The sequence below is a fragment of the Desulfobacter vibrioformis DSM 8776 genome (assembly GCF_000745975.1).
Classification (GTDB): domain Bacteria; phylum Desulfobacterota; class Desulfobacteria; order Desulfobacterales; family Desulfobacteraceae; genus Desulfobacter; species Desulfobacter vibrioformis.
This window is the reverse complement of record NZ_JQKJ01000020.1, coordinates 1-57,671: the sequence shown is the minus strand read 5'-3', so window position 1 is coordinate 57,671 and position 57,671 is coordinate 1. Positions and strand designations below refer to the sequence as shown.

At 49.1% G+C, this 57,671-nt stretch carries 54 protein-coding genes and 2 tRNA genes (1 of these 56 running past the window's edge); 24 read left to right on the top strand and 32 right to left on the bottom strand.

What is annotated here, in order from left to right; all coding sequences use genetic code 11:
• From Q366_RS13450 to Q366_RS22385, 3 genes are all read left to right on the top strand, one after another.
• A protein-coding gene (locus Q366_RS13450) for an ATP-grasp domain-containing protein (RefSeq protein WP_035239824.1) crosses the window boundary here: on the top strand, positions 1–740 show its 3' portion. Its footprint begins 580 nt before the window's first position; 740 of the gene's 1,320 nt are visible here — the last part of the coding sequence; its start codon lies beyond the left edge, outside the window; the stop codon is at positions 738–740.
• The gene (locus Q366_RS13445) at positions 716–1,978 is read left to right on the top strand and encodes a diaminopimelate decarboxylase family protein (protein WP_035239823.1); all 1,263 of its coding nucleotides are present in this window, start codon (positions 716–718) and stop codon (positions 1,976–1,978) included. The genes Q366_RS13450 and Q366_RS13445 overlap by 25 nt, the downstream gene beginning before the upstream one ends.
• Positions 1,979–2,105: 127 nt before the next feature.
• Entirely contained in the window at positions 2,106–2,369 is a 264-nt protein-coding gene (locus Q366_RS22385; protein ID WP_035239820.1) for a DUF2442 domain-containing protein, read from the top strand.
• A gap of 212 nt (positions 2,370–2,581) precedes the next feature.
• Here the strand turns inward: Q366_RS22385 and Q366_RS13435 are convergent, their stop codons facing one another.
• Positions 2,582–2,824 (bottom strand): hypothetical protein, encoded by a 243-nt coding sequence (locus tag Q366_RS13435; protein ID WP_035239818.1) that lies wholly within the window; start codon positions 2,822–2,824, stop codon positions 2,582–2,584.
• A 113-nt stretch (positions 2,825–2,937) separates the two neighbouring features.
• Complete coding sequence (locus tag Q366_RS13430; protein ID WP_035239816.1) at positions 2,938–3,129, bottom strand: hypothetical protein; 192 nt, start codon at positions 3,127–3,129, stop codon at positions 2,938–2,940.
• A gap of 349 nt (positions 3,130–3,478) precedes the next feature.
• Here Q366_RS13430 and Q366_RS13425 point away from each other — a divergent pair, with 349 nt between their 5' ends.
• Complete coding sequence (locus tag Q366_RS13425; RefSeq protein WP_035239813.1) at positions 3,479–3,658, top strand: hypothetical protein; 180 nt, start codon at positions 3,479–3,481, stop codon at positions 3,656–3,658.
• 116 nt (positions 3,659–3,774) lie between these two features.
• On the opposite strand, the gene Q366_RS13420 is transcribed toward Q366_RS13425, so the two are convergent.
• Complete coding sequence (locus Q366_RS13420; protein ID WP_035239812.1) at positions 3,775–4,005, bottom strand: hypothetical protein; 231 nt, start codon at positions 4,003–4,005, stop codon at positions 3,775–3,777.
• 357 nt (positions 4,006–4,362) lie between these two features.
• Positions 4,363–5,052, bottom strand: a complete 690-nt coding sequence (locus Q366_RS13415) for a superoxide dismutase (RefSeq protein WP_211251898.1) — start codon at positions 5,050–5,052, stop codon at positions 4,363–4,365.
• A 209-nt stretch (positions 5,053–5,261) separates the two neighbouring features.
• Here Q366_RS13415 and Q366_RS13410 point away from each other — a divergent pair, with 209 nt between their 5' ends.
• A complete protein-coding gene (locus tag Q366_RS13410; protein WP_035239810.1) occupies positions 5,262–7,067 on the top strand; it encodes a cation:proton antiporter in 1,806 nt (601 codons plus the stop codon).
• Between the two features lie 69 nt (positions 7,068–7,136).
• Here the strand turns inward: Q366_RS13410 and Q366_RS13405 are convergent, their stop codons facing one another.
• The 3 genes from Q366_RS13405 to ftsY form a co-directional block, all read right to left on the bottom strand.
• Positions 7,137–7,442, bottom strand: a complete 306-nt coding sequence (locus Q366_RS13405) for a hypothetical protein (RefSeq protein ID WP_035239807.1) — start codon at positions 7,440–7,442, stop codon at positions 7,137–7,139.
• On the bottom strand, positions 7,429–7,818 hold the full coding sequence (locus Q366_RS13400; RefSeq protein WP_035239806.1) for a type II toxin-antitoxin system RelE/ParE family toxin: 390 nt from the start codon (positions 7,816–7,818) through the stop codon (positions 7,429–7,431). Before Q366_RS13400 ends, Q366_RS13405 begins: the two co-directional genes overlap by 14 nt.
• 141 nt (positions 7,819–7,959) lie before the next feature.
• Positions 7,960–9,036: a signal recognition particle-docking protein FtsY gene (gene ftsY / locus Q366_RS13395; protein WP_051958050.1), complete on the bottom strand. Its 1,077-nt coding sequence runs from the start codon at positions 9,034–9,036 to the stop codon at positions 7,960–7,962.
• Between the two features lie 408 nt (positions 9,037–9,444).
• Between ftsY and Q366_RS13390 the strand changes: the two genes are divergently transcribed.
• The gene (locus tag Q366_RS13390) at positions 9,445–10,860 is read left to right on the top strand and encodes a GGDEF domain-containing protein (RefSeq protein WP_035239801.1); all 1,416 of its coding nucleotides are present in this window, start codon (positions 9,445–9,447) and stop codon (positions 10,858–10,860) included.
• Positions 10,861–10,885: 25 nt separating this feature from the next.
• Positions 10,886–12,973, top strand: a complete 2,088-nt coding sequence (locus tag Q366_RS13385) for a 6-phosphofructokinase (RefSeq protein WP_035239799.1) — start codon at positions 10,886–10,888, stop codon at positions 12,971–12,973.
• A gap of 35 nt (positions 12,974–13,008) precedes the next feature.
• Here the strand turns inward: Q366_RS13385 and dsrP are convergent, their stop codons facing one another.
• Both dsrP and Q366_RS13375 read right to left on the bottom strand, forming a co-directional pair.
• Positions 13,009–14,175, bottom strand: coding sequence for a sulfate reduction electron transfer complex DsrMKJOP subunit DsrP (gene dsrP / locus Q366_RS13380; protein ID WP_035239798.1), 1,167 nt, complete (start codon positions 14,173–14,175; stop codon positions 13,009–13,011).
• 166 nt (positions 14,176–14,341) lie between these two features.
• On the bottom strand, positions 14,342–17,560 hold the full coding sequence (locus tag Q366_RS13375; protein WP_169742968.1) for an ATP-binding protein: 3,219 nt from the start codon (positions 17,558–17,560) through the stop codon (positions 14,342–14,344).
• A gap of 787 nt (positions 17,561–18,347) precedes the next feature.
• Between Q366_RS13375 and Q366_RS13370 the strand changes: the two genes are divergently transcribed.
• The gene (locus tag Q366_RS13370; protein WP_245619963.1) at positions 18,348–19,565 is read left to right on the top strand and encodes a methyl-accepting chemotaxis protein; all 1,218 of its coding nucleotides are present in this window, start codon (positions 18,348–18,350) and stop codon (positions 19,563–19,565) included.
• Positions 19,566–19,618: 53 nt separating this feature from the next.
• The gene (locus Q366_RS13365) at positions 19,619–21,085 is read left to right on the top strand and encodes a diguanylate cyclase (RefSeq protein WP_035239794.1); all 1,467 of its coding nucleotides are present in this window, start codon (positions 19,619–19,621) and stop codon (positions 21,083–21,085) included.
• Between the two features lie 48 nt (positions 21,086–21,133).
• Here Q366_RS13365 and ahbD read toward each other — a convergent pair whose 3' ends face one another.
• From ahbD to kdsA, 18 genes are all read right to left on the bottom strand, one after another.
• A complete protein-coding gene (ahbD, locus tag Q366_RS13360) occupies positions 21,134–22,243 on the bottom strand; it encodes a heme b synthase (RefSeq protein WP_035239791.1) in 1,110 nt (369 codons plus the stop codon).
• A complete protein-coding gene (gene hemB, locus Q366_RS13355) occupies positions 22,243–23,220 on the bottom strand; it encodes a porphobilinogen synthase (protein WP_035239790.1) in 978 nt (325 codons plus the stop codon). The genes ahbD and hemB overlap by 1 nt, the downstream gene beginning before the upstream one ends.
• A complete protein-coding gene (gene ahbC, locus Q366_RS13350) occupies positions 23,220–24,410 on the bottom strand; it encodes a 12,18-didecarboxysiroheme deacetylase (RefSeq protein WP_035239788.1) in 1,191 nt (396 codons plus the stop codon). Before ahbC ends, hemB begins: the two co-directional genes overlap by 1 nt.
• Positions 24,407–26,152: an AAA family ATPase gene (locus Q366_RS13345; RefSeq protein ID WP_035239872.1), complete on the bottom strand. Its 1,746-nt coding sequence runs from the start codon at positions 26,150–26,152 to the stop codon at positions 24,407–24,409. Before Q366_RS13345 ends, ahbC begins: the two co-directional genes overlap by 4 nt.
• A 280-nt stretch (positions 26,153–26,432) precedes the next feature.
• Positions 26,433–26,517: transfer RNA gene (locus Q366_RS13335), tRNA-Leu, on the bottom strand.
• 17 nt (positions 26,518–26,534) lie between these two features.
• A complete protein-coding gene (gene secG / locus Q366_RS13330; protein WP_035239785.1) occupies positions 26,535–26,831 on the bottom strand; it encodes a preprotein translocase subunit SecG in 297 nt (98 codons plus the stop codon).
• 10 nt (positions 26,832–26,841) lie between these two features.
• On the bottom strand, positions 26,842–27,609 hold the full coding sequence (gene tpiA / locus Q366_RS13325; protein WP_035239783.1) for a triose-phosphate isomerase: 768 nt from the start codon (positions 27,607–27,609) through the stop codon (positions 26,842–26,844).
• Positions 27,610–27,622: 13 nt separating this feature from the next.
• The gene (gene gap / locus Q366_RS13320) at positions 27,623–28,630 is read right to left on the bottom strand and encodes a type I glyceraldehyde-3-phosphate dehydrogenase (protein WP_035239781.1); all 1,008 of its coding nucleotides are present in this window, start codon (positions 28,628–28,630) and stop codon (positions 27,623–27,625) included.
• Between the two features lie 66 nt (positions 28,631–28,696).
• Positions 28,697–29,116, bottom strand: coding sequence for a PTS sugar transporter subunit IIA (locus tag Q366_RS13315; RefSeq protein WP_035239778.1), 420 nt, complete (start codon positions 29,114–29,116; stop codon positions 28,697–28,699).
• Positions 29,117–29,126: 10 nt separating this feature from the next.
• A complete protein-coding gene (gene rapZ, locus Q366_RS13310; RefSeq protein ID WP_035239775.1) occupies positions 29,127–30,008 on the bottom strand; it encodes an RNase adapter RapZ in 882 nt (293 codons plus the stop codon).
• A gap of 2 nt (positions 30,009–30,010) precedes the next feature.
• A complete protein-coding gene (locus Q366_RS13305) occupies positions 30,011–30,469 on the bottom strand; it encodes a PTS sugar transporter subunit IIA (RefSeq protein ID WP_035239772.1) in 459 nt (152 codons plus the stop codon).
• A gap of 9 nt (positions 30,470–30,478) precedes the next feature.
• Positions 30,479–31,012: a ribosome hibernation-promoting factor, HPF/YfiA family gene (gene hpf, locus Q366_RS13300; protein WP_035239769.1), complete on the bottom strand. Its 534-nt coding sequence runs from the start codon at positions 31,010–31,012 to the stop codon at positions 30,479–30,481.
• A gap of 15 nt (positions 31,013–31,027) precedes the next feature.
• A complete protein-coding gene (rpoN, locus tag Q366_RS13295) occupies positions 31,028–32,470 on the bottom strand; it encodes an RNA polymerase factor sigma-54 (protein ID WP_035239767.1) in 1,443 nt (480 codons plus the stop codon).
• A 2-nt stretch (positions 32,471–32,472) separates the two neighbouring features.
• Positions 32,473–33,195 (bottom strand): LPS export ABC transporter ATP-binding protein, encoded by a 723-nt coding sequence (gene lptB, locus Q366_RS13290; RefSeq protein ID WP_035239765.1) that lies wholly within the window; start codon positions 33,193–33,195, stop codon positions 32,473–32,475.
• A gap of 62 nt (positions 33,196–33,257) precedes the next feature.
• Positions 33,258–33,821: an LPS ABC transporter substrate-binding protein LptA gene (locus tag Q366_RS13285; RefSeq protein ID WP_035239762.1), complete on the bottom strand. Its 564-nt coding sequence runs from the start codon at positions 33,819–33,821 to the stop codon at positions 33,258–33,260.
• Positions 33,790–34,377: an LPS export ABC transporter periplasmic protein LptC gene (gene lptC, locus Q366_RS13280; RefSeq protein ID WP_035239760.1), complete on the bottom strand. Its 588-nt coding sequence runs from the start codon at positions 34,375–34,377 to the stop codon at positions 33,790–33,792. The genes Q366_RS13285 and lptC overlap by 32 nt, the downstream gene beginning before the upstream one ends.
• Complete coding sequence (locus tag Q366_RS13275; protein WP_035239758.1) at positions 34,374–34,889, bottom strand: KdsC family phosphatase; 516 nt, start codon at positions 34,887–34,889, stop codon at positions 34,374–34,376. The genes lptC and Q366_RS13275 overlap by 4 nt, the downstream gene beginning before the upstream one ends.
• On the bottom strand, positions 34,886–35,707 hold the full coding sequence (gene kdsA, locus Q366_RS13270) for a 3-deoxy-8-phosphooctulonate synthase (RefSeq protein ID WP_035239755.1): 822 nt from the start codon (positions 35,705–35,707) through the stop codon (positions 34,886–34,888). The genes Q366_RS13275 and kdsA overlap by 4 nt, the downstream gene beginning before the upstream one ends.
• 174 nt (positions 35,708–35,881) lie before the next feature.
• On the opposite strand from kdsA, the gene Q366_RS13265 reads away from it, so the two are divergent.
• From Q366_RS13265 to Q366_RS13210, 12 genes are all read left to right on the top strand, one after another.
• Positions 35,882–37,261 (top strand): M23 family metallopeptidase, encoded by a 1,380-nt coding sequence (locus tag Q366_RS13265; protein ID WP_035239754.1) that lies wholly within the window; start codon positions 35,882–35,884, stop codon positions 37,259–37,261.
• Positions 37,262–37,301: 40 nt separating this feature from the next.
• Complete coding sequence (locus Q366_RS13260) at positions 37,302–38,465, top strand: homocysteine biosynthesis protein (protein WP_035239752.1); 1,164 nt, start codon at positions 37,302–37,304, stop codon at positions 38,463–38,465.
• A gap of 23 nt (positions 38,466–38,488) precedes the next feature.
• Positions 38,489–39,109 (top strand): signal peptidase I, encoded by a 621-nt coding sequence (gene lepB / locus Q366_RS13255; protein ID WP_051958048.1) that lies wholly within the window; start codon positions 38,489–38,491, stop codon positions 39,107–39,109.
• Between the two features lie 12 nt (positions 39,110–39,121).
• The gene (locus tag Q366_RS13250) at positions 39,122–40,060 is read left to right on the top strand and encodes an aspartate carbamoyltransferase catalytic subunit (protein WP_035239749.1); all 939 of its coding nucleotides are present in this window, start codon (positions 39,122–39,124) and stop codon (positions 40,058–40,060) included.
• Positions 40,044–41,333, top strand: coding sequence for a dihydroorotase (locus tag Q366_RS13245; RefSeq protein WP_035239745.1), 1,290 nt, complete (start codon positions 40,044–40,046; stop codon positions 41,331–41,333). The genes Q366_RS13250 and Q366_RS13245 overlap by 17 nt, the downstream gene beginning before the upstream one ends.
• A gap of 15 nt (positions 41,334–41,348) precedes the next feature.
• Positions 41,349–42,770, top strand: a complete 1,422-nt coding sequence (locus tag Q366_RS13240; RefSeq protein WP_035239742.1) for a sigma-54-dependent transcriptional regulator — start codon at positions 41,349–41,351, stop codon at positions 42,768–42,770.
• Positions 42,771–42,907: 137 nt separating this feature from the next.
• Positions 42,908–43,447, top strand: a complete 540-nt coding sequence (locus tag Q366_RS20400) for a type IV pilin protein (RefSeq protein WP_342668596.1) — start codon at positions 42,908–42,910, stop codon at positions 43,445–43,447.
• 133 nt (positions 43,448–43,580) lie between these two features.
• Positions 43,581–44,480, top strand: coding sequence for a tetratricopeptide repeat protein (locus tag Q366_RS13230; protein WP_035239740.1), 900 nt, complete (start codon positions 43,581–43,583; stop codon positions 44,478–44,480).
• Between the two features lie 14 nt (positions 44,481–44,494).
• Positions 44,495–45,466, top strand: coding sequence for an ABC transporter ATP-binding protein (locus tag Q366_RS13225; RefSeq protein ID WP_051958046.1), 972 nt, complete (start codon positions 44,495–44,497; stop codon positions 45,464–45,466).
• Between the two features lie 4 nt (positions 45,467–45,470).
• Complete coding sequence (locus tag Q366_RS13220; protein WP_035239738.1) at positions 45,471–46,238, top strand: ABC transporter permease; 768 nt, start codon at positions 45,471–45,473, stop codon at positions 46,236–46,238.
• 195 nt (positions 46,239–46,433) lie between these two features.
• The gene (gene proB / locus Q366_RS13215; RefSeq protein ID WP_035239735.1) at positions 46,434–47,588 is read left to right on the top strand and encodes a glutamate 5-kinase; all 1,155 of its coding nucleotides are present in this window, start codon (positions 46,434–46,436) and stop codon (positions 47,586–47,588) included.
• Between the two features lie 47 nt (positions 47,589–47,635).
• Positions 47,636–48,892 carry a glutamate-5-semialdehyde dehydrogenase gene (locus tag Q366_RS13210; protein WP_035239733.1) on the top strand — a complete coding sequence of 419 codons (1,257 nt, stop codon included), beginning with the start codon at positions 47,636–47,638 and terminating at the stop codon, positions 48,890–48,892.
• A 180-nt stretch (positions 48,893–49,072) separates the two neighbouring features.
• On the opposite strand, the gene Q366_RS13205 is transcribed toward Q366_RS13210, so the two are convergent.
• From Q366_RS13205 to Q366_RS13185, 5 genes are read right to left on the bottom strand one after another with little or no spacing between them, the layout of a single operon-like run.
• Positions 49,073–49,438, bottom strand: a complete 366-nt coding sequence (locus Q366_RS13205) for a VOC family protein (protein WP_035239731.1) — start codon at positions 49,436–49,438, stop codon at positions 49,073–49,075.
• A 43-nt stretch (positions 49,439–49,481) separates the two neighbouring features.
• The gene (locus tag Q366_RS13200; RefSeq protein WP_035239729.1) at positions 49,482–50,294 is read right to left on the bottom strand and encodes an ABC transporter ATP-binding protein; all 813 of its coding nucleotides are present in this window, start codon (positions 50,292–50,294) and stop codon (positions 49,482–49,484) included.
• Complete coding sequence (locus Q366_RS13195) at positions 50,287–51,228, bottom strand: ABC transporter permease (protein ID WP_035239728.1); 942 nt, start codon at positions 51,226–51,228, stop codon at positions 50,287–50,289. The genes Q366_RS13200 and Q366_RS13195 overlap by 8 nt, the downstream gene beginning before the upstream one ends.
• Positions 51,225–52,436, bottom strand: coding sequence for an STAS domain-containing protein (locus Q366_RS13190; protein WP_035239727.1), 1,212 nt, complete (start codon positions 52,434–52,436; stop codon positions 51,225–51,227). Before Q366_RS13190 ends, Q366_RS13195 begins: the two co-directional genes overlap by 4 nt.
• A complete protein-coding gene (locus tag Q366_RS13185; RefSeq protein ID WP_035239724.1) occupies positions 52,436–54,433 on the bottom strand; it encodes an ABC transporter substrate-binding protein in 1,998 nt (665 codons plus the stop codon). Before Q366_RS13185 ends, Q366_RS13190 begins: the two co-directional genes overlap by 1 nt.
• 443 nt (positions 54,434–54,876) lie before the next feature.
• Between Q366_RS13185 and Q366_RS13180 the strand changes: the two genes are divergently transcribed.
• The 3 genes from Q366_RS13180 to Q366_RS21745 all read left to right on the top strand — a co-directional run.
• Positions 54,877–54,953, top strand: a tRNA-Pro gene (locus Q366_RS13180).
• A 1,447-nt stretch (positions 54,954–56,400) separates the two neighbouring features.
• Positions 56,401–57,288, top strand: coding sequence for an ABC transporter substrate-binding protein (locus Q366_RS13175; RefSeq protein WP_035239720.1), 888 nt, complete (start codon positions 56,401–56,403; stop codon positions 57,286–57,288).
• A gap of 194 nt (positions 57,289–57,482) precedes the next feature.
• A partial coding sequence (locus Q366_RS21745) for a hypothetical protein (protein ID WP_211251897.1) occupies positions 57,483–57,671 on the top strand: 189 nt, incomplete at its 3' end.

Here is a 57,671-nt window from a genome sequence, read left to right as displayed (position 1 = left end):
GCAATCCATTGTTTAAACCCACGGATGCCGGCACATTCCGGATGTTGGCCGAAGAATGGGTGGCCGGTCCTGAGTTTTCCTGTGATTTTCTCATGGAAGAAGACCGGGCCGTTATTTTGCGCAAAACCCGGAAAATAAAGGTGGACAGCCGGCCATTCGGCACCATTTCCGGGTATGCGATCTGCCCGGAAAACAATGATGATGCAAAAACGCCTTCCAATGAAATTCTTTCTGACCTGTTCTACCGGGCAGCCAGGGCATTGGGTATAGAAACCGGGGTCTGCATGGTGGATTTTATCCTGCGAAACAGAAAGCCCGTACTCATAGAGATGACCCCGCGGCCCGGCGGAGACTGTCTGCCCTTTCTGCTCAAGGAAGCGGGCAACATCGACATAATAGGGCTGACCCTGGATGCGGCGGCAGGCGTTGCCTGGAAAAACGAAAAAAAAGGGCCATATGCCCCCCTGGTGGCATTCCGTATCCATGCCCGCAAAAATGGTGTATTAAAACGCGTCAACACGGCTGCCGTGGAAAAGGATGACCGGGTCAAAAAAATACACCTGATCCACGCCCCGGGGCACAGGGTAACCCTGCCGCCCCAAGACTATGATTCATGGCTTTTAGGACACATGATCATAGAACCGCACAGGCGCAGATTTTTTGAGACAGAGTGCCTTTTGCTCGCCAAACGTATCGACATTGAAATGGATTATGCATGCTCACAGCCAATACACAGATGACAGGCCCAGGCACCATTCTGTCCCGGGAAAAAGTAATTGAGTTTATAAATCCGTACTTAAAAAACAAGGGGGTGTACCTGGATATGGCCAAGGCGTTCGGGTCTCCCCTGTATGTTCTGGAAACCGATGTCCTGGCAAGAAAAGCGGCCCAGTTCAGGGCGGCATTCAGCCACCGGCTGCCGGAAACCGCATTTTTTTACGCCATGAAAAGCAATAACCTGCCCCATCTTTGTGGGCATCTGCTTAAACACGGATTCGGGCTGGATGTATCCAGCGGTGTAGAATTGTCAGTGGCCCTGGAGCTGGGTGCGTCATCCATTATTTTCAGCGGTCCGGGAAAAACCATCCAGGAACTGGCACTTGCGGCCCGGTATCCGGACCGGGTGGTGATTCTTCTGGACAGCATGGGAGAGGCAAGACGGCTGGCATCAGTACTTGAAGAAAAGCAAACCCGCATGCCCGTAGGGCTGCGGCTGAACAACAACCCCGAAGGCCTGTGGCGCAAATTCGGGGTGTTGCCGGAAAATCTGTTATCTGCGTTCAAAGAGATCCAGTCACTTAACCGGCTGGATTTCCAGGGACTGCAGTTCCACTCCTCCTGGAACCTTAATCCGGACAGGCAGACAGCGTTTATCAGAAAGCTGGGAGATATCCTTTCCACCATGCCAAAGCAGTTCCTGGATGCGGTTAAATTCATTGATATTGGCGGCGGATACTGGCCTGCCCAGGGGGAGTGGCTTTTATCGGATCTGCCCCAGGACTATATTATTGACCCGGGTGTCTCCATTGATCTGTTTGCCACACACCTGTCAACTGCCATTAAAAACCACATCCTGCCTTTGGTCCAGTGCCGGATCTGTTTCGAGCCGGGCCGCTGGATCTGCAATGATGCCATGCACATCCTCATCCAGGTGGTGGATTGCAAGGATAAGGATCTGGTCATCACCGATGCCGGGGGGAATACTGTCGGCTGGGAACGGTATGAAACCGATTACTGCCCGGTGCTTAATTTAACCCGGCCTGGCTTGGCCGAAAAAAAATGCCATATTCTGGGCTCGTTATGCACCCCCCACGATGTCTGGGGATATGCCTATTTCGGTTCGGCTATCAAGGAGGATGACATCCTCATGATTCCGGCCCAGGGGGCATATACTTACAGCCTTCGCCAGCAATTCATCAAGCCCATTCCCCGGGTAGCGGTCAGGGAAAGCAGCAACCGGTATTTTCTTCTTTCCTAATGCGGCAGCTAGTCGCTGATCCCGATCATCCTCAATTACGATTTTTCGTTTTGATAAAATGTCTTGGCAGGATATATTGTTAAGGGATGGATATTAGCCAACCATGAAGATTTAATGGAGACGTGGAATGAACTCGCCAATTAACACCCCATGGAAAAAAGTAGTTCAAGTCCGCCCCTTGGATAATTTCAGCCTTGAATTGATTTGGGAAGATAACAAAAAATCACAAATTGGGCTGGATGAACTGATACAAAAAAAGGAGTTGTTATGGAGGCTACGATATCCACGTTATTTCAGGCAGGTCGCCGTGGACGAACTCGGGGGCATTTTTTGGCCTGAAGGGGAAGACCTGTCGCCGGAATTTTTGTTACATCACTGCTGCAGACCCTGACGAACAAAGAGAGGGGAAAAGTTTGCTTTCCCCTTTAATTTTCCCGCCCGTCCCAAATTCATGGGGCACACGTTGTTTAAAACCATGAAGAGCATAGAGGGTATGAAGACGTATATCTTCGTACTCTTAATCTTGCTTTTAGAGTCTGTCTGGTAATTGATAAATCCGATGAAATCCCCTAATTACCAAACAGACTCCTAAGGACAAGTTTTTTAATTTTCAATATTATCCTTGAGCTGGCTGATTTCAATGCCAAGGCTTACGCATTGCCGGCCTTCCATGCAGAGTTCAGCATCACCGGGTTCCAGAAAAGTATCCAACGACTTGTTATCTTTTTTCAAATGCACTTTCCAGCGCTCGTTATCATCGTCATATGAAACGTTGATATCAATCCCGCACTGTCCGATGTCCGGGTATATCTGTTCTATTTTTTTGCACAATTGGTTTTTATCCATTATATTTACCTCGCTTGATAAATAAAAAAGTTATGTGACAATTTCTGTCAACCCCTTTTTTCTGTTAAGAATATTGTTCAATATTCTAAGCTGAAAAATCGCCTGCCGTTGTTTTAATTGGAATCCGTTTCAAATTGAATACCGCGCCCGTCATCACAGGGGGAGGGCCCTTCATCATTGGGCCTTGCATGCTCCGCCCATGCCGGGTCCGATGTACAGATATCCAGATCGGACACGTTGGAATGCCTCTTTTGCGTTTTTATTGATTCTTCTGATTTTGGGTTTATACGGGGCTCATTCGACATATTAATTCTCCTTTAAACACAGGGTTAATATATTTCTTCGACCGCTTCAGATCTGGTTGCCAGGCCGGCGGTTTCGTCCCGATGATGGAAACATTATATTTTTATGATTACCTCTTTTAGTTTCCTATCCTTACTTTTCGAATATAAGTCCCTATCCCCGGTTTTTCAATGGGGGAAATTATGTATATTTGAAAAGACATAGTTATGTAATCATTAACTGGCCGGCAACACTATATTTTTTCAACATCCATCTTGCCAATCGCGCTATTGACTTTTGTTTGATTTGACATACTTTTTATAAAAGCATAAAAAATGCTTTTACGTAAATTAAATTATTGAGGAGGGCAATATGGATGCATATGCAAAAACAAAAGCGGCGATGTGTTGCGCAACCAGTAAAAAAAGACGGACTGATGCGCTCAGGGCCTGTGATTATTGCACGAATAGTATGGCGGAACGAAGTGTATGTTACAAGGCGGTTGCCAAAGATGAGGGGCTTCGCTATAAAACCTGCCTGATGATGCAGTAATCATACATCCGGCATCAAACATACATTGTTCTGTCTGCAAAGACGGGAAAAGGGGACTGGCTTAAAGTCAGTCCCCTTTTCCCGCAGTTATCCATATCATTTGTTTTGTTTGAAATTTACAGTTTGACAGGTTCACACAACGCCTGTTTTTCAATAGCCGTGTTTCCGCATGTGCTGCAAAAATAAGACGGCGTCATTTTGACGGGGTTGCAGATGTCTGCTGCCCGGCTGCTCTTGTTGCCGCAGTCGTGACATGTATAAACCGCCCCGATTTCGGCCTGCGCTTGACAGATTTCGTTTTTGTCCGTGGATATTTTACCACAGGTGGTACATTGAAATTTTCCCATATCATCACCTTTTTATTTTACCTGGCACTTACGCCTGAATGATTAATTGAAGATTCAAGTTTCCGGACAGCCCGCGCACATCCTTGCTGAATCTTATATCAAAATATATGAATAGTTCAGGGTTAGTCAATATTATGACCATATAAAAGTGTTGCTCGAGGCTAACTGAAGTAATAGATAAGGCCCGTATAAACCGGGGGGTTCAAATGTCAGATAAGCTGTCTGCCGAACTTTCCGTTTGAAATTCGGTTGAATCTTATCGGGTTTGTGACGAGTTGAGCGCGAGTTCCGGGGGCACCCATGATGGGTAAGGCGCCCCCGATCTGCTAGCAGGGCATGAATTTAAACAATATTTTATTATCCGGCCAGGTTGGTTTGTGCAAACTCCCAGTTGACCAGATTTTTCAGATAGGCGTCGATATAATCCGCCCGCCGGTTCTGATAATCCAGATAATATGCATGTTCCCATACATCAACGGTAAGGATCGGAATCAGCCCTTGGGCAAGCGGTGTATCGGCGTTTGCTGTTTTGATGATTTTCAGCGCATCACCGTCTTTGACCAACCATGCCCATCCGCTGCCGAACTGGGAGAGCGCTGCGGATGCAAAAGCTTTTTTGAATGCGTCATAACTGCCGAAGTCCGCGTTAATTTTTTCGGCAATGATACCGGCAGGCACATTGCCGCCGCCTGGTTTCATGCTGTTCCAATAGAAGGTGTGGTTGAAGACCTGGGCCGCATTATTGAAAATACCGGCCTCACCGGCACTGCCGTGGGTTTTCTGAATAATTGCCTCAATGGTCAGGCCGGCGTAGGCGGTGCCTTGGATCATCCGGTTCAGTTTTTTTACATACCCGGAATGGTGCTTCCCGTAGTGAAAGCGAATTGTTTTTTCAGAAATATACGGTTCAAGAGCATCGGTTTTGTAGGGCAAAGACGGCAGTGTTATCGATCCCCCCCCAGAATCTATACAGCTGACACCGGCCATTTGCAACAGTGCGAGGGTTCCCGCACCGGCTGAAAGTTTTAAAAATTTTCTTCTGTCCATTCCACCCTCCTTTTTTAAGTTTTGAAACAGGTGTTCCGACTTTTTGTGCTGTCTTTTCGGGCGTAAGTTCCGGGATTTCTGCGCAACAGGGTAAGTTTAGGCCACCGGCTTTAACCTTGTCAATGAAAACCTGGTGGGTTAATATTGAGCTCCAAACCATATGGATTTTATGTGTATATAGGAGCGACTGCGATGACAGCTGAAAACCAATGAATGAAGATACGCTCATACAGGTTGCGGGTATCCTGGTTGCAGCCACCGCCTGTCAGTGGGTGGCCTGGCGGATAAAAATTCCGGGAATTGTTTTTCTTCTGATCACCGGCATCCTGTCCGGTCCCGTGCTGGGGCTTTTGAACCCCGAAGAGATGATGGGGGATCTTTTTTTTCCCTTTGTGTCCATGTCCGTGGCCCTGATTCTGTTTGAGGGCAGCCTGACCTTGAATTTTTCGGAAATTCGGGGGCTTCACATCGTGGTCCGGAACATGGTGTCCTTCGGCATGCTGGTAACCTGGATCATCACGGCCCTGGCCGCCCGGCTGGGGCTGGGGCTGTCCTGGCAGATCAGTGTGCTTCTGGGGGCCATCACATCCGTGAGCGGCCCCACCGTGATCGTTCCCATGCTGCGCACGGTCCGGCCCAACCACAACATCGCCAATATCCTGAGGTGGGAAGGCATCATTGTGGATCCCATCGGTGCGGCCATGGCGGTTCTGGCCTACGAATTCATCATATCCGGATCGGCCCAGCAGGCCATGGGCCATACCATACTGGTGTTTGTCCGGCTGGTGGCCACGGGGGTGGTCATTGGCGCGGTTTGCGGCTACGGATTTGGTATGGCCATCCGCAAACACTGGATTCCCGAGTTCATGCACAACCTGTTTGCCTTTTCCCTGGTTCTGGGCGCGTTTGTGTTTTCCAATCATCTGCAGCATGAATCGGGTCTGGTAACGGTCACTGTCATGGGCATCTGGCTGGCCAACATGAAGGATGTGTCCATCGGGGATATTCTGGATTTCAAGGAACACATCAGTATTCTGCTGATTTCCGTCCTTTTTATTATGCTGGCCGCCCGGCTGGATATTGATGAGCTGATTGCCCTGGGCTGGGGGATGAGTTTTTTATTCATCGCCATTCAGTTTCTGGCCCGTCCCATGAACATCATGGTGTCCAGTATCGGCTCCAGCCTGACCTGGCCGGAACGGCACATGCTGGCCTGGATTGCCCCGCGCGGGATCGTGGCGGCAGCTATTTCAGCCTTGTTCGCCACCCAGCTCCAGAAGAAAGGCTACCCGGATGCCGGGGTGCTGGTGCCCCTGACCTTTTTTATTATTATTTCCACGGTCATCGTACAAAGCGTTACGGCACGCCCCATTGCCCTGTGGCTTAAAGTGGGCGAGCCCACCCCCAACGGTTTTGTAATCATCGGGGCCAATCAGCTGGCGCGTGCCATTGGTAAAACCTTGATGGGTCTGGGGTTTCAGGTCCAACTGGCCGATACCGGATGGGATCAGGTGATGAGGGCCAAAAACGAGGGGCTGTCCACATATTTCGGCAACCCCGTGTCAGAACATGCGGACCGGCATATTCCGCTGGTGGGTGTCCGGGGGGTGCTTGCCCTGTTTCCCCATGAAGCGGTCAACGTGGCGGCAGCCATTCATTATCGCCTGGAATTAGGGGCGGATGAAATTTATATTCTGCCTTCCCAGTCGGAAAACAACCGGCCGACTGCAGACCGAATGTCCATCCAGAACCATGGAAAAATCCTGTTTGGCAAAACAGCTTCATACCCTGCCCTGGCCACAGACCTGGCCCGGGGTGGACAGATTATCACCACCAAGCTGACGGAAAAATTCACCCTGGCGCAGTTTACGCAAAAACACGGCCCCAAGGCCCTGCTGTTATTTGCCGTGGACAAAATCAACCGTCTTCATGTGTATGCCCATGACAGCCGGATCGTTCCGGAGCCCGGCTGGTCCCTGGTGTATATGCTGAAAAATGGTGAGGACAGTCACTAGGGGATATTGGGGATCCGGGCTGATTTGCCCAATATGTGGACAGCTAAAAAATAGCCGGCCCGCTTTTTTTTAAGTGTTACCCAGGTCCCTGGAATATCTTGGACAGCGTGCAGTTACCTCGGATTCATCCATTCCAAAATGATTGAGAAGCCGGGCTACCTGCAACGGCCGGCAGTGATCACCCGCCTCAAGTGCCTCGAAATCCACCGGATCAATACCCAGCAAAACCAGTATATTCTCCCTGGCGTCTGCGCTCTGAGCCATCCGGACCACCACTTTCATGGTTGCTGTACAAATGTGACACTCCTCATTATAAAGGGCTAAAAAAGGCTTATCTTTGAATTTCTCCGCCAGCAATTCTTTAAAAAACAGCACGGCTGATTTTCTCCAGTTTTTTTTCAGAGATCCGGGATAAAAAATCATCCCGGTAGGTTATGACCTGATTAATATATTTTTCAGGAACCCTACGGGTATTTTTGAAAAACACCTCATATAGTACGATAAATTTCTGATAACAAAAAAAATAGAGTACCCGGATTCGATCCTGAGACAGGGTAAAACGAAGTTCGTGCACCCCATCATGAAGCACATCCGCATAGGGTCTTGGCAGGGTCGGACCATGCTCCTCCAACAGTCCGAGCAGCCGTAGCAGCTTCACCTGATGTTTTTCCGGGCGGGAATTGATAAAATCCGTAACCGGACAAACGTGTTCCATACCATCGCAAAAAAGGACTCTCCATTTTGGTTTCATATTTTATCCTTTTTCCAGCGGCACCAGGTTAAAATCAGAGAATTTCCGGCAAAGATCTTCTAAAATTCCAAGGCACCTTTTCAATAAAAATCAGGTCGCAATACCCAATAATCCAGTGTGTGTTATCCACCGTTATAGAATTTAGTCAAACAGTGCATTGATAAAGCGTTTTGCATCAAATTCCTGCAGATCTTCTATGGCCTCGCCCACGCCGATGTAGGCAATGGGCAACTTCATGACGGATGCGACCGCTGCCACAATTCCGCCCTTTGCCGTGCCGTCCAGTTTAGTGATACTCATCTGGGTAAGCCCCACGGCTTTATGGAAAATATCTGCCTGGGACAGGGCGTTCTGGCCGCTGGTGGCGTCGATGACCATCATTACATCATGGGGTGCGCCCTTGAATTTTTTATCCACAGAGCGCCTGATTTTTTTTAACTCTTCCATGAGATTTTTCTGGGTGTGCAGTCTGCCTGCCGTATCAATGAGCACCACATCAGCCCCCCTTGCCATGGCTGCTTCAACAGCATCGTAGGCCACTGCCGCAGGATCCCCCCCTTCCTTGTGCCGGACAATGTCCGCACCGGCCCGCCGGGCCCAGATTTCAACCTGCTCAATGGCTGCGGCCCTGAAGGTGTCTGCCGCAGCAATCAATACTTTTTTGCCTTCGGCGTTGTATTTCATGGCCAGCTTGCCAAGGGTGGTTGTTTTTCCAGTCCCATTGACACCCACCATCATGATGACATAGGGCTTTGGCTGAGACGGGGCAGGGGGGGGCGGTTCATGGAAAAGGGTAAACAACTCGTCTTTGAGTATTTGACGGAGCTGATCCCCCGTGGTCAGACCCCGGCTTTTTTTTCTGATCCGCGCCATCATGTCCATGGTGATGTCAATACCAAGATCCGAGGTGACCAGGCGTTCTTCGAGCTCATCAAACATATCGTCATCTATGGCTTTGGCCGAGGAGAACAGTTCTGTGACATCTGTATTCAAAACAGTCCGGGTTTTGGCCAGACCGGATTTAAGCTTTGAGAGCAGCCCTGGCCCCTCTTTGATTGCAGGCTTTTCGTGAATCGGTTCCTGTATCCGGAGAGCAGGGCCTTCGGGCTGGGCCGGTTCCTGATTTGTCTCCGGTTTCCGGACGGGATCCGGGTCCGGCTCTATATCCGGTTCAAGAGCCTTGGCCGGCGTCCGGTTTTTGGCGAATTCCCGGCCCATGGTCGGCTCCTTAGACGGAACCGTCTTTTCCCCGACAAATTCCTTTGATTCATCTGGTTGTAAGTCTGGTTGTAAGTTTAGTTGCAAAGAAGGTTCCGGTGAAATGGGTTCTTCTGCGAGCCTATTTTTCTCTGAAACAGGTTCTGTTTCAGGTGTTTTCTTTTTTTTCTTAAAAAAGCTAAATACCACCCTTGTATCTCCTCAATGGATTTTGATCATGCGCTTTAATTTGCTAATTTAAAAATTCTGATTTGCCAATTGGATAAAATCAAGATTATTATGCATCATCTTTTACATTTTTTAGTCGCCCCAAGCAAGCTTTGGGTCTGTTAAATTAACTTTACTTTCTCTGTATCACTGGTTAAAAATAATCTACCATTGCAAGTCGTTTAAACTTGGGGACACATTATGGACGAACACCCTGATGATAAAACAAATCAATTAAACGCTGAAATCATAAAATTGAGATCCCAGAAGGACCGCCTGCTCAAGGAACTGAATGCAGTGGAGGCCCAGTATGGAAATCTTGACAGCCTTTACAGAAGGTATTTCCCCATTATTTTAGAGGCACTCTCCCAGGAAGGCACAGCATTGGGCAACGCCTGTACCCAGCTGGGTACGGCCATACGGAAAAAGGCCTCTCCGGCCAAGATCGAATACATTTTTGGTCAGATCAAAACCGCCATAATCCAGGAAGATATCAGCCCTGCTGCTGCCCCAAAAAAGAAGGGATTTTTTTCTTCTATTCGGAAAAATTCATCCCAAGATCAGTCGATGAACAATCTTCGACAAAGTTACCATGATGTGGTGAATCATCTGAAATCCACCCTTGATAAAAAATATACCAAGAAATTAGATGCCATTACTTTAAATCTGCTTAATACAGAGGATCTTCCGGATTTTGACGAAGTCAGGGAAAATATTTTTACCCTTATCTTTCTTTATATTTCAGAAACCAGCCAGGATCGGGAAAAGGTTAATGCCTTTATCCGGGATATTGTGGCAAGGATTTTTGAAATTGAGAAGAGACTGGCCTCTTCCTATGAGCATACAAATACCCTGCTTTATTCAAATCAGGGTTTTGAATCCATTTTAGATGACGAAATGACCGGGATCAAAAATTCATCTGATGTGGCTCAAAGCTTAGATGACTTACGGGCAAAGATATCCACCGGTCTTTCTTCCATTGAAAAGGCATTGCGCAAAAAACAGAAAGTGGACCAGGCCATCAGCCGGCTGGCTGGGAAAAGCAAGGACACCTTTACCTCGGGATTTGCCAGGCTTAAGCAGGAGTTGCAGGCTGCCACAAAATACACCGAAGAGCTGGAGAAAAAACTCAACGAGGATCAGCTGACCGGTGCTAAAAACCGCAGGGCCTATGACAGGAAAATTGAAGAGGAGATGGACCGGTTTCTTCGGTATAAAACTATTTTTTCTCTTTTGATCATTGACGCGGATAAGTTCAAAAATATTAATGATACCTATGGACACGCCATTGGCGACAGGTGTCTGCAGGAAATTATTAAACGGACCCAGCCTTTATTAAGAAAAAGTGATATGCTTGCCCGGTATGGCGGCGAAGAGTTTGCCGTTATCATGCCGGAGACGGATGCCAACGGCGCAACACAGGTTGCGGAGAAAATACGCCAGACCATAGAAAAAATTGAATTCCTGTATAAAGAGGAAACTGTAAGGGTTACGGTCAGCATCGGCGTTTCCTGTGCCAAGGAAGGTGATAAGTCAGGAACGGATTTATTTGAACGAGCGGATATGGCTGTATACAAGGCAAAGGAAAATGGTCGAAATCAGGTCATGGCACAATAAGTTAAAAAAATATTCTGGAGTAATAATGGAAGACAACACCCTGAAGATCCCCCCCGGCGTGACGGCGCAAGCATTTCAAATTATGAATGAGGACAGCAGGGAAACCCTGGCACGAAGGCGGTTTTCTCCTGGAAAAATAGATATTTTCAATGCATCACATACATCTCTTGAGACATTGCATGAATACCGTTTTTTGAAAGATACCGAGGCGGAACGTATGCTGCCCGGAATTATCAACAACCGGGTACAGCAGGTGATTACAGATCCTGCTCCCGATGAAAATGCAAAGGCGGGATTTTCAAAGCCAAGGAATATCGGCGTTGTTTTTTCCGGGGGCCCGGCTCCGGGCGGGCACAATGTGATCGCAGGTCTTTTTGATGAGATGAAACGTTTCAACAGCGCGTCAAAGATGTTCGGGTTCATTAAAGGGCCTGAAGGGCTGCTTGAAAACCGGTACATTGAGATTACCCCGGGACTGGTGGACACCCACCGGAACATGGGCGGTTTTGACATGATTAAAACCGGACGGACCAAAATTGATTCCGGCAGCAAAATGGAAAAGGCCCTGACAGTATGCAAGGGATTGAATCTGGATGCACTGGTGATCATCGGCGGGGATGATTCCAATACCAATGCCGCCTTTCTGGCCCAGCATTTTAAATCCTCAGGGATAAAAGTCATCGGGGTTCCCAAAACCATTGACGGCGATATCCAGGTAAAAACAGAAGACGGCAAGGTGTTGTGCGCCATCTCCTTTGGATTTCATTCTGCGGCCCGGGCCTTTGCACAAAATATTTCCAACCTGGCCAATGACGGAAGCTCGGACATTAAATACTGGCATGTGTGCAAGGTCATGGGCCGGGTGGCAAGCCACCTTACGCTGGAGACAGCACTTCAGACCCATGTGAATATAGCCTTGATCGGTGAGGAGCTGGCAGACTATGTGGACCAGGAGCGTATGTCCAAGGGCCTGGAGCAGGACGGGCAGATGGATTATAACGCCTATGGGATTACCCTGCGCCATCTGTCCCGGGTGATCTGTGACATTATTGTCCGGCGGGCTGCATTCGGCAAAAATTACGGGTTAATGATCATCCCCGAAGGCATTCTTGAATTTATTAATGAAATCCAGGTGTTCATCACAAAACTCAATAAAATCATTGCAGATTATAATAGAATCCATGACCTGGATTTCCACAGGTCATTTCCCACCCTGAACGAAAAACTGGATTATCTGCGCAGGATCTCCCAGGGCATGATGGACAAGGGCCGGTTTCCCATATGGAATATCCGGGATGATGAGCTGTTCAACCAGCTGCCGTCGTTTTTCAGGGAAGGGCTTCTGGTGGAAAGGGATCTTCACGGCAATTTCCAGTTCTCCCAGGTCAAAACCGAGAAGATCATCATGGACATGGTCAAAGAGTATCTGGACGTGCTTCGGGAGCAGGGGCGCTACAAGGTTGGTATTCTCCGGGATGACTATGTTTCGCTCATGGACAGTGCGGGCATGGATTCGGATTTGTTTGCCCCGGCATTGTTTAAAAACCCCCAGGATAAATATGTGCTGGTCAAGCCGGATATCATCTCCCTTAAAACCCTGAAGCTTGCCCTGGTTAATGCGGGTATGCTGGATGCGGAAGAAGAGACACCGCAGGTCCTTGTGAATATATTTAGGAAGTCCCAGGCTGAATTTAAAATCCAGACCCATTTTTACGGGTATGACGGCCGGGGCAGCGATCCAACCTACTTTGACTGTTGTTATGCCTACAATTTAGGGCTTACAGCCTTTCATCTGATTGCAGGCGGTGCCACAGGCCAGATGGCGGCCATTATCAATTTAGAAAAGGACTTTCACCAGTGGCAGCCGGCCGGTATCCCCATTGCCCGGCTCATGCACCTTGAGGAACGCAAAGGGCGCCTGGAACTGGTTATGGAAAAAAGCATTGTTGACCTGGAATCCAATGCCTTTAAGGTGTTCAAGGCAGTCAGGGAGGAGTGGGTGGCGGCCTGTGAATGTCCTGACCGGTTCAGAAATCCAGGGCCCATCGGGTTTTCCAAACAGGTGGAAGAGGACCGGCCTTTAACGCTTCAGCTCAATGCCCTGGAATCCTAGGAAACAGACCGGGCCCTTGCCGGGCCCGGTTACCATCAGACTCTGCCGCTTTGATTATACACCTTGACACTGATAACTATTTTATACAGTACGGTCAGAACAAACAGGCCCAGGGCCGTGATCCCGGCGGAAATCGCCAGTTCATGAAGGCTTGGACTGTATTCCGTGACATGGTGCAGGGGTGAAGGCACAAATCCCCCTGAAACCATTCCCATCCCCTTATCTATCCAGGTGCCTGCAAACAGGGCCGCACAGGCAACAGCCAGGGTGATTTCATTTTTCCTTAAGGCGGGCATCAACAGGATACATGCCGCCGTTACCATGAGCGCCACCGACGACCACATCCAGGTCACCAGGCCTGTTTTGCCGTAAAGCCCGGCATACAGGTAAATAAAATGGGCCTTATGGGACGGGATATTTGAATAAAACACCACAAAGACCTCACAAATCATGAAAAAAAGATTGACCACCAGGGCGTAGGCAGCGATGACAGCCAGGGACTGGACTGCCTTTTTCCCCGGATCAAAATCACTGATCTGCCGGATCACCAGGCTGAGCAGAATGAGCAGGGCAGGGCCCGAGGCAAAGGCAGATGCCAGAAACCGCGGGGCAAGGATCGCTGTAAGCCAGAATCCCCTGCCGGGAAGACCGCAATAGATAAATGCGGTCATGGTATGGATGGACACTGCCATGGGGATGGAAAGGTAGATCAGCGGCTTAATCCATTTTGCAGGGGCCACCCCGTTTTTTTCAGCCTCCAGCACCTTCCAGCCAATGATGATATTGAGCAAAAGGTAACCGGACAATACATTGCCGTCCCAGAAAAGCATGGACCAGGGTGTGGGATAAAGAAAAATGTTCAATGCCCGCATGGGCTGTCCCAGGTGGACAAGCAGGTATGACAGGCACATGACAATGGACGCCACAGCCAGAAATTCCCCCAGGATCGTAATTTTGCCGAATGTTTTGTAATCATGGAGGTAATAGGGAAGCACCAGCATGATGCCGCCGGCCGCCACTCCCACCAGAAAGGTCATCTGCGCCGTATAAAATCCCCAGGACACATCCCGGCTCTGGCCTGTGACCATCAGGCCGTGGGTCAGCTGGTCCAGGTAAAACATGCCGCCCATGGCCATGACGGTTACAAGCCCGCCCATCCATATCCAGTAGTTCCGGTTCCCCTTTAATGCCAGTTCAATCATGGATAATTCCTTTCAAAAAAAATTCATACCAGGGTTCAACTGTCATCTCTATACAGGGGCTGTCTAAATTTTGTCTAAATCAGGGCGAAAATTTTGTTTTATAGAAGAAGCCACGGTTTTGACCGTTTATCCGGCAGGGCAGGGTGCATATCAAATTTAATTAAATTTATGGGATATTTTTCATCAAATCCAGGGTCTGCGGGCCCAAGGGACACTCCATCTCTTCCATTCTTTTCCGGCACTCCAGAAACGCTTGATTGGCAAGACCATATTGTCCGCCCGACAGGAAAAAACAGATCAGTTGCCGGTACATGGATTCATCAAAGGGGTCTGCTTTGAGAAAATGTTGTGCATACATAATACCTGAATCCGTATCTTTCATCTCCCGGCACAACACGGTCAGCATGCGGCAGAGCCTGCAATAAAGATTTCTGGTGTCATCCCGGAGCCGGATACACCAGTCCTGGTATGGCCCGTCCTTAAGTAACGGGCCTGTGTAAAGCTGTTCTGCTTTGCTGCCAAGGTCAAAGGCGGCCCTGGGCTTTATTTTTTCCATTCCCAGGGCTTTTTCAGCCATTGTCCGGAATTTTGCCAGATCCAGACTTCCCCCGGGGCCTAAAGAGAGGGTGTAATGGTCATTTTTGCGATGGATATATGCGGATGGAGAACGCGGCGGCAGATCCGGTTCCAGAAGTTTGCGCAACTGGCTCATGGCGGTGTTGAAGCGTTTGCCTGTTTTATCCGGGTTCTGGTCCGGCCAGAGCATCTCCACCAGCACATCCTTGGGAATAAATCCCCGGGACTGATGCACGGCCAGGTATTGAAATAAGATAAGCGGTTTGGCACCTGGCCATTGGCCGTGTTCAATCTCCCGGCCTTCCACAGATACCCGGAACCGGCCCAGCACCCGGATTTGCAGCCCCTGCCGGGCCGGGGCAGGTTCGGGCCGGGCTCCAAGGGCGTCAAGATAGGATGAAAAGATTGTCCCGGGCCTGAATTCAGCCATGGCCTGAACCAGCCCGCCGGCCTCTGCCTGTACAAGCCGGTCAAACTGTTTCTTCCTGGCAATGGCAAGCCCTTTTTGAAAATGGCGCCAGGCCGCCTCTTTTTGGCCCAGGGCATGGCAGCACCGGGCACCCAGGAGCCAGGCCGAGCACAGATGCCAGGGTGCCGGCCTCAGGTGCTTTATGGCCCGGGACAGACAGGCCCCGGCATCTTCAAACGCGTTGCACGCCGCCAGTATCCGGGCATGGGTGATGGAAATAATGGCCTCACTCATGGGAAGGCCATATCCCTTGATAATGCTTAAGGCCCGGGTGACCTGTGAACGGGCCTCGGCAATATTGTCCGCAGCCAGGCTGATTTTAGCCATAAGGTCCAGGGCATTGGCCATGCCCCAGCGGTTTCCGGGCTGCCGGAAGATTTTAAACGCTGTGCCTGCATGGGCCCGGGCTGCATCCAGCTGTCCCAGGCCCAGATGATTTTCAGCCCGTGAAAGAAAAAGCCAGCCGTTCTGGCTGTCCCGCAAATGGATTTTTTCTGCCGCCCTGATCCCTTTTTGAGCAAAGGCCAATCCGGTTTCATAGTTTCCCAGCAGGCAATCCGTGGCAGATGCATGGTAATAGGCCAGGGGCAGAAACGCTTCCAGCCCTTTCGACTTGCACCGGGAAATCAGATTCAGGTTTATTTCCATGGCGTTCTCGAAATCCCCCCGGATATAAAGGATATAGGCCCTTGAGATATCCATGGCGGCAAGGGCTGCGGTTTTTTCAAATTCAGGGAAATTTTCGATAACAGCCCTGGCCTGGCACTCATACGTCTGTGCATCGTATAAGTCCCCGAGTACGGCACAAAAAAAAGACAAATACGTAACCGCCAGGATGTAGGTGACTGGATCCGCCCTGGCCTCATCCAGGACCTGGCGCATCAGTTCCCTGGCTTCCGGAATATGCCCGGTGTAATAATATTGGGCCCCCAAGTCCACCAGGCATTTGGCCACATATGCATCCGGGTTGGCCTGCCTGAGGATCCGGCAGGCCGCAGTGAGGCAGGCAATGGATTTATCCGGCTGGCCGAAATAGGAGTATTGCTTGGCCTCCATGAACAGCAGGCTGGGGTTTGCCGCAATGATCTGTTTAGGAATTTTTTCAAGGCAGGTCCGGACAAACCTGATTTTTCCCTGGACCAGGAATTCCAGTTCAAAGGCCGTCATAAAACGAACCGCCTCATCATAGGCCTGGGCTTCTATGTAATGGACCAGGGCCATGGCATTTTGCCGGGCCTCCATAAGACCGGCAATGTCCAGGTGAAATTGTTTGATCTCAGATTCTGTATGGGTTTGATAAAGCTTTTTTAAAAGAAAATCACGGAACAGGTGGTGGTAATGAAAAACGGTTTTATCTTCGTCCATGGGGAACACCATGAGATGTGCAGCCATCATCCGGTCAAAACGGTTTTTGGAATCTTTACGGTTGAAAAGGCAATCACACACGGTCGTTTCCATGGTATCCATGAGGGAAACCCTGGCCATGAACGCCTGCATGTCCGGGGGCTGGGTTTCGAACAGGTTTTCTTCCAGGAAATCAAACAGATGATATTTGGACATGCAGGGATCCGTGGCTCCCGGGCAGGGCAAGGCGCTGCCCTGCTTTTCAAGGGCTGCACCAAACAGGATCAGACCGGCGGCCCAGCCGCCTGTCTGATTATAAAGGGCTGACAAGAGTTTTGTCTCGGGGACCTGGTTATGTATCCGGGAAAAAAGGGCGGCGGTCTCATCCGGGGAGAACACCAGATCGGATTCATGGATTTCCAGGATCTGCTGCCGTACCCGCAGGTTAGATAACTTTAAGGGCGGATCGGTTCGCGACATGAGGACAAACCGGACATGGCCCGGCAGCCGCTTCAGAAGAAATTCCATGCACCAATGAATATCCAAAAAGCCGGGGGCTTCATTTTTTTCGGGAAAGCCCAAAAGGTGGTAATCATCCAGAACAATGAAAAGTTCTTTGTCCGTTCTTGATTCCAGTGCCTTGACAAGTCCCAGGAGCCGGGCCTCGGGCTCACCTGTGAAACCGGCACCATACCCGTTTTCGAAAAGCGCATCCTCAATGCCGGGGTAATTTTTTTCCAGTCCCCGGATCAGGTGCCTGGTAAAGGTGGTGATGTCCCGGTCAAACTGATCCAGGCGATACCAGACCAGGGCCCGGTCCCGGGAAGACGGATCTGCCAGGGCCTGGGCAGTCATTGTAGTTTTACCGTATCCGGCCCCTGCGGTGATCAGGATCAGTCGCTTTCCTTCAAGGTTTTCCAGTTTCCGGGTCAACCGCGGCCGTTGCAGCACATTGCCCAGGTGGGGCGTAACCAGTTTTGATTCCAGGATATCCATATTGCATTCTCGTAAACGGCCTTGGTCGCCCCTGGTCTTTTTTCGATTGCAGGGTCCGCCTGCCACAAACAACAGTACATAATTTTGATGTTTATCAGCCCCGCACGCCCAAGGCAAGCGCATACCATCAAGGTGTTGAAAATCACGATCTATTCCTGATGATGAATTTTAAGAACAGCAGGGCCTGTGAATAGGTATGGTGTCCGGAGTACCCTGCAAAACAGGATGATCCGGGAGAGCTTGCCACCCTTTTCTGGACATCAATCCTCGGCCTTGCCATCCACAAATCAAGCCATGAAGATTGCGCTCATTTTAGCCCCGCATGGTTGGTGGCGTTCGTTTCATTGTTCGTCGTGGGCTTGCGGCCCATGGGGGGGATACAGGGGGTTCCGGATTTTCCACCACTATAAACCGTTTTTTGGGGAGAAGGGGGCAAAAAGCGTCTTCCGATCCCTATCAAATTGACATTCGACATTGCGGGTATTATCGTGTCTTGAATAAGCATAATACTGGGTGAAATTGAATCGAATACGAATTGCATTTAAAGCTTAAGGGAACAATTACAACCATGACTATTTTTTTGTTGATCTTATTGATTTGCTGCTCTGGTAGTACTTTGTATTTTTTCTTAAAATCTCGACAAGCGCCCTCTGATCTTATTAACAGAATTGAGACAATATCAAAGGGAGATTTAAAAGCAGGCGTAACTGTTTCACCGGATGATAAAGAAGACCGTGCGACGTCTCTGATTGAAAAAATGAGACAGGGCTGGAGCAACATATTCCGCTTGGCCGGTGGTAATATTTCCACCCTTGACGCAACTTCCAAGGCTATGAATAACGCGTCTGAGCAGTTGACCAACGGGGCCATGGGGCTTTACAAATTGACAGAAACCGTATCTGTGGCTGCAGAGGAAATGAGTTTTAATATGAACGCTGTGGCTGCTGCCATGGAAGAATCAAACACCAATGTTTCCGTTGTTGCGGCCGCCTCGGAGGAAATGACCTCGACCATCAACGAAATTGCTGAGAATACGAGCCAGGTTCGAAAGGCAAGTTCCGAGGCTGTGGAAAAAGCCAAATGCGCTTCGCAAAGTGTTGAAGCGTTAGGCCTTGCTGCCCAGAAGATTGGCAAAGTAACCACAGCCATTGAGGATATATCCAGTCAAACCAATCTGCTTGCGCTCAACGCCACCATTGAGGCAGCCAGAGCCGGGGAAGCCGGGAAGGGGTTTGCTGTGGTAGCCAATGAAATTAAGGAATTGGCTAAACAGACCGGAGAATCCACCGATGATATCAAAATGCAGATCAGCAGCATTCAATCGACAACCTCACAGGTCGTGGCGATCATCGGTACCATATCAGAAACCATTTCCACGGTAAGTCGTCTGGTGGAAACCGTTGCAACTGCAGTTGAACAGCAGGCGGTTGCGAGCAGTGAAATTTCCACCAATATTTCCCAGGCGTCAATGGGAATGCAGGAAATCAGCACCAATATTTCCCAAGCCTCCCAGGTCAATCAGGAAGTGGTTAACGACATTATCAAAGTCCGGGATACCACAGATCAGATTACCAACCGCTGTATTGAAGTGGGGGAATACTCCCATGTACTAAATGATCTGGTGCGTGCCATGGCACAATCCATGACCCATGTCCAAGTTGAACCGGCCCTGTTTGACATCGGGGATGTAAAAACGGCACATCTGAATTGGAAAATCAATCTCGAAGCTGTGCTGGCAGGCCGCAAAAAGATGCAGGCAGACGAGGTGACCGGGCATCATGACTGTATGCTGGGCAAGTGGTATGAATCGGCCCAGGGAGATTTCACAAAAACACAGTTATTCAAGGATATTAAGGCCCCCCATAAAGCAGTACATGATACGGCCAAACAAATTGTTTCGCTCTATAACCAGAAAAATATCACTGCCGCACGTGAAAAGCTCAAAGCGTTTGAAGATGCCAGAGAAAAACTATTCGATCTTCTTGATCGTCTTTATCTGAGCTAAAATGCTGTTTGGCCTTGCTGACAGTCAGGCGAACCATTTAGAACGCATATCTGATGAAATATATTCGATCTTATTATAAATTTACCTTGTTATTGGTTATGGTCCTGATTGTTGGCTTTGCAGTCATTAGCATTGTTAATTATCAGGTCACCAAAGCCTCGGTTCTCCGAACGATCATTAAGCAGGATCTGCCGTTGACCATGAATAATATTTATTCGGACCTCAGTGCTGAGTTGACCCGGCCATTGTTAGTGGCATCCAGTATGGCCACAGATACCTTTCTTAAGGACTGGGTTATAGACGGGGAGAAAAACGAAGATAGAATTCGCAAATATTTATTTGATATCAAAGAAAAGTACGGCTTCTTCTCCACTTTTTTTGTCTCGGCGCATTCCCTTAAATACTATCATTTCAAAGGTGTAAATAAGGTGATCAGTCCGACAGACAGCCATGATGTCTGGTATTACCGATTCATGAATTTAAAACAAAATTACGATTTTGAAGTGGATGTAAACGAAGCAAGCCAGGGCATTCTTACCATTTTCATTAATTACCGGGTGGAAGATAAGACAGGGAAATTGCTTGGTGTGACAGGTGTGGGATTGAAAGTAGATAGTGTGTCCGACTCCATAAAAGAATACAAACAACGGTACAGCCGCAATGTTTTTTTAACCAACCGCGAGGGGGTGATCCAGGTACACCAAAACAGGGCTTTGATTCAGCATATGACGGTTTTCCAATTGACCGGATTGCGGCAATCCCAGCTTAACCACCTGTTGAAATTAAAAGAGCCATTCAATTTTGAATACAGGTCCAATGGGGATAAAATATTAGCCAATGCCCGTTATATAAAGCAATTGGACTGGCTGTTATTTGTAGAGCAGAGCGAATCCGCATCCTTAAAAGAGGCACGCTTGAATTTATGGCGGACCATCATCATTGGCTCTATTGTTTCTGCCATTGTGATTGCAATCATGCTTCTCATTCTAAACCGGTATAAAAAGGTCCTGGAAGAAATCGCCGTCTCTGATGAGTTGACAGGATGCGCAAACAGAAGAAAGCTGGAAGAGGAATATACACGGTTTGTTTACAGAAATGAACGATTGAATCTGCCGTTTTCCTTTATTTTGCTGGATCTGGATCATTTCAAAAAAGTCAACGATACCTTGGGACATCTGCATGGTGATCATGTATTAAAGACAATTGCACAATCGCTGGCAGATATTGTCAGGCCAACGGATATACTGGTTCGATGGGGGGGAGATGAATTTTCCATTCTTACGGATTGCAATGAAGAGGACGCATGCCTTATGGCAGAGCGAATCCGCAAGATTGTATCAAATATCCATTGGCCTAAAATACGGGACAATGGCAATGACCCCAGGAACGATGTGACAGCATCACTTGGTGTTGCGACATACCGTCCGGCAGAGACATTGGCGGCATTACAGGATCGGGCTGATAAAGCGCTTTATATCGGAAAAAAGCAGGGAGGCAACCAAGTTAACCTGGCAACTTGATCATGTAACAACTGCCGCCCCCCGGCAAAGGCTATGAATCGCTTAAATTCATTTTTTATGCCGGGCCGGCTGGTATGTGCATAAAGGTTCCTGGGCCAGGTAATTGCCGGTGGCCTCGTATGCCCTGGCCCGGCATCCGCCGCACACCTGTTTGTATTCGCAGATTCCGCACTTGGGTTCAAGATTGTTGAAGTCCCGCAATTTGTTAAACACCTCTGAATTTTCCCACACATCTTTAAAATGGTGTTCTTTTATGTCTCCGCAGGTGACGTCTAAAAACCCGCAGGTCTGGACCCGGCCCACATGGGAGATAAAGCAGAATCCGGTCCCTGCAAGACAGCCCCGGGTGACTGCATCAAGGCCATGGGTTTCAAAACTGACTTTTTTGCCGTCAGCCTTGGCGCGCTGGCGCAAGATCCGGTAATAGTGGGGGGCACAGGTGGCTTTAAGCTGCAAAGCGGTTTTGTCCCGCTGGTCGTAAAACCAGTTCAGGGTTTCTTCATACTCCTTTGCGTCAATGGCCGTATCCACGATGTATTTGCCCCGGCCCGTGGGAACCAGAAGGAAAATGTGGTGGGCCGCGGCCCCTAAGGATTCAGCCAGGGCAAGGATGGCAGGTATTTCGTCCAGATTGGTTTTGGTGATCACGGTATTGATCTGAAATTCCAGCCCAGCCGCTTTTGCGGTTTTTATGCCGCTTACGGCCCTGTCAAAGGCCCCGTCAAGGCCCCTGAACGCGTCATGGGAGGCCGCGGTTGATCCGTCTATACTCACGGAAATGCGTTTGATGCCGCTTTTAATAAGGCGTGCCACATTGTCTTCATTAAGCAGGGTGCCGTTGGGCGCCATGACCATGCGAAGGCCGATTTTGTCCCCATAGGCAGCAATATCAAATATATCCTCCCGGAGCAGCGGTTCGCCGCCGGTGAGAATGATGATGGGTTGTCCCACCTCTCTGATCTGGTCAAGGAGTCTGAAGGACTCTTCTGTGGTGAGTTCATCCGTGTATACATGGTCTTCGGCCGCAGCCCGGCAATGTTTGCAGGTCAGGTTGCACCGGCGGGTTGTCTCCCAGGCCACAAGGCGCAGGGTATTGTTTTTACCTGCAGCCTGGGGGGCCCCATGTCCCGGGGGATGTGTTTTGTGGGGATGCGCCATCAGCTGTTCAACTCCCTGGCCACATCAATGGCTGAGTAAGTCATGATGATGTCTGCCCCGGCCCGCTTGATGGATAACAGGGCTTCCATGATCATGGCTTTGCCGTCTACCCATCCCATCATTTCAGCCGCCTTGATGATGGCGTATTCCCCGGACACGCTATATGCGGCCACAGGCAGATCAATCTCTTCCCTGACCCTGAAAATGATATCCAGATAGGAGAGCGCCGGTTTTACCATGATGATGTCCGCGCCTTCCTCAATGTCCATGGTGGCTTCCCTGATGGCTTCAAGGGAGTTGGCCGGATCCATCTGGTAGGTTTTGCGGTTCCCGAATTTGGGTGCGGATTCCGCGGCTTCCCTGAAGGGGCCGTAAAAGGCGGATGCATATTTCACTGCATAGGACATGATGGGCACATGGGAAAACCCCTCGTCATCCAGAGTGCCTCTGATTTCAGCCACGCGGCCGTCCATCATGTCGGAAGGGGCCACCATGTCAGCGCCTGCCTGCACATGGGACAGGGCTGTTTTTGCAATCAGATCCAGGGAGGAATCATTGTCAATGGTGCCGTCATCCATGACCATGCCGCAGTGGCCGTGGTCCGTGTATTCACACAGGCAGACATCGGTGATCACGGTAAGGTCCGGTACCTGTTCCTTGACGGCTGCCACCGCCTTTTGAACAATACCGTCATGGGCATAGGCCTGGGTGGCAAGGCAATCTTTTTTATCGGGAATCCCGAACAGCATGATGCCCGGGATGCCTGCATCTTTGGCCTGTTTTGCCGTGGTGACAATGTGGTCGATGGAGAGCTGGAATTGTCCGGGCATGGAATTGATGGGTTTTTTTACGGATTTGCCTTCCACCGCAAACAAGGGAAGAATCAGATCATCCCTGGAAAGCTTTGTTTCCCTGATCATCCGTCTGAAATTTTCCGTGGCCCGCAGGCGTCTGCCCCTGTAGTCGGGAAACAGCATTATACATTCTCCTTTTTGATCTCTTCATCCGTAAGATAGCAGGCCGGATCCGAATCCCAGGGGTCATTGGCAACGGACTCGGCCCTGGCCCTGAAATTGCCGGCACAGATATCCAGCCACCGGCACTCTGAACACCGGCCTTTGACGTGTTTTTTCTTCTCTTTCATTTTCATCAAAAATTCGTTTTCAGGATCTGTCCAGATTTCGCTGAAGGGCCTGGCCTTGATGTTACCGAAACTGATTTCCCGCCAGAACTGGTCCGGATGGACTTCACCATCCCAGGAGATGCAGCCGATGCCCCGGCCTGAGTTGTTGCCCTCGTTCATCTCAAGCAGTTCGAGCACTTCGGCGGCCCGTTCGGCATCTTCCTTGAGCAGACGCTGGTACAGGTAGGGGCCGTCTGCATGGTTGTCCACGGTGAGGATCTCCTTGGGTTTGTTGCGGTCATGCAGATCCCTGGTGCGGTCCATGATCAGATCAAGCACCTTGCGGGTCTCTTCGTGGCTTAAATCTTCTTTAGCGATTTCCTGACCCCGGCCTGAGTAAACCAAATGGTAGAAACAGGCCCTGGGGATGTTTTTTTCTTCCAGCAGATCAAAAATTCCAGGGATGTCCTTTACGTTTCTTTTATTGATGGTAAAACGAAGCCCCACCTTAATGCCCGCTTCCTGGCAGTTGTCAACGGCCTGCAACGCCTTTTGATACGCCCCGGGAACGCCCCGGAACATGTCATGGGTGGCTTCAAGTCCGTCCAGGCTGATGCCTACATAAGACAATCCCACCTCTTTGAGCTGCTTTGCCTTCTCCCTGGTGATCAGGGTGCCGTTGGTGGAGATGACGGCCCGCATGCCTTTGGACACAGCATACCGGGCATATTCCACAAGGCGCGGGTGCATCAATGGTTCTCCGCCGGAAAACAGCAGCACCGGCACCCCGAATTTTGCCAGGTCATCCATCATGGCAAGACTTTGTTCGTGGGTCAGTTCATTGTCATAAACAATATTTTCAGACTGGGCATAGCAGTGAACACACTTCAGGTTGCACCGCCGGGTCATGTTCCATACCACCACCGGCTTTTTGTCTTTTGAGAACTGAAGCAGATGAGAGGGCAGTTTGCCTGAATGCCTTGAATATCGCAACGTATCCGAGGGTTCCACCGTGGCGCAGTAAAGTTTTGAAATTCCGATCATTTTATCTCTTTTCTGATAAGCTCGTTGAGAAAGGTTTCGTGGTCGACTAATGCATTCTTAGACAGGAAAAACCTGGCTTTCCCTGTTTTTTCCCGAATCAGGTTAAGGCCGTCAAAAAAATCCGTGTAGAGTTTTGAAAGAATTTCATCCGTGGTGGCGTTATGCTCGATGAACTGCTGGATGAAAAAATCGGCTGCATCTTCTTCAAACACGACATTTAAATCATAGTTTTTGGAGATTTCCAGCTCCATCTCTTTTACGTTGTCATAGAATTTTTTGACCTGTTTAACCGCGTCTTCAATTTCCATGACATGGGCCGTATAATACTGGGCCACCATTTTTGTGCGAATCTGGGTTAAGGTCAACCCGTGACGGATGGAAAATATTTTCCAGTTCTTTTTTACATATTCACAGATGTAATCGGAAAAAAGGGACAGGGCGTTGTGGTATTCAGCCTCGTATCTTTCCTTGTCATTGCCCTGGATCAGATCGTTTAAAACCTGCCCGGGCGTGGTCAGTAGCTGTTGGGTGATGGCAAACTGCCGGACGGATTCGGAAGGCAGTTTCTCTTCAAAAATGAGCATGGCTTCTTCAACCACGGACACAAGCCCCCGGGCCCCGGTATTTTCCTTGTGCGCCCTTGATGCCAGCGCCTCCAGGGCCTCGTCGGTGAATACCACATCAATCCCGTATGATTTAAAATCAAGGCGTTTGCTTAAAATTACCGGATTGTTGGGCATTTTCAGGATGTCGTACAGATCTTTTTGGGTCAGTTCATCCAGCACACAGCGCACCGGGACCCTGCCGATGAATTCGGACTCAAAGCCATACCCCACCAAATCCTCGGACCGGGTTTCCTTTAAAAGCTCATTGTCGTTCCTGGCATGACTGAGGGATGCACCGAACCCGATGGCCTGTTTGCTCAATCGTTTTTTCACCACATCTGTCAGTCCTGAAAACGCGCCTGACAGGATAAACAGGATATTGGCCGTATTCACCCGCCTGGCCGAGCGTTTCCCGGTTCTTTGAAAGGCTTCAAGTTCCTGCATCATGGATACGGGATCGTGGGGAACCTTTAAATCCACGTCGGTCTCTTCCATGGGTTTGAGCAGGGCCCGCTGAACCCCTGTCCTTGAAATCTGGGCGCCTATGACATTGGGGCTGGCAGCAATCTTGTCAACTTCATCGATATAAACGATGCCGCACTCCGCAAGTTCAATGTCATCTTTGGCTTCTTTAACCAGGTCCCGGATCAGATCCTCCACATCCCCGCCCACATAGCCGGTTTCGGAAAATTTGGTGGCATCTGCTTTGACAAAGGGCACCCCGATCTTTTTGGCGATGAGCTTGATCAGGTAGGTTTTGCCAATACCTGTGGGACCGAGCAGCAGGATATTGCTTTTAATATTACCCGTGATCTTAAACGGTTCCGTGATCATGGTTTCCTGGTGACGGATGCGGTTGAAATGGGTGCAGATCTTTGTGGAAAGAACAGATTTGGCCTTGTCCTGCCGGACAACATACTGGTCAAGGTAGCTGATCAGTTCCGAAGGCTTGATGTTGAAATCAATCAGCTTTTTTTTGCCCGACGGAGGTGTTGCGCCGGTGATTATTTCCTGTTGGGGCTGGATGGAAGGCGTCAGAATTTTAACATTTCCACCAAACTTCTTGTTCAAAAATTCCCCAAGCTCTTTTTCAATTTTTTTCGGGTCAGGCCCGGTGGCATCATTGTGATAAGTCATAATCAGGTATAATAAGCCCGCCTGCCCAAAATTCAAGGCGCAAGTTCATGGGCCTATTTCTTTTTTTCCTTAAAATATTCACAGGGCTTTCCCGAAGACTGGAATACTGTGATGCTGGGCAGTTGGCGGCTTTTAAACCCCAATGCCCTGCAGCCGTTTGGATGGGCCGGTTCCCAGGTGACATAGAAAAACCGGCACTTGTAACAATTTCTTTTATTTTCTTCGTCCATAATAATACTATAAAAAAAGCCGCAGCATTTTTGCCGCGGCTTTGAGTTTATGGTGCCGAAGGGGAGATTTGAACTCCCACGGGTCTCCCCACACGCCCCTCAAGCGTGCGTGTCTACCTATTCCACCACTTCGGCAAAAACCTTGTTTTTATTCACTTGGATGCCGGCTCCTGTTGCTCTCCCGGCCTATCAGCGCCCTTCATGACACTGGACTGGGACTGATGCCCTGACATATAGGCCAACGTCAGAGAGGTAACCATGAAGATAATGGCCACGGCCGTAGTTATCTTGGTCAGAATGTTTGCGGGACCGGCTGCGCCGAAAAGAGCCTGGCTGCCTGCACCGCCCATGGATACACCCATTTCTGCGCCTTTACCGGTCTGCAAAAGCACAACAAGTATCAAAAAGATGCAAACGGCAACGTGTATGGCTATTAAAATGCTTGTCATAGAAAAGGCTCTAAAACCTAATAATTTTATTAAAATCTTCCGGGTTCAGGCTCGCGCCGCCAACCAAGGCACCATCAACATCTTCAAGCTGCATCAGGTCTTTGATATTGCCGGGTTTTACTGATCCCCCGTATAAAATCCGGGTCTTTGCAGCCAGGCTTTCGGAATATTTTCCCCTGAGCAGGTGTCGCAAAAATCCGTGTACTTCTTTGACCTGCTCTGGCCCGGCAGTCTTTCCGGTTCCAATTGCCCATACCGGCTCATAGGCCAGAATCAGGGAGTCAAGTTCCTCAAGATCAAAGCCTTTTAACCCATCTGATATCTGTTTGTCAAGGACAAAAAAGGTTTTATCCGCTTCCCGCTGCCTTTCCGTTTCTCCGATGCACATCACCGGGATAAGTCCTGCATCAAGGGCTGCACGGATTTTGTGTCCAACGCTTTCATCGGTTTCGCCAAAGTATTGCCTGCGTTCGGAATGGCCGATAATGACGTAGTCGGCGCCTGCATCTTTGATCATCTGCCCGGACACCTCCCCGGTGAAAGCCCCTTCCGTGCCCGGGTAAATGTTCTGGGCTCCCAGGCGGACCTGGGAATCTTTGCCCAGGGCTGCTGCCACCAGGGGCAGGGACAATGCAGTGGGTGCAATCATAATATCAACGCCGTCCACACCCTTGGTTAAGTCTGCCAGCTGTTTTGCCGCAGCAACCGCCTGGGTGCCGGTCTTGTACATTTTCCAGTTGCCGGCAATCAATGGCGTTCTTTTCGGCGTTTTTGTCATTTTTTAACCTCCTTTAAAGGGCGTTGCCCACCATGGCAGCCAGATCAACCATGCGGTGTGAGTAACCGGCCTCATTGTCGTACCATGAAAAAATTTTTACCATGTCGCCGTTGATGACATCTGTACAGGAGGCATCAACAATGGAAGAGAGCGGGCAGGAGTTGTGATCAATGGATACCAGGGGTTTGTCGCAATAGCCCAGATAACCCTTCAGACTGGTTTCAGATGCCTTTTTAAGGGCCTGGTTGATTATCTCCTTGGTCAGATTCTTTTTTTCGGTGGTGATCACCAGATCCACAAGGGATACATTGGGTGTGGGAACCCGTACGGCAAGGCCGTTGAGTTTGCCTTCAAGCTCGGGCAATACCAGGGAAACCGCTTTGGCGGCACCCGTGGTGGTGGGAATCATGGACAGCGCGGCTGCCCTTGCCCGGCGCAGGTCCTTGTGGGGGAAATCAAGCAGGCGCTGGTCCCCTGTGTAGGAGTGGATCGTGGTCATAAGCCCGCATACAATACCGAAATTTTCCAGCAGCACCTTGGCCACGGGTGCCAGGCAGTTGGTGGTGCAGGAGGCATTGGACAGAATATGGTGATTGCCGGGATCGTAATCTTCATGGTTTACGCCCATGACAATGGTAACATCCGGATCCTTGGCAGGCGCTGAAATAATGACTTTTTTGGCCCCGCCTTCAAGGTGCTTGCCTGCGGTTTCCCGGTTTCTGAAAAGGCCGGTGCATTCCAGGACAATGTCCACACCGGCTTCGGCCCAGGCAATCTGGGCAGGATCCTTTAACGCGGTTACCCAGATCTGTTTCCCATCCACGGTAATGAACCCTTCTCCATGGCTTACCTCGTTGGGCAGACGCCCGTGGACAGAGTCATATGTGAGCAGATGGGCAATGGTTTCGGTGTCTGTCAGATCATTGATGGCCGCAATTTCAATTGCATCATTTTCCAGGGCAGCCCGAAAGACCATGCGCCCGATCCTGCCAAATCCGTTAATTCCTATTTTTACAGTCATTTTAAGCCTCCTTATAAAAATGAAAATGCTTGTCCATGCCCAAAAGGGAAACGGGCACGGCACAGGTTAGGACAAGGACCGGCTGGTCCCTTTCAGGATGTCGCTGGCAAGGGAAATGCTCTTTTTCCCGTGTTCAATCAGGGCTGCAGTCAAGGCTTTGATTCCCATCTTCTCCCGGCTTGTCACCGCTTTGAGAACAATGGGCAGGTTGACGCCTGAAATCACCTCCACCTTTCCTTCTTCAAGAAAGGCATAGGCCAGGTTTGAAGGTGTACCCCCGAACATGTCGGTTAAAATAATAACCCCATTTTCGCAATAAACATTTTTGATCCCTTTTTTGATTTTATTTCGTAAACTTTTCGGGTCCTGTTTGATGTCTATGGATATGGATTCAAGTTTTTCCTGCTTGGCCCCCAGAATAAATTCCAGGGTTTCAATCAATGTTGCCCCCAGATTCGCATGGGTTACAATTAAAATTCCTGTCATAGTTTGCCTGTCATATTTCCTTGGTGTCTCTGTCAATGTCTCTGTGCCGCAAGCTTGGATTCAGGCCCTTTTTTATCAGCCGTTCAAATACGGCCCGGGCAATGGCGACACTTCTGTGACGGCCACCGGTACAACCCAGTGCAAGTGTTAAATATGCCTTATTCTCTTTTTTATATAGAGGAATGAGATAGTCAATAAGATCGTTATATTTTTTTAAAAAGGTTTTTGTCTCCGGATTTTCCAGAACAAAGGCTTTTACCGCATCGGACTCTCCGTTATGGGCTTTAAGTTCGGGCACAAAATAGGGATTGGCCAGAAACCGCAGGTCCACCATAATGTCCGCATCCACCGGGATTCCGTATTTGTAGCCAAAGGACATGATATTCAGTTTCATGAAGTTTTCGAAACCTGTATCCTTGGACACAAGACCCAGTATTTTAGCTTTAAGCTGATGCACATTGAAATTAGAGGTGTCAATGATCTGGTGGGCCAGTTTGCGGATGGCGGCCATGCCCTGTTTTTCAGCCTTGATGCTGTCCAAAAGGTTTTTTCCATTATCCAGGGGGTGGTGCCGGCGGGTCTGACTGAACCGTTTAACCAAGGTTTGGGTATCTGCTTCAAGAAAAATAATGACCGGAGAAACCCCCATCTCTTCTAGCGCAGAGACGCCTGAAACAAATGTTTGTATAAAGGTTTTTGACCGCATATCCATCACAAAGGCCGCACCCTTGACCTTGGCATTCTCCCCCAGCGGCAGTTCGAGCACCTTGGGAACAAGTTCCATGGGCATGTTGTCAATGCAGTAAAAGGCTGCATCTTCAAATGCCTGGGCAACGGTTGTCTTCCCGGAACCTGAAATCCCTGTGATGATATAAACCTTAAGATGTTCCATGGTTAAAAGTCTTCGTCATTCTCCAGAATGATCTGATGAATCTGTTCTGCTGAACCTGCCGATAAAAGGCGTTCTTTAAACTGATGCATTTTCAGCAGCTTGGAAATCTGGGCAAGAACCTTTAAGTGTCCCCCTGTGGAATGCTCAGGCGTTAAAAGCAGAAAGAAAAGATGGACCGGCCGGTTATCCAGAGAATCAAAATCAACGCCTTTGATGCTGCGCCCAAACCCCACAGCAATGGTTTTCACTGTATCCAGCTTGCCGTGGGGAATGGCGATGCCGCCGCCGATGCCTGTGGATCCTAACTTTTCCCGTTCCAGAAGGACTGCTGCAACATCTTGGGCTTGGGTTCCGGCCACCGGTGCAACAGCACCAGACAGTTCTTTGATAACCTCTGGTTTGTTCCTGGCTTCCATATCTGAGATAACGGCGTCCAGCTTTAGAATGTCACTGATTTTCATTGGTTTCGACTATCCTTGGGGGGCGATCAGTCCCAGTTTCCCGTTATTATGTTTATAAATCACATTGACCTGTTCTGTGCGGGCATTAATAAACACATAAAAAGATTTTTTGCCCGATTCCAGCTCAATCACCGCATCCTCAATGTCCATGGGCTTTGTATCAAGGGGTTCTTCGACGATGTCACTGGTGTCCCCGGGCCGCGGTTCATCAATGCTGAACTCCTGGGTATCTGCCAGGCTTGCTTTATTGCCTGACATGTGTTTTTTGATTTTTTCCTTATGTTTTGTGATCTGGCTTTTGACTTTATCTGCCAGGATGTCAATGGTGGCATACATGCTTTCGGACGCTTCCTTTGCATGGATGTTAAGCGCCCCGCTGGTCAAGGTGATTTCGGCAATATGTCTTATCTTTTCAACGCTCAGGACCACGCTGGCCTCGGCCGGGCCGTCCAGCATCTTCTCAAACCGTTTAAGCTTTTTATTCACATAGGATTTCAGGGAATCGGATGCCTCTATCTTTTTGAACGTGATGGTGACCTGCATAGATGATTACTCCCTTTATAATTGTTTGCGTTTGTTGGATGGCAGAATATTGAGCACCTTTCTGTATTTTGCCACGGTGCGCCGGGCAATCTGAATGTCTGATTCCTTTAGAATTTCGGCGATTTTATCATCACTCAGGGGCGCGTTGGGATCTTCATTGTCAATGAGTTGTTTTATTCTCTCCTTAACGCTGGCCGATGCCATGTTAGGCCCGTCAACCCGTTCTATGGAGCTGTTGAAAAAATATTTCAGTTCAAACAGTCCCTGGGGGGTGTATGCATATTTGTTGGTGGTGACCCGGCTGATCGTGGATTCATGCATCTCAATATCTTCGGCAATGTCTTTTAAAATTAAAGGCCGAAGATGGGCAATGCCCTTTTCAAAAAATTCCCTTTGAAATTTTATGATGCTTTCCATGACCAGGTAAATGGTCTTCTGGCGTTGATGAATGGATTTTATCAGCCAGGAGGCGGACTGCATCTTTTCATTGAGATAGGTCTTGGTCTCCTTGGGAATTTTTTTGCCGGTGGCCACAGCCTCCCTGTAGAATCTTGAAATTCTTAATTTGGGAAGACCGTCATCGTTCATCACAATTTTGAAATCATCTCCGACTTTGTAAACATAAATATCCGGGGTGATGTAAGCGGATTCATCGGTGGCAAATTTCCTGCCGGGCTTGGGTTCAAGAAACTGGATGATTTTTACTGCGGCCCGTACATCTTCAACGGAAATTTTAAGGGCCTTGGCAATTTTTTTACTGTTCCTGTTTTCAAGATTTTTTAAATGATCCGTAATGATCCGGATGATGATGTCGTTTTTAATGCCAAGCTGCCGGACCTGGATGAGAAGTGTCTCGCACAGGTCTCTGGCGCACACCCCTGGGGGGTCAAAGGTCTGAAGCACAGCCAGCACATCCTCAACGGTTTGGATGTCGGCCTGGGCTGCCAGGGCCAGTTCTTCCACATCGGCGCATAAATATCCGTCCCGGTTCAGGTTGCCGATGATGATGTTGCCGATGGCTTCCTCCTGGGCTGTAAGATCCGAAAGCATCAGCTGCCATTTCAAATGCGCTTCAAGGGTTTGTTTCTCAGACGTGAATGCCTCGTAATTGGGGGCTTCACTGTTTTCAGACTCCATGTGCATTCTGCCGGTGGAGTTGTATTCATTGATATAATTTTCCCAATCCGTGTCCGAGCGAACCCGCTCTTCAATGGTGACTTCCTTGACAGGTGCATCATTTTCCGTTTCCCGGATTTCGGCTTCCTGGGCCGTGATGGATTTGTCAGAGGCTTCATCAACGACGACTTCTTCAAGGGCGGGATTTTGCTCCATTTCCTGCTCGATCATTTCGGCAAGTTCAAGCCGGGACAGCTGAAGCAGTTTAATGGCCTGCTGGAGCTGGGGGGTCATCACCAGCTGCTGGGTTAGTGCCAGGCTTTGTTGTAATCCAAGTTCCATGATTAAAGTCTGAAGTTGTCTCCCAGGTAAATGCGTTTAGCTACTTTGCTTGAAATAATTTTTTCCGGCGGTCCTGATTCCATAACCACACCCTGGCTCATGATATAAGCCGTGTCGCATACGCCTAATGTTTCCCTGACATTGTGGTCTGAAATCAATATGCCGATGCCTTTGTCCGTAAGCTGGGATATGATCTGCTGGATGTCGATGACCGCCAGAGGATCAATGCCGGCAAAGGGTTCGTCCAGCAAAATAAATAGAGGGTCTGTTGCAAGCACCCTTGAAATTTCCAGCCTGCGCTTCTCTCCACCGGACAGGGACGCAGCCTTTTGTCCGGCCAAGGCCAGTATCCCAAGTTCTTCCATGAGATTTTCGGCTTTCTGGTTGATATCCGTGACTTCTTTGTCAATGACTTCCAGAACAGCCGTTATATTTTCCCGGACAGTCAGTTTTTTAAATATAGAGGTTTCCTGGGGCAGGTAACCAATGCCTTTCCTGGCCCTGATATACATGGGATATTGGGTTATATCCTCCCCGTCAAGATGGACCCTGCCTTTTTCCGGCCGGATCATGCCCACGGTCATATAAAAGGTGGTGGTCTTTCCGGCACCGTTGGGCCCTAGAAGTCCTGTCACCCGTCCCTGGTCCACGGTCAGGCTGACCTGGTCCACCACGGTTTTACCGCCATAGGTCTTTACAAGATTTTCCAGTACCAGTCGGCTCATCTGTTCTGTCTTTAGTTTAAAAAATTCAATTCAGGGCTTATCCATATCAGGGGGTATCCATATCAGGGGGTATCCATGGACCGGCCCTGGTCCTGGGCATCGAAAAATGCCTCGACCCTGGTCTCTCCTGTACTTTCCACAACCACCCGGTCCTGGGCCCTAAACAGGGTAATCTTTTTGCCGGTGATCCAGCTTTTTCCCGTCAGCAGGCGGGCTTGTTCTCCGGTCAGCACCAGTATCTCATCTGCGGTGTCATAATCTGCCTGATCCGAGAATGCTTTTCGATCCCCTTGTGTATATTCCACATGCCCTGCGGCAAGAATCCGCCTGATGTTTGACTGGCCTTTCTTTTTTGTTTCTGAGGTATGGAAAAACACCTTGACCGAATCAGCTAAAAGCACGCTGTCTGCCCGAACCGCTTTGACCTTGCCCATGAATTCCACCATGGACTGGTCTTTGCTGGCGACCATTTTATCCGAAGTGATTTTCAGGTCAGCCGGTGGCTGTCCCTTACCAATATCTTTTTTCTCCTGGGCTGCAAAGGACACCTGTGTAAAAAAAAGCAGCAGTATCAGCAATGAAGCCGAAGCGATATTATAGCATATTGGAATTTTGACTATTTTCACTAAACTGTCCTTTTACGTGTCCTTCTAAGATGATCAGATCCTGGTTTAGCCGGATCTCCATGCGGTCTGCTTTTATTACGGAGTTCCCGTCATTAACTGTAACCCTTGAATCGGAGCGTATTATATGCGGTTTTTTGGCATAATGCAATGTTTCACTTGTCAGGGTGTAGTGCTGATACCGTACCATGAAATTGCCTGAAAAGATCATGTCATGGGTCTTGGTGTCGAGCTCTCCCCGGGCTGCGGTGAGAAGGACTTGTGTGTTCTGTTTTGTGTAAAAAACAATGTCAACGTCTTTGAGCACAGCCGTGTTCCGGTCTTTGAGCAGGGTGGCACTGGATGCTTTGAGCTTCCATTCGGTGATGCCGTTTTTTTTGGAAATCTGCTCAAGGATGTTGAGTTTGAGCGCCGCTTTATCATCCACCTCAATATTTTCAAGTTTTATGGGGGTGGTGAGCAGGTGGTTGATGTAATAATACGCACCTAACCCCGCAATAATGAGGCCTAAAAGCAGAGCCAGGGGCAGTATCAGGTTCTTTTTGCCGGCGCTGCTCATGACAGAAACCTTGAAACCGAGGTTTCCCAAAGGCCCTTGGCTTTGAGGATGGCCTCACAGGCCTGGCGGACCGCTCCTTTTCCCCCGGGCAGATCCGTAATCATATCCGCCCGGTCCTTAACCTCGTCAGGGGCGTCGGCCACAGCAAAGGCAAATCCGGCCCGGGTCATGGCCGGCAGGTCAATCAGGTCATCACCCATGAAAGCAATATGTGCGGTTCTGATTTGTGTACTTTCTGATATGGACGCCAATACTTTGGCCTTGTCCCTGGCCCCGTCAAAGACCAGGGTGATGCCCAGATTGTCGCACCGGTGGCGCAGGGCACCGGAGATTCTTGCCGTGACAATCCCGACATGAATACCTGCCTCCATGAGCAGACGGATGCCAAGGCCGTCTTTGGCATTAAAGCTTTTGATCTGCTCGCCTGTGTCTGTATAGGTAATGGTGCCGTCCGTGAGCACCCCGTCCACATCTAACAGCAGCAGCCGGATATCTGCCAATCGTGTTGTCATAGGGCCTGTCCTGCAGCTTTTCTGATATTGACCAGATGGGTTAAAAGATTTTCCATCTGATCCAGGGGGATGGAGTTCGGCCCGTCGCACAGGGCGTTGTCCGGATCAGGGTGGGTTTCCATGAACAGGCCGTGGGCCCCGCAGGCCACTGCAGCCCTGGCAAGGGGGGCGACAAACTGTCTTTCCCCGGCCGATGCATTGCCGCTGCCGCCGGGAAGCTGAACACTGTGGGTGGCATCAAAAATCACAGGCATGCCCAATTCCCGTAAAATCTGTATGGATCTGAAATCCACCACAAGATTGTTATACCCGAAACAGGTGCCGCGTTCCGTAATGGCAATGTCCCGGTTTCCTGTGGATCTGGCTTTTTCAACAATATTCCGGCAATCACCCGGTGCAAGAAACTGGCCTTTTTTGATGTTCACGGGTTTGCCTGTCCTGCAGGCGGCTAAAATCAGGTCTGTCTGGCGGCATAAAAATGCCGGGATCTGGATGATATCTATCACTTGTGCCGCGTGTGCCGCCTGGCCAGGCAGGTGGATATCAGAGATGACCGGGATGTTCAGTTCGGTTTTAATCTGTTTTAAGATGTCAAGACCACGTTCGGGGCCAGGACCCCTGAATGACTGGATGGAAGTGCGGTTGGCCTTGTCATAGGAGGCTTTGAAAACATAAGGAATACCTAGGGCGCTGGTGACCTGTTTCAGATGTTTTGCAATGCCAAGGCTTGTGTCTAAATCCTCTATAACACAGGGGCCGGCAATTAGAAAAAAAAGATTCGGGTTGTTCCGGGTCAGGTCAAAAAAAAAGTTTGTCATACGGCCTATCCTTAAAAAAAGAAAAAAATGATGATAGACCTAATTATTATTCGTCCGGGTAAATGTCAAGGTGGATCAGGGCAGGGAAAACTCCTTGATAAGAAAAGCGTTTGCTGATATCTTAAGTTAATTTTACATGTAGTTGCATAACTTCTTGAAAAATAAGGTTGTTTGATGAAAAAAGCGCTGTTTCTGATTATATTTCTGGCAATTGTCGTGCCTGTGGGATGGGTTTTGTTTTGTAAATATGAGGGAGATGTCCCCAAAGCCGATCTCAGTCTGCCCTCCCCGTATCTGAAACAATCCTATGAAATAAACATGACCGCAACGGATAAAGGAACTGGTTTGCGTCATGTAACCGTTTCCCTGGTGCAGAAAGATAACGAAAAAGTTCTTTTGGACAAATCTTATCCATCTTCTTCCATTTTTTCTTTGTTCAGTGAGAATAAAATCCTGTCAGATACCTTTGCCATTCCCGTTGAAACGCGTCAATACGGGATGAGCGACGGCCAGGCCGTTATCCGGATTGTTGCAACGGATTATGCCTGGCATAAATGGGCCAAAGGCAACCGTTTTTATGAAGAGCGGCCGGTGATCATTGATACGGTGCCGCCCCGGCTCCAGGTCCTGACCTCCCAGCATAATGTGTCCAAGGGCGGTGTCGGCCTTGTGATTTACAAACTTGATGAAGAAAATATTCAAAGCGGTGTCAGGGTGGGAGAACATTTCTTTCCCGGATATTCCGGTGTGTTTGATAACCCCATGGTGGTCACAGCCCTGTTTGCCCTGGATCATACCCAGGGGCCTGATACCCGCATTGTCGTGGAAGCCCGGGATCCGGCCGGAAATGAGACCAAACGCGGATTTTATCACTATATTAAAGATAAGAACTTCAGGCCCGACACCCTGAGCATCTCAGACGGTTTTCTGGAATTCAAAATGCCTGATTTTGACCTGGGGCCCAAGGAAGCGCAGTTTTTGACGGAACAGAATCCTTTGCTGGCAAAATTTTTATATATTAACGAAACCCTTCGCCGGCAGAATGTGGAAACCGTACTTAACGTGCCTTCGGACACCCGTGCCGAATTGATGTGGGAAGGATGTTTTGGCCGTCTTTCCGGGGCTGCCAACCGGGCCCGGTTTGCCGATAAACGCACCTATAAATACAATGGAAAGGTCATCAGCCATTCCACCCATTTAGGTATTGACCTTGCCTCCACATCCAATGCGCCGGTGGGTGCGGCCAACAATGGACGGGTCATCATGGCGGAAAATGTCGGCATTTTCGGCAATACCGTCATCATTGACCACGGGCTTGGTCTTGCCAGCCTTTATGCCCATTTAAGCCAGATGAATGTGGCCAGAGGCGACAGGGTTAAAAAGGATGATATTATTGGCCGCACCGGCCTGACCGGGCTTGCCGGAGGCGATCATCTGCATTTTTCCATGATGCTTCACAATGTATTCGTCAATCCTGTGGAATGGTGGGATGGAGTCTGGATAAAAAACAACATCACCTCAAAAATCGAGTCTGTTAAATCTCAGATTCAGTAAACGTATAACCTTTTTTTAAAAAATCAGGACAATCCAAATTATGAGTACCTGCCAGGTGAATAAGACCTATGAAGAGATAAACGCCAAAATTGCGGCTGGACAGGCCGTGGTGGTAACGGCGGAAGAGATTATTGATATCGCAGATAAAGAAGGAATTGTGGAGGCTGCCCGGAAAGTGGATGTGGTTACCACTGGCACCTTTGCACCCATGTGTTCATCCGGGGCATTTATAAACATCGGCCAGTCTACACCTGTGATTCGCACCACCAAAACCTGGTTCAACAATGTGCCGGCCTATTCGGCCATTGCAGCGGTGGACTGCTATCTCGGGGCCACGGCTGTTTGTGAAAATGATCCTTTAAATAAATACCATCCGGGCGAGTTTAATTACGGGGGCGGGCATGTGATCCAGGATCTTGTGGCCGGCAAGCAGGTGCATGTGAGGGCAGAGAGCTATGGCACAGACTGTTATCCCAATCTTAAAATTGAGAAAATGGTCACCTTGAAGGATTTGCCCAATGCCATATTGTGTAACCCGAGAAACGCATATCAGAATTATAATTGCGCCATCAACCGGTCGGACAAGACAAAGTACACGTACATGGGAACCCTTAAACCCAATGTGGGGAATGCCAACTATTCGACCTCCGGTTGTTTGAGCCCCTTGTTCAACGATCCCTATTTGAAAACCATCGGGCTGGGAACACGGATTTTTCTGGGCGGGGCCCAGGGCTACGTGACCTGGACCGGTACCCAGCATAAAAAAGATGTGGACAGAGGCCTTAACGGGGTGCCTTTGAGCGGGGCAGGGACCCTGTCCGTTATCGGAGACCTTAAGCAGATGTCGCCTGAGTGGCTGGTGGGACTGAGCATCCGCGGTTATGGGGTGTCGATTTCCGTTGGGCTTGGTATCCCCATTCCCATCTTAAATGAAGAGATCCTCAAATATACCTCCGTGTCTGACAAAGAGATTTTTACCCAGATCATCGACTACGGACATGACTACCCCAAGGGCATTTCCAAGTCCTACGGCCAGGTCAGCTATGCCGAGCTTAAAAGCGGGTCCATCACCATCAAGGGGCAACGTGTCCCCACCGTGCCGATGTCCAGTATGGTCAAGGCAAGAAAGATTGCCCAGATACTGAAAACTGAAATCCAGCAATCCAGATTCTATATCGGAGTTCCCCAGCATCTGTTCTGTTAATCCTAATAAAAAAGAAGCAGGAAATGAGTAAAAAAAAGAAAGGCACCTGGCGGGAGAATATCGAAGCCATTCTCATTGCCGTTGTTATTGCGCTGTTTATCCGTACCTTTATTGTCCAGGCCTTTAAGATACCTTCCGGTTCCATGCTTGAGACGCTTCAGATCGGGGACCAGATTCTTGTTAATAAATTTATTTACGGGGTAAAAATCCCCTTTACCAACGGGAAAACGTTGATCCCGGTCAAAGATCCCCAGCGCAATGACATTGTGGTGTTCAAATATCCGGAAGATCCGTCCAAGGATTATATCAAGCGGGTGATTGCCGTTGCAGGCGACACCCTTGAGATTGTGGATAAAAAACTGTATGTCAATGACCAGCTTGTCACTGACCAGCCCTGGGCCCAGTATAAGGATTCCCGGATTCTGCCGGGCCAGATCACCACCCGGGATAATTTAAGAAAAATCACAGTGCCGGCCAACAAGCTTTTTGTCATGGGAGACAATCGGGACAACAGCCATGACTCGCGGTTCTGGGGATTTGTGGACTTAAGTGAAGTGCGGGGCGAAGCCATTATTATTTACTGGTCCTGGGACAAGGCGCATTTCAGCGTTCGTTTGAACCGGATCGGCACCTTGCTGTTTTAAGGAATGATAAACATGCGGTTTGAGAAAAAAGATATTCTGGATATTGAATCCCTGAGCCGTGAGGAAATCACTTATATCCTGGACACGGCCCGGGGGATGAAGGAGATATCCCAGCGGGCTGTTAAAAAAGTGCCCACCCTTCGGGGCAAAACCATTGTGCTTTTTTTCCAGGAGCCGTCAACCCGGACCAAGATGTCCTTTGAACTGGCTGGCAAGCGTCTTTCCGCAGACACGGTGGCCATATCCAAATCTTCCTCCAGCATTGTCAAGGGGGAAACTTTAAGGGATACGGTCAGGACCCTTGAGTCCATGAAGCCTGATATTATCGTGATGCGGCATTCATCTTCGGGCGCGGCGTGCCAGGTGGCAAAATGGGTAAAATGCTCGGTCATCAATGCCGGGGACGGCACCCATGCCCATCCCTCCCAGGCCCTTTTGGACATGATGACCATCCAGGAGGAGAAGGGCGGGTTTGAGGATTTAAACGTGTCCATTGTGGGGGATATTTCCCATTCCAGGGTGGCCCGGTCCAATATTATCGGATTGTCCAGAATGGGGGCAAAGGTGACCATCTGTGCGCCCGGGACCATGATCCCTGTCGGCATTGAACAGATGGGCTGCACCGTGGCCCGGGATATGGATACCTGTGTGGCAGATGCGGATGTGGTCATGATGCTCAGGATTCAGAAGGAGCGCCAGGGCAGCCTTCTTTTTCCAAGTGAACGGGAATATGCGACTTTGTATGGGTTGAATCCGGCGCGTCTGGCCATGGCGGCAAAGGATGCCCTGGTCATGCACCCGGGACCGTTGAACCGCGGTGTTGAAATTTCAACCCGGGTGGCAGATGGTGAACAATCCCTAATTCTGGACCAGGTGACCAATGGGGTGGCCCTTCGCATGGCCCTTTTTTATCTGGTGGCGGGAGGCAGTAAAAATGCAGATTCAAATTAAAGGCGTCCGGGTCGTTGATCCCGGTAACATTGAAGGCATAAGGGATATCAGTATTCGGGACGGCCTGTTTGAGGCGGTGTCGGAACCGGGACAAATGCCCGCTGTTGCCAACGATTCAGACGATGTCAAAGTGGTTGACGGCCAGGGCCTGATTGCCGTGCCCGGACTCATAGATGTGCATGTCCATTTGCGCGAGCCTGGTCAGGAATACAAGGAGACTATAGAAACAGGATTAAAGGCTGCGGCTGCCGGCGGATTCACCGCGGTCTGTTCCATGCCCAATACCAGACCTGTGAATGACAATGCGCAAATTACGTCCTTTATTCTTTCCCAGGCCCAAAAGGCAAATGCGGCCAGGGTATACCCGGTGGGGGCAATTTCCAGAAATCTTGAAGGCCAGAAACTCAACGACATTGCAGATATGAAAAAAGCCGGGATATGGGCAGTGACCGATGACGGCATGCCTGTCACCGATTCCCAGCTCATGAGACGGACCCTGGAATACTGTAAATCCCTGGATATTCCGGTGCTTGTTCATGCCGAAGACAAGCGTCTTGCCGATGGCGGCTCCATGAACGAGGGGCTGCCGGCCACGGTCATGGGGATAAAAGGAATTCCCAATGCTGCGGAATCAGTCATGGTCATGCGTGACATTGCCCTGGCTGAACTGACGGGTGCCAGGGTTCATTTCTGCCACATGAGTACGGCCCAGTCCATTGAAGCCATCCGGGCCGCCAAGGCAAAGGGGGTGCGCGTCACCTGCGAAACCGCTCCCCATTATTTCAGCCTCACGGATGCGGATGTCCCGCCCTATGACACCCACTTTAAGATGAATCCGCCCCTGCGCAGTGAAAAGGACCGCCAGGCCATTATTGAGGGGCTTTGCGACGGCACCATTGATATGATTGCCACAGACCATGCCCCCCATGCCGAAGATGAAAAACAGGTGGAATTTGACCGGGCCGCATTCGGCATTGTGGGGCTTGAAACCGCGCTGGCCTTAAGCCTGGATCTTGTGGTCCGGGGCCATTTGACCCTGGTGCAGCTGGTGGAAAAAATGGCCAAGGCCCCGGCAGATCTTCTGGGCATCAATAACAATATTATGCCGGGCAATCCGGCGGATCTGACCCTTATTGATTTGGATGCCGGCTGGACCGTGAACCCTGATGCATTTGTGAGCAAAGGACGCAACACGCCTTTTGCCGGCCGCAGACTTAAGGGGGCCGCTGCTTTGACCATTGTTGGCGGCCGGATTGTTTACACCAGGGATTAACCCGGGATAGAACCCATGGCAGATGGACACAGCATTCTGGTGGTAGATGATGAACTGAGCATGCGCCAGTTCCTGGAGATGCTTCTGGCCAAAAGAGGGTATAAGGTCAATTTTGTCAAAAACGGCAAGCAGGCCCTGGGCAGTATCAAGCAGAAAAAATACGATCTGGTGCTCACCGATATCCGCCTGGGCGATATCACGGGCCTGGATGTGCTGCGGGCCGTGAAAAAAAAGCATCCTGACACCGTGGTGATCATGATTTCCGCCTATGCCACAACGGAAATCGCAGTGGAGGCAATGAACGAGGGGGCTTACGATTTTGTGCCCAAGCCCTTTGACAACAATGAGCTGTGCGCCACCATTGCCAAGGCCCTGGAACTTTTGACCCTGGAGCAGGAAAAGGCGTACCGGTCAACTGAACTTAAAAATCATCTGCATTTCAGCCGCATCATCGGTGACAGCCCGGGCATGCAGGCGATTTACCAGCGGATACGCCAGATCGGCCCCACCAAGACCAATGTGCTGATCACCGGTGAAAGCGGTACAGGCAAAGAGCTTATCGCCCAGGCCATCCACGATAATTCCGAGCGCAAGGACAGGCCCTTTGTGGTGGTCAACTGCGGCGGAATCCCGGACACGCTGATTGAAAGCGAATTTTTCGGCCATGTCAAAGGGGCATTTACAGGGGCGGTGGCAGACAAGCAGGGATTGTTTGAGGCTGCCAATACCGGTACGATTTTTCTTGATGAGATCGGCGAACTGTCTACCTTTCTGCAGGTAAAGCTTTTGCGGGCTGTCCAGGAAACCCGGTTCAAGCCCGTGGGCGGTACCCGGGAAATTGACGTGAATGTCCGGATCATTTCCGCCACCAACAAAAAACTTGAACAGGAAGTCATTGACGGCAATTTCAGGGAAGACCTGTTTTTCAGGCTGAACGTGATCCCCATCAAGGTGCCGCCGCTGCGGGACAGACGGGGTGATGTTGAGCTCCTTGCGGCCCATTTTGTGGAAAAGTATTCAGCAAAGCTTGGCAGGGATATTGCCAAGCTGTCTTCCTATGCTATTGATTTTTTGAACAAATATTCCTTTCCCGGCAATGTCCGGGAGCTTGAGAACCTGATTGAACGGTCGGTTGCCCTCTCCTCAACCAATATCATTCTGCCTGAAAGCTTAACCATTTCATCTTACAAACGAAGACGGTGGATTGAGGGGATTAAGGGAGAACGGTACGATATAGAAGACGTTGCTTCGGGTGTGGACCTGGATAAAATCATGGTGGGCATAGAGGGCGCCTATATCAGAAAAGCCATGGAAACTGCCCGGGGCAATAAAAGCAAAGCCGCAGAGCTTTTAAACCTTTCCCTGAGATCTTTCAGGTACCGCCTTGATAAAATTGAGCCCCAGGATGATACGATTGACGAAAAAGCGGCTGATTGACATTTTTTGTCAGGCAGGGGCCTGTTTTTGTTAAATGTATCAAAAAAATATGTAATGTTTTTTCGTAGAATTTTAAATTTTCTTGCTAAAACGTTTTTATTTCAGTATATTAACGATTAAAAAAATGATTCCGTGTTTTGGCACTGCTGTTGCAAATAAAGTTTCAACATTCGTTGAAAAATTTTGTCACATCATTAAATCTTAAAAAAGGAGCTTTTAAAATGACAAAACGTATCAGAAACAACCAGAAAGGGTTCACCCTGATCGAACTGATGATTGTTGTGGCCATTATCGGCATTTTGGCTGCCATTGCCATTCCCAATTATTTGAACTATCAGCTTAAATCAAAAACGGCTGAAGCAAAGACTAATCTGGGTGCGATAAAAACCGCTTTGGAAAGTTACCGCGCTGAAAATGATAAGTATCCAACATGTGCAGCAAATCCGGCAGCTGTCCCTGCCGCTACCAAAGGTCCATGGGTTGCCAACTCAACCGGGTGGAGTGATATTGGGTTTGTCCCTGCGGGAAGTGTCTATTATCAGTATTCCGTTAGTGGCGCTACCTCACAATTTACTGCAACTGCAACAGGGAATCTGGATGGTGATGCTAGCAATGCCGTATTTACTATTACCCAAACGGCTGAGCTTTCAGGTCCCGTTCCTGCGAATGCATTTTAGAAGTAAGAATAGGTGTTTATCCGATAAATTTAGAAGAATAATTATTTAACATCACCCCGGGATAGATTGCTTTTCCTCCCGGGGTATTTCTTATCCTGCATTGGCACTCTTAAAGAAAATAGTGTTACCATTTATGGTGATAATCCTTGTTGCCGGGTTTCTTTTTTGTTCAATCACTCTTGATAAAAAATATCCCTGTTTCTCCTACGAAGATTTAAGTTATCTACCTTCTGGTAAATTCTTAAAAGGTGCTGCTCTTGGATATGATGAGATACTGGGCGATCTACTTTGGATTAAAGCCCTTGGCTATTTTGGACGCCATTCCGCAACAGATCAGAATTACACATGGCTGGGTCATATTCTGGATATTGTCACAACTTTGGACCCATTATACCAGCCCCCCTATGAATTCGGCGGTATTGTCCTGGCTGCCGATGCCGGTGATGTTGACAGCAGTATTGCCCTGTTGAAGAAAGGGATGGAACATGTGCCTTCCAACCATCCCAGGTATTATTATCTGCCTTTTTTTCTTGCCTTTGATTATATGTATTACAAGAGGGATTACCTGACTGCTGCCCGCTACCTTGAACTGGCCGCAAAATTTCCCCAAAGCCCACCCTACCTGCCCAACCTTGTGGCAAGGCTTTATGCGGATGCGGATTCTCCTGAAGTGGCCGTGCCTTTTTTACAGGAGATGATTCAGTCCACGGAAAATCCGGATCTTAAGGCTCGTCTGATTGTCCGGCTTCACCAGGTGCGCCATGAAGCTATTCTGAAAAGATTGAACCAGGCCATTGAGTTATTTTACCTGAAATTTAAAAAATATCCCTCAGCTTTAAATGACCTGGCAGATACCGGTATGATTCCAGAAATCCCGGTTGATCCCAGGGGAGGGACCTATTATATTGCAGGGCAGGGCCGTTTTGTTAAAAACACGCTCCTAGCCGGGGAATTGAAAGTGCATATTAAAAAAGAAAAAACACCTCGCCAGGATGATCTGCCCCTGCCCATGCGGGTCCCCCAATATGATTAAGAAGGACGGCACCAGTGAGCGATTCAGCAGCAATTGAAATCAAGGGCGTCACTAAAAGTTTTTCCAATGGATGGCTGGGGAAAAAACAGGTGATCTCCAACCTTGATTTCCAGATCCGGGACAATGAGGTGTTCGGGTATCTTGGGGGAAACGGTGCCGGTAAGACCACCACGTTCAAGCTCATGCTGGACCTGATCCGGCCGGACAAAGGAGAGATCCGCTTCTGGGGGCGGTCTGCAAAGGACCGGCAAGCCAGGGCCCTGGTCGGGTATCTGCCGGAACAGCCCTATTTTTACTCCTATCTCACCGGGGCCGAAGCCCTTGGGTTTTATGCAAGCCTTTTTGATATGACAGGGCAAGAGAGAAAAAAAAGGGTCCATGCCTTGCTGGATCTTGTGGGTCTGGCCCATGCAAGAAATACCCAACTGCGTAAATATTCACGGGGTATGCTCCAGCGCATCGGCATTGCCCAGGCCCTGGTCAATGACCCGAAACTGCTGATTTTAGATGAACCCATGTCCGGCCTTGATCCCATGGGCAGAAAATCAATGCGGGACATTATTCTGTCCTGCCGGGACCAGGGAAAGACCATTATTTTTTCCTCTCACATTATTTCCGATGTGGAAATGATCTGTGACCGGGCCGGGATCCTTGCCAACGGGGAGATTACGCAGATTATTGCCATGGATGATGCCGTATCATCCAATGACGATACGATCCGGGAAATCACCTGTCATGGCGGCACCCTGGATCTGTCCGGCATTGAAGGTCAAATTGACGGCCAAAAAAATGTCAAACACCTGGTCCGGGGAAACCGGCATATCATTTCAACGGCTGATAAAAAAACGGCAGACATGATCATGGAAACGATCAGAACCCAGGGTCTGGAACTTGTTTCATTTTCCCAGGCAAGAAAAAGCATGGAAGAGATCTATTTGAAAAGCACCGGGCAAGATACCAAACCGGTAGCCGTCGAACAGGAATAAAACCATGAACAAGGTGCTGGCCATCGGCCTGAATACATTCAAGGAATCCATCCGGGACAGAATATTTTACAGCCTTTTATTTTTTGCGGTAATCCTTGTCTTTTTCTCCATTGTGCTGGGAAAACTGACCATCGGAGATCCCATGAAAATTATCAAGGACTTCGGCCTTGGTGCCATATCCATCGGCGGTACGCTGATCGCCATTTTTGTGGGCATCGGCATGGTGTACAAGGAGATGGAAAAGCGCACCATTTATATTATTCTTTCCAAGCCTTTGGCCCGGTGGCAGTTTCTCCTGGGCAAATATTTAGGGCTCAGCCTGACCATTCTGGTGGAAGTTGCGGTGATGACTATATTGTTGTTTTCCCTTTGTGTTGCCTATGAACAAGCCCTGCCATGGATACTTTTAACAGCCATTGGGCCCATTTACATTGAAATATTGATAATTCTGGCCTTTGCCGTTTTCTTTTCCGCCTTTTCAAGCCCGTTTTTAAGCGGCATGTTTACCCTGGCCATTTTTATCATCGGGCATTTCACCCAGGATTTAAGACTGCTTGCCAAAGGGTCCCAAGACACTGTGTTTAAGGCCCTGGCAGACGGGGCCTATTATATCCTGCCCAACCTTGAGCGTTTAAACTACAAAACCCGGGTGGTCCATGATCTGGCCATCCCGGTTCAGGAACTTGGGTTAAGTTTTGTTTATGCGCTCTGCTATGCGGCTTTGATTCTGACGGCTGCTGTGTTTGTTTTTGAACGGCGGGATATCCCATAAACCCCGCCTGGATTTTTTGATTCTAAATTCTCATGCGTCAGCACTGAAATTGCGGTCCTGAAAAATCATGCCTTGCAATCATCTGCGCTATGGTTTAATTTTTGGCCCATCATTGGGTTTCTATAGAGACTACTAATCAGAGACTATTAGACCGGCGGTCTGCTGCCGCCTTTTTTAAAAAACCTGGAACATATAATGAACACCGACCTGCAATTTTCAGTCCTGTCCACATGCCAACGCATCGTGGTCAAAGTGGGCTCAGGGGTGCTGACCCGGAAAAACAGCCTCAACATTGACGTCATCAACAGCATCGCAAGGCAGATCAGCGTGCTCCATGACCGGGGCAAAGAAGTGATCCTTGTCTCTTCCGGGGCCATGGCTGCGGGTGTTAAAAAAATCGGTCTAAAAGAAAGGCCGTCAGAAACCCCCAAACGCCAGGCGGTTTCCGCCATTGGCCAGGCTGATCTGATCCGTGAATGGGAAAAGGCCATGGAACACTGGGGACGGAAAGTGGCCCAGATTCTTCTGACCCGGGGCGACCTGTGTGACCGGGTCCGGTATTTGAACGCCAGAAACACCCTGAACACGCTTCTGGAATGGCAGGTGGTGCCTGTTATTAATGAAAATGACACTGTCGCGGTAAAATCCCTTCAATTCGGGGACAATGACAACATGGGGGCCATGATCACCATGCTGCTCGGCGCGGACCTCATGATCAATCTCACGGATATCGGCGGTCTGTACAACAAAGATCCCCGGATCCATGAGGATGCACAGCTTATCAGGCAGGTCACAGCCATGGGCAGTGATATTGAGGCCATGGCCGGAGAAATTGCAGGACCGTTGGGCACAGGGGGAATGGGCACCAAAATAAGCGCCGCCAGAAAGCTGACGTCGGCAGGCATTCCCATGATCATTGCCTGCGGCCTGGAACAGGATATCCTGATCAAAATAGCGGACAACAACTATACCGGCACCTATTTTGTTCCCAATGGACAGAAGGCCTCATCCAGGAAAAACTGGATCGGCCTGACCCTGCAGGCCAAGGGGCGGATCACCATCGACAAAGGTGCCCAGAAAGCCGTGGTGGAACAGGGCAAAAGCCTTTTGCCGTCAGGCATCATCCGGGTGGAAGACAATTTTGACCTAGGCGATCCTGTTGAATTCATCACAGAGGACAACGTGGTTTTGGGTATGGGCCTGGTCAATTATAATGCCTCGGATATATTAAAAATCATGGGCTGCAAGACCAGCCAGATCAAGGAACGCCTGGGGTTCAGGTCCTATGACGAGGTAATTCACAGGGATAATCTGATGATCACCGCGTACCCGGATGATGCCCGGTCATAATTTTTTTTAGGATAAACGCCGGAGTAAACTTAAAGGAGAACCATTCTATGTCTTTGGAAAATCAGATCATTGAAATTGCCAAACAGGCCAGAGCAGCTGCCCGGATTATGGCGGCTTTGCCTGCGGAGCAGAAAAACAGAGCGCTTTTTGCTATTGCCCGGCAGTTGGAAAAGGATAAAGACATCATCCAGACGGAAAATGCAAAGGATGTAGCAGAGGCCCGGAAAAACGGGTTGTCCGATGCCATGATCGACCGGCTGACCATTACGGACAAGGTATTGGCCGGGATGGTTGACGGCCTGGAATACGTGGCAGGCTTGGAAGATCCCGTGGGCACCCTGTCGGATTCCTCCATCCGGCCCAATGGTCTTGAAATTGCCAGGATGCGCATTCCTCTGGGGGTTATCGGCATTATTTACGAATCAAGGCCCAATGTTACCGTGGATGCGGCAGGGCTGTGCCTGAAGGCCGGCAATGCCGTGATCCTGCGGGGCGGTTCCGAAGCCATTTACTCCAACCAGGCCCTGGCCCTGGCCATTGAACAGGGTATTTCCACACAAGGTCTGCCGGCCGGTGCCGTCCAGGTGATCCCCACACCGGACCGGGCTGCCGTGGATATTATGCTCAAACAGGAAGAATATATCGACCTGATCATCCCCCGGGGCGGGGAAGGCCTGATCCGCCATGTGGTGGCAGCCTCCAGCATTCCTGTACTCAAACATTATAAAGGGGTCTGCCACGCCTATGTGGATGATCTGGCAAACCTGGACATGGGCGTCAACATCGTACTCAATGCCAAGGCCCAGCGGCCCGGGGTATGCAATGCCCTGGAAACCCTGCTGGTTCATGAAGGTGTGGCCCAAAAATTTCTGCCCATGGCCCATAAGGCACTGGCCCATGCCGGCGTTACCTTTAAGGGGTGCCCGAAAACCTGCGAAATATTGCCGGATGCACTCCCTGCCTCCGAAGCGGACTGGCCCATGGAGTACCTGGATCTGATTCTGGCCGTCAAGGTGGTAACGGACATGGATGATGCCATGGCCCATATCGCGGCTTACGGGTCCAACCACACCGAAGTGATTATCACAACGGATTTGAAGCGGTCCCGGCGTTTTATCCGGGAGGTGGACGCATCCCTTGTCATTGTCAATGCATCCACCCGGTTCAATGACGGGGGCCAGCTGGGCCTGGGTGCAGAGATCGGCATATCCACCTCAAAGCTGCATGCTTACGGTCCCATGGGCATAAAAGAGTTGACCACCACAAAATTTGTGGCCTGGGGGAACGGGCAGGTCAGATCCTGATCAACATCGCGTCAATGTCATAAACTTAAGCATTGAGATTTTATTTTACCACGAAGAACACGAAGTTCACGAAGATATTAGAGTACTGAACTTCGTGTTTTTAATCTGAACGTTTCTTAACTTTATGACATTGACTGGGGCGTGAGCGATGAAATAAACTGGAAAAATTTATTTTCCCAGTTATGCGGGAATCACCTCAAGCCAGTACCCATCCGGGTCGTTGATAAAATAGATGCCCATCCCCTTGTTCTCATAGCAGATACACCCCATCTTCTCATGCAGGGCATGGGCTGCGTCGAAATCATCGGTTTTGAATGCAATATGAAATTCTTCATCACCGAGATCGTAAGGCGTTTCCCTGTCTTTGAGCCAGGTCAGCTCCAATTTGTTGACAGACTGATTGTCCGTTAAAAATACGATAATGTAGGATCCGTCTGTGGCCGTTTTTCTTTTCAGCTCTGTAAGGCCTAACGCTTTTTGATAAAAAGCCATACTTTTTTCCAGGTTCAGTACGTTGATATTAAAATGATCAATTGTAAATCCCATATTTTTGCTCCCAAATTAAAAAAGTTCCTTGTTCATGTAAAGGTCAGGCATATGCGCCATAAAGCAATTCCGCCACACTTTCATCAAATAATTCTTTTTTCTGCACCCGGTCAAAGGTACTGAGCAGGTCGGGGATGCGGACCCGGCGCTTATCATTGCCTTGAAAATCCCGAATGATCTGTCCTTTGTGCATCATCACAATACGGTCCGGCAGATCCACTGCCTGCTGCATGGAATGGGTCACCATGAGGGCTGTAAGTTTATCTTGCTTGATGATGTCCCTGGTCAGTTCCGCCACCTTTGCCGCACTCTTGGGATCCAGGGCTGCCGTATGTTCATCTAAAAGCAGCAGCTCCGGCTTTCGCCAGGTCGCCATGAGCAAGGTGAGTGCCTGCCGCTGTCCGCCGGAGAGGGTGCCAATGGGATTATCCAGACGGTCCTCAAGACCCATTTTCAAGGACCGGACCCGGTCGGCGACCTCTTCCCGCAGGCTCCGGGTCACTGCGGTTCTTAATGAACGCCGTTGTCCCCGATGTATGGCCAGAACAACATTTTCTGCAATGGACATCTCTGCCGCTGTTCCGGCAAAGGGGTTCTGAAATACCCGGCCGATGAGTTTTGCCCGTTTATATTCCGGCCAGCCGGTGATGTTCGAGCCAGCCAGCCGGATCTGTCCTGCATCCAATTCAAAGGTGCCGGCCACGGCATTGAGTAAGGTGCTCTTCCCCGACCCATTGGTGCCGATAACGGCTGTAAATGTTTCTTTCTCCAGGGTTAAGTTTACATTTCTCAGGGCGTTGACCTCATTGGGCGTGTTGGGGAAAAATGTTTTGGAAATATGTGTGATCTCAAGCATGGCCTTTTCCTCTCTGAAAATTTCCTGACAGTTTTCGGAACCACTGGGGAGCCACAAGGGCCATAAAAACAAAGAGGGATGTCACCAGTTTAAGATCATTGGGATTCAGGCCCCAGCGGAGCGCAATGGCGATGAGCAACCGAAAAAGGATCGTGCCCAGGACCACGGCAATGATTTGAAGACCCAGGCTGTTTTTACCGATAAGCGCCTCACCCAAGATAATGGAGGCCAATCCCCACACCATCATGCCAATCCCCATCTGCACATCGGCAAAGCCCTGATACTGGGCCAGAAAAGATCCTGAGAGCCCGACCAAACCGTTTCCCAGAGCCAGCCCAAAGACGATCATGCCATGATGATCCACACCCTGGGCCCGGATCATCTGGTCGTTAATACCAGCCGCCCTCAGTGCCGTACCAAAGTGTGATAATAAGAAGCGGTATAGTAAAAATCCCACAATCACCGTGATAAAGGTCATCATGATCAGCACAGCCGCATCAATCAGGGACACCTGCCACCCCATCACATTTATCCTGTCAGCATTGTTGACGAGTTTGAGTAACAGGGCCCTCATACCATCGGAAAAGCTGTTCGTATCCAGCATGGGAATATTACTGCGGCCCATGATTCTCAGATTAATGGAATAGAGAGCCGTCATCATCAAGATGCCGGACAGAATTTTCTGGATTTTGAACCGGGTATGCAGAACGCCTGTGACGGAGCCGGCCAGGGCACCGGCCCAAAATGCCATGAGAGCCGCCAGCCATGGAGACCAGCCCTGGGTGATCAGAACGGCCGTGATGGCGGCCCCCAGTGTAATACTGCCATCCACAGTGATATCTGTAAAACGTATCATGCGAAAGGAGATCAACATCCCCAACGACAACAGACTGAGGATCAGTCCCATGGTAAATGCACCGAAAATCAGACTCATGCGTGTACCTCCTCATCACTGACCGGGGCGAACCAGCAGGCTCCCCGCACAAGGGCACTCTCTCCAAGTCCTATGACCGGCCGGCTGTCATTTACCAGATGCAGAACAGCCAGTGGAGAGGGGCCGTTAAAAAATTGCCCAAGGGTTTCAAACAGGTCGATGCGGCCATTCTGAAGGACCTGGTGGGGAAAGACCGCCGCATGCAGATGGGCAGCATATTCCGAATCCGGCCCCAGGGGGAAAAGCAACTGCTCATCATTGACAGGTTCTCGGGAAACCACACCCAGAATGACAGCCTGATGGCGGGCATATGCCCTTTCCCCGCTGAAGTTCAGCCACTCTTTGATCTGTGGATAAGAGATGATGCTGTCCGCCTTCAATGCCCCCGGAGATTTGATCAGCGAAGCCCCCACCAATCCTTCCACTTCTCCGATAAGGACCAATCCTGCCTTTGTCATTTGCGTTTCTGCCATCATCGTTCCCACAATCTGACTGAGTGTGAAAAATCTTTTCTCATCAGTGGGTGAGAATCGCATCAGGTTTGCCATTTCCCCCTCAAGGGTCAGGGCTTGAATACATTGCATGGTTGGGATAAAAGCCTGTTCCGCGATCAGATAATCCGAGCGGCTTTCCTCTGCAGGGTGCTGATACACCACATGGCCGGCGGCTGCCAAAAATTCTCCAAACTGTTTTCCGCGGTCGGTATTATCCATTCCAGGGCTTCCGATTCCCAACGAAAATAAATTGTCAACACATTTGATGTTTTTAATATCCGAGCGCTTCACCTGTTTCCAGGGACGCCAGGCATTATGGATGGACAGACATTGTCCCTTATCGGATTCCAGACTGAAATGTTCATAGTTTTTTTGCATTGAGGAAGTGGCTTGCCCGGGGATATCCCCAGGCAATGCCGTGATCAGCCAGTCCCCGAAACCCGATGTGGTCAGGGTCAGAGTCACAAATTCCGTGGCATTGTAAATAAAAAAGCGGCCTTCCACTTTTTTAATGGACTTAAAAATAAGCAAAAGGACCCGGATTCCGGCAGAGCTTAAAAAGACCATCTTTGATGCGTCAATGATCAGGTGATGATGCCCTTCCCTGACGAAATTCATAACCGTATCGGTAAAATGTTCGGACCAGTTTGCATCCAGTCTTCCCTCGGTCTCTACAAATAGATAGTCTCCTCGGGTTTTATGATGTATCTGCATTAATTTTTTCCCTTTGGCAGGCTGAATGGGATTGCCTTTTTTTGAAAATAATCCGGTATGACCAGCGCATATTCTTTCATAAGGTCATAATTCACAATCAATTTTTCCGAGCTTGTATTGTTAAAGGGAATGGTGGCCGGGTCTGCTCCAGTCAATACACGAATGGCTTTTCCCGCAGCCTCCAGCCCTGCATCGTAATAATCCCGCGTAATTCCCATGACTGCTCCATATTTCATCTGCTGGCTGTCAAAGACGTAAATTGGAATCTTTTTTTCCCTGGCCCGGCGTGCGATAAAAGCAAATCCCGGGCGGGTTAAATTGTCTACCACCTGGGCAATGATATCAATATCTTTGCTGCAAAGCTGTGTCGCTGCCTGGGCAACTTCCGCGCTGGAGGTCACCGGAATTGCCAGGAGCTTGAGCCCTATTTTTTCCAGCTGCTCCTGGAACCAATCTTTGTAGAGGATGCTGTTGATCTCTGCCGGTGTGAAAAGTGTCCCCACAATCCTTGCTTCAGGATTTGTTTCATGAATGATCCGGGCCATTGCGTCAAAGGCACTGCGTGTGCTGATACCTGTCACATTGGGAAGATGGTCTTTTTCCGTTTTCCCGGCCCCTGCTTTGACACCGTCTCCCACACCGGTAAATATAATGTTGACATCAGGCCCCACCAGTCGCAAGGCTGCCTGCAATGTCGGCGTTGATACCACCATGAGAAGATCTGGTTGTTCTGCTTTAATTGTGGTCATAATGCTGGATAAGGTGCTCATATCCCCCTGGGCATTGTATTCTTTCAAATTGTAATCCATTTTTTCACTGAAGCCGGCATTCTGCAACCCGTCGATAAAACCGTCCCTGCACGATTCTGCAAATTCAGTTTCACTGTAGAGCACGATGCTCAGGTCCCAGACCTTTTTTTCCCCGTCATTTCCATGGTTCATAGCCTTATTGGCCGGGTCTTTTGTGAATTTTTGCTGTTGATTTTTAAGATGCTTTTTTAAATTTTCCGTCAGGCGGTATGCCCCATCAAAAGAAGTCATCACTTCCCCATTGATCTGCAGCAGTTCAGGCACAACATTTTCGATTCGGATGGTGAGGGGATCTTTACCCCTTAAAATATCTATGGCCATATCCGCTGTGAGCTGGCCCACCGTAAAATAATTTGCCCCCAGTCCAAAGAGCGCGCCTTTTTCCGTATCAGAAGGGTCATTGGTAAAGACAGGAATGTCTGCTTGTTTGCCGATACTGACTAAAAGGTTTATGGCGGATGATGCCACGGTGTCCCCCCCGACCCAGATTGCTTCAGCCCCTCTTGCCACCAGGCTTCTGGCAGCCTCTGACACCTCCGAGGTATTGTTGGCAACAGCTTCCACCAATTGAATCCCCAGTGCGGTACAGATTTTCCGTGCCTTAATCATGCATGCTTCACTGCAATATTCACCGGAATTCCAGACCACACCTACTTTTTTGAGATTGGGATTCATCTCCTTGGCTATTTTGAAAGTGGATTCCACAGGCTGAAAACTCCCGATTCCCACGAGATAAGGGGGATGCATATCTTCCCCGGGTCCCAGAATGCCAACCCCTGATCCATAGGGATCTGTCACAGCCCCAAATACATGCATCTTTTTTGTATTGGCATTGACCTTGGAAAAATTTTGTAACGCCAATGTACTGGAGGTGATCACAATATCTGCCGGGGAATTTACAATTTCACGAACAATAGTGTTGGCTGTGGGGATATCTCCCTGGGGATTATATATTTTGACGTTTGAGCGGTCCGGTGCCAGCATCCCTTGGGCTGCCAGGCGGTCCATTACCCCTGCCACATGATTGTCAAGCAATGACGTGGACGTTATCTGAAATATTGCAATCTGTGAATAACTCTTTTTTTCTTTTTTTCCATTGGTTCGTTGTCCCCAGTCTGATGCCAACAGCAGAAGACTTGCCGCAACAATCAGAGTTATTATCAGCCACAATTCTTTCAGTGCTCTCATAGGGCCTCCTCAAAATTTGGAACTTTTTATTCTTGCACATCTACTACCGTTAAGACGATTTCTGTCCCCAAAATAGCATAGTTTACGGATGGCTGTTATTTTAAAGATCTTCTTTTTTTTTGATACGTCCCTGCAATTCGCAGAATTCCATGTCCTTCCACGATGATATCGTTTAATAGGATGGGAAAATTATTTTTGTCAAATAAAATATAAAAAAATGACTCAGAAGATGCGGCAGGACTGTGGCTGAAGGCCGACAATTTCGAAACTGCATGCTTACCGGTTCCATGGGCATAAAAAGAGCTGATCTTAAGTTTTCCCTGTTCCGAATATAACGGATTTGGGGGGACTGGGTCCAGGAGAGATGAAATAAACTGGAAAAATTTAGTTTCTTTATTGACACTCGCATACGGAAGTGATAATTACTCCGACGTTGCTTTTAACGGGACGTGGCGCAGTCTGGTAGCGTACTTGTCTGGGGGACAAGTGGTCGCTGGTTCAAATCCAGTCGTCCCGACCATTATAAAAAAAGGCTCTCAGCGTTTTTGATGGGAGCCTTTTTTTATTGTGAAACAGGGCTGGCTACAAACTGGGCTACAAGTTTGTGTGTCACTGGGAATTCACTTTCTTAAGGCCGGAATGCTATGGCTCACCTCCAAAATGGTGCTATCATCCCGCCAGCATCATCACTGATATGACGGCTGAATTTTCGGCCAATCTCTTGTACCTGACCGCCACAAAAATGGAGGAGGTCTTTTGTGGACTCTTTTGATTCCTGGTGCGCACTTATCCGTGCACTATTGTGCGCACAATTCATGCGTACTAAATCCAGTCTTTGTTAAAGAGGATTCAAATCCTTTTTAAAGGTGATTTTCAGCACCTTTCAACCTGACAGCTATTCATACACATGACGCCGCAGTTTTGCGCCGGTATTTTTCACTAATCCCCTGGTACGCATGCGCACTTTTACTGCGCACAAAATCTTGTCGTTTTACTTTTTTGCATGTTATTTTGAGATGTTAAATACTGGAAATAATGTGGGAGATTCCCGAATTTTAAAATAGAAAATCCTTCACTTTAAACTTGGCAGCACCCCATACACATGACACCGTAATTTTGCGGAGGCCCAATCAAAAATGCGCTGGTCTTTCCCACCTGGTTAAAAATTACCGGCCATGGTTCCATATTTTCAATTACCCCGGGCAAGGGTGATTGGCCTGTGAGGGGGTATTTAAAGGGGTACGATCAAAGTTCGACCCCCTTGGTTGAGAACAGTCCATGATTATTATCAAGGCCCCATTTCAAAATCCTGCCACGGTCTATGTTAAAGATAGGCCGTTCAAATGCGCATCCGGTGCGGTTTTGTCTATCTGTCACGGCAACTGGCTGCCTTGGTTGGAAGGGGGTGCAATTCAATAATTTAGGTTTTGGACTTATCACGGGTATTTTGCACAAAAAGTCAAAATATGGTATTCATAACCACCTGATTTTATTAAACCTGAATTTTATGATTTGTCTGTTATGTTGCCAAAAAGTATCAAATCTAAATTATCGGTTTGCACCCTAAGAGTAACTTTTGGGAAAGAATCAGAGAAATGAGACTGTCCAACAAAAGTTTCAACCCGACATTCCCCGCCGCTTAAGCTCTGGGGAATGCGGGTTAAACAGGCGTTCTCGGCGGCTGCGCCGCCGAGAATCGCGGTGCTGACTGCGTCCAGCACCTTGTCCCGGCGCCTCTGGCGCCAGAACAAGGTACTGGACCGGACACCGCACACCGATCAATCAAACTGCGTTTGCTTGATCGGTGTGCGGCGCCGGTCAGCACCGCGATTATCCATCTAAACTCAGAAAAGGAGAAGGGTCATGAAAGCATTTATTTTTGTATTTCTTTTTGCCGTAGTTTCATTTTATTCCCAACCCGCCATGGCGGCCTCCCCCCTATAACCATTGCAACGGGTTGGGGCGCAATGGACGGAGCGGTGATCATTGCCCAAGAAAAAGGTCTTTTCAAAGAACAGGGGGTCACGACAACAACACTATTCACGAGTGGGAGTGAACAGGCGTTCCAGGCTTATATGCAGGGGAAGGCCGATTCAACAACACTCAACAGCCTCCGTATTGTCCGGTCTAATTTGGATGTATCTCAACATGTGATTATCGGGACACTTTCCTATACTGACAACGAGATGAAACTGCTTGCCAGAAAAAGTGCCGGAATCATCAAGGTTTCGGACCTGAAAGGCAAAAAAATCGCTCTGCCCTCAAGGGGCGGATTTTCTCACTTTTTTCTTGAAAGATTTTTATTGTTTAACGGATTGACTTTAGATGATGTTGAAGAGGTTTTTGTGGGCAAAAAAAAGATTCCAGACACCATTAAACGCGGGCTGGCCCATGCCACAATGCAGCATGGGGTACCCATTGCGGAAACGCAAAAAATTCTTGGAGAAGATTATGTGATTTTTCAGACCTCGGCCATTTACAGAAAGAGCAAGCACCTCCTGGTTCCCAAAAAATGGGTGACACAACACCGTGAACAAGCCAAAGGGATGCTGCGGGCCATTCTTAAAGCTGAAGAATTCATCAAGACCAATGCCGAGGAAAGTATTGAGATCTTATCAAAAATTAAAAAATATGATGTTAAGGCGATGGCTCGGACCGTCCGGCATGAAATGAATTATTACCTGAGCCTGAAACAGTCAATTTTTACCGACCTGGAAGGTATTGAACAATGGGCACTGGACAACAATATTGTTGAGCGTAAAATCCCGAGGAATTATCTTGAAATGGTTGACTATTCTCTTCTGGAAGAGATAGCTCCGGAGAGAGTGACCATTATCCGACCGTTGTCGCTATAGCAGGATTCTCCACCACTACGCGATGGGACACCAGAATCAATTTAATGATTTTCAAAGATTCAAGGTTATCTATTGCGCACTCCCGTTTTTCCAATAGCAAGCCCCTGGTGAGTGCGGACTCAAAAAATGATGGAAAAAATCGCTAAAATGGTCCAGAAAAGTGATGGAAAAAGAGAGGAGCCCCCTCACGTTTCTTGGCCGATGCGTTGATGGAGGGCTCCTGCCACATTAAACCAATGGCGGGAACCATGATATCATTAGACTTGCTTACTCAACAATCGTTATTTTCTCTTCTTCATGAAATCGACTTAGATCTGGCGAAACAAACCAAAGAACGCAGCTGCCCTACTGTGAAGGGCCATTGCACTATGCCAATTACCGGC

Bases quoted from the DNA above. Each gene is read 5' to 3' on its own strand.
- Q366_RS13375 (WP_169742968.1), bottom strand. From the start codon at position 17,560: ATGGATATCCTGGAATCAAAACTGGTTACGCCCCACCTGGGCAATGTG.
- ftsY (WP_051958050.1), bottom strand. From the start codon at position 9,036: ATGGGCCGGGAATTCGCCAAAAACCGGACGCCGGCCAAGGCTCTTGAA.
- rpoN (WP_035239767.1), bottom strand. From the start codon at position 32,470: ATGGAACTTGGATTACAACAAAGCCTGGCACTAACCCAGCAGCTGGTG.
- Q366_RS13220 (WP_035239738.1), top strand. From the start codon at position 45,471: ATGAACAAGGTGCTGGCCATCGGCCTGAATACATTCAAGGAATCCATC.
- kdsA (WP_035239755.1), bottom strand. From the start codon at position 35,707: ATGACAAACTTTTTTTTTGACCTGACCCGGAACAACCCGAATCTTTTT.
- Q366_RS13410 (WP_035239810.1), top strand. From the start codon at position 5,262: ATGAATGAAGATACGCTCATACAGGTTGCGGGTATCCTGGTTGCAGCC.
- Q366_RS13305 (WP_035239772.1), bottom strand. From the start codon at position 30,469: ATGAAAATCAGTGACATTCTAAAGCTGGACGCCGTTATCTCAGATATG.
- Q366_RS13205 (WP_035239731.1), bottom strand. From the start codon at position 49,438: ATGGGATTTACAATTGATCATTTTAATATCAACGTACTGAACCTGGAA.
- Q366_RS13400 (WP_035239806.1), bottom strand. From the start codon at position 7,818: ATGAAACCAAAATGGAGAGTCCTTTTTTGCGATGGTATGGAACACGTT.
- Q366_RS13315 (WP_035239778.1), bottom strand. From the start codon at position 29,116: ATGACAGGAATTTTAATTGTAACCCATGCGAATCTGGGGGCAACATTG.
- Q366_RS13190 (WP_035239727.1), bottom strand. From the start codon at position 52,436: ATGCAGATACATCATAAAACCCGAGGAGACTATCTATTTGTAGAGACC.
- Q366_RS13210 (WP_035239733.1), top strand. From the start codon at position 47,636: ATGTCTTTGGAAAATCAGATCATTGAAATTGCCAAACAGGCCAGAGCA.
- lptC (WP_035239760.1), bottom strand. From the start codon at position 34,377: ATGAGCAGCGCCGGCAAAAAGAACCTGATACTGCCCCTGGCTCTGCTT.
- Q366_RS13265 (WP_035239754.1), top strand. From the start codon at position 35,882: ATGAAAAAAGCGCTGTTTCTGATTATATTTCTGGCAATTGTCGTGCCT.
- Q366_RS13200 (WP_035239729.1), bottom strand. From the start codon at position 50,294: ATGCTTGAGATCACACATATTTCCAAAACATTTTTCCCCAACACGCCC.
- rapZ (WP_035239775.1), bottom strand. From the start codon at position 30,008: ATGGAACATCTTAAGGTTTATATCATCACAGGGATTTCAGGTTCCGGG.
- Q366_RS13175 (WP_035239720.1), top strand. From the start codon at position 56,401: ATGGACGGAGCGGTGATCATTGCCCAAGAAAAAGGTCTTTTCAAAGAA.
- Q366_RS13435 (WP_035239818.1), bottom strand. From the start codon at position 2,824: ATGGATAAAAACCAATTGTGCAAAAAAATAGAACAGATATACCCGGAC.
- lepB (WP_051958048.1), top strand. From the start codon at position 38,489: ATGAGTAAAAAAAAGAAAGGCACCTGGCGGGAGAATATCGAAGCCATT.
- Q366_RS13240 (WP_035239742.1), top strand. From the start codon at position 41,349: ATGGCAGATGGACACAGCATTCTGGTGGTAGATGATGAACTGAGCATG.
- Q366_RS22385 (WP_035239820.1), top strand. From the start codon at position 2,106: ATGAACTCGCCAATTAACACCCCATGGAAAAAAGTAGTTCAAGTCCGC.
- Q366_RS13245 (WP_035239745.1), top strand. From the start codon at position 40,044: ATGCAGATTCAAATTAAAGGCGTCCGGGTCGTTGATCCCGGTAACATT.
- Q366_RS13275 (WP_035239758.1), bottom strand. From the start codon at position 34,889: ATGACAACACGATTGGCAGATATCCGGCTGCTGCTGTTAGATGTGGAC.
- Q366_RS13345 (WP_035239872.1), bottom strand. From the start codon at position 26,152: ATGACTTATCACAATGATGCCACCGGGCCTGACCCGAAAAAAATTGAA.
- proB (WP_035239735.1), top strand. From the start codon at position 46,434: ATGAACACCGACCTGCAATTTTCAGTCCTGTCCACATGCCAACGCATC.
- dsrP (WP_035239798.1), bottom strand. From the start codon at position 14,175: ATGATTGAACTGGCATTAAAGGGGAACCGGAACTACTGGATATGGATG.
- Q366_RS13430 (WP_035239816.1), bottom strand. From the start codon at position 3,129: ATGTCGAATGAGCCCCGTATAAACCCAAAATCAGAAGAATCAATAAAA.
- secG (WP_035239785.1), bottom strand. From the start codon at position 26,831: ATGACAAGCATTTTAATAGCCATACACGTTGCCGTTTGCATCTTTTTG.
- Q366_RS13260 (WP_035239752.1), top strand. From the start codon at position 37,302: ATGAGTACCTGCCAGGTGAATAAGACCTATGAAGAGATAAACGCCAAA.
- Q366_RS13445 (WP_035239823.1), top strand. From the start codon at position 716: ATGCTCACAGCCAATACACAGATGACAGGCCCAGGCACCATTCTGTCC.
- Q366_RS13195 (WP_035239728.1), bottom strand. From the start codon at position 51,228: ATGAGTCTGATTTTCGGTGCATTTACCATGGGACTGATCCTCAGTCTG.
- Q366_RS13230 (WP_035239740.1), top strand. From the start codon at position 43,581: ATGGTGATAATCCTTGTTGCCGGGTTTCTTTTTTGTTCAATCACTCTT.
- Q366_RS13250 (WP_035239749.1), top strand. From the start codon at position 39,122: ATGCGGTTTGAGAAAAAAGATATTCTGGATATTGAATCCCTGAGCCGT.
- gap (WP_035239781.1), bottom strand. From the start codon at position 28,630: ATGACTGTAAAAATAGGAATTAACGGATTTGGCAGGATCGGGCGCATG.
- ahbC (WP_035239788.1), bottom strand. From the start codon at position 24,410: ATGATCGGAATTTCAAAACTTTACTGCGCCACGGTGGAACCCTCGGAT.
- Q366_RS13365 (WP_035239794.1), top strand. From the start codon at position 19,619: ATGAAATATATTCGATCTTATTATAAATTTACCTTGTTATTGGTTATG.
- Q366_RS13385 (WP_035239799.1), top strand. From the start codon at position 10,886: ATGGAAGACAACACCCTGAAGATCCCCCCCGGCGTGACGGCGCAAGCA.
- Q366_RS13415 (WP_211251898.1), bottom strand. From the start codon at position 5,052: ATGGACAGAAGAAAATTTTTAAAACTTTCAGCCGGTGCGGGAACCCTC.
- Q366_RS13185 (WP_035239724.1), bottom strand. From the start codon at position 54,433: ATGAGAGCACTGAAAGAATTGTGGCTGATAATAACTCTGATTGTTGCG.
- Q366_RS13420 (WP_035239812.1), bottom strand. From the start codon at position 4,005: ATGGGAAAATTTCAATGTACCACCTGTGGTAAAATATCCACGGACAAA.
- lptB (WP_035239765.1), bottom strand. From the start codon at position 33,195: ATGAGCCGACTGGTACTGGAAAATCTTGTAAAGACCTATGGCGGTAAA.
- hemB (WP_035239790.1), bottom strand. From the start codon at position 23,220: ATGCTGTTTCCCGACTACAGGGGCAGACGCCTGCGGGCCACGGAAAAT.
- tpiA (WP_035239783.1), bottom strand. From the start codon at position 27,609: ATGACAAAAACGCCGAAAAGAACGCCATTGATTGCCGGCAACTGGAAA.
- hpf (WP_035239769.1), bottom strand. From the start codon at position 31,012: ATGCAGGTCACCATCACGTTCAAAAAGATAGAGGCATCCGATTCCCTG.
- Q366_RS13390 (WP_035239801.1), top strand. From the start codon at position 9,445: ATGGACGAACACCCTGATGATAAAACAAATCAATTAAACGCTGAAATC.
- Q366_RS13425 (WP_035239813.1), top strand. From the start codon at position 3,479: ATGGATGCATATGCAAAAACAAAAGCGGCGATGTGTTGCGCAACCAGT.
- ahbD (WP_035239791.1), bottom strand. From the start codon at position 22,243: ATGGCGCATCCCCACAAAACACATCCCCCGGGACATGGGGCCCCCCAG.